The sequence below is a fragment of the Oceanobacillus damuensis genome (assembly GCF_001618145.1).
Classification (GTDB): domain Bacteria; phylum Bacillota; class Bacilli; order Bacillales; family Amphibacillaceae; genus Oceanobacillus; species Oceanobacillus damuensis.
Window position 1 is genome coordinate 1 of the sequence record NZ_LQNF01000021.1, and the last position, 57,671, is coordinate 57,671.

55 protein-coding genes and 1 other annotated feature (1 of these 56 running past the window's edge) are annotated in these 57,671 nt (G+C 38.8%); of the genes, 38 read left to right on the forward strand and 17 right to left on the reverse strand.

Annotation, left to right across the window (positions count from 1 at the left end):
* The first annotated feature begins 357 nt into the window (after window positions 1-357).
* A complete protein-coding gene (locus tag A4245_RS13160; protein WP_067728670.1) occupies window positions 358-1,026 on the forward strand; it encodes a hypothetical protein in 669 nt (222 codons plus the stop codon).
* A gap of 90 nt (window positions 1,027-1,116) precedes the next feature.
* Here A4245_RS13160 and A4245_RS13165 read toward each other — a convergent pair whose 3' ends face one another.
* Together A4245_RS13165 and A4245_RS13170 are read right to left on the reverse strand one after the other, a co-directional pair.
* On the reverse strand, window positions 1,117-2,457 hold the full coding sequence (locus A4245_RS13165) for a CoA-disulfide reductase (RefSeq protein ID WP_067728672.1): 1,341 nt from the start codon (window positions 2,455-2,457) through the stop codon (window positions 1,117-1,119).
* A gap of 108 nt (window positions 2,458-2,565) precedes the next feature.
* Window positions 2,566-3,909, reverse strand: a complete 1,344-nt coding sequence (locus A4245_RS13170; RefSeq protein ID WP_067728673.1) for a sodium-dependent transporter — start codon at window positions 3,907-3,909, stop codon at window positions 2,566-2,568.
* Between the two features lie 1,033 nt (window positions 3,910-4,942).
* Between A4245_RS13170 and A4245_RS13175 the strand changes: the two genes are divergently transcribed.
* From A4245_RS13175 to A4245_RS13185, 3 genes are read left to right on the forward strand one after another with little or no spacing between them, the layout of a single operon-like run.
* Entirely contained in the window at window positions 4,943-6,442 is a 1,500-nt protein-coding gene (locus A4245_RS13175; RefSeq protein WP_067728675.1) for an aldehyde dehydrogenase family protein, read from the forward strand.
* 28 nt (window positions 6,443-6,470) lie between these two features.
* The gene (locus A4245_RS13180; protein ID WP_267886918.1) at window positions 6,471-7,658 is read left to right on the forward strand and encodes a saccharopine dehydrogenase family protein; all 1,188 of its coding nucleotides are present in this window, start codon (window positions 6,471-6,473) and stop codon (window positions 7,656-7,658) included.
* A 43-nt stretch (window positions 7,659-7,701) separates the two neighbouring features.
* Window positions 7,702-8,034: a DUF3870 domain-containing protein gene (locus A4245_RS13185; protein ID WP_067728679.1), complete on the forward strand. Its 333-nt coding sequence runs from the start codon at window positions 7,702-7,704 to the stop codon at window positions 8,032-8,034.
* A gap of 38 nt (window positions 8,035-8,072) precedes the next feature.
* On the opposite strand, the gene A4245_RS13190 is transcribed toward A4245_RS13185, so the two are convergent.
* The 3 genes from A4245_RS13190 to mreBH form a co-directional block, all read right to left on the reverse strand.
* Complete coding sequence (locus A4245_RS13190) at window positions 8,073-9,278, reverse strand: acyl-CoA dehydrogenase family protein (RefSeq protein WP_067728681.1); 1,206 nt, start codon at window positions 9,276-9,278, stop codon at window positions 8,073-8,075.
* A 15-nt stretch (window positions 9,279-9,293) separates the two neighbouring features.
* Entirely contained in the window at window positions 9,294-10,451 is a 1,158-nt protein-coding gene (locus tag A4245_RS13195) for a CaiB/BaiF CoA transferase family protein (RefSeq protein WP_067728683.1), read from the reverse strand.
* A gap of 471 nt (window positions 10,452-10,922) precedes the next feature.
* The gene (mreBH, locus tag A4245_RS13200) at window positions 10,923-11,930 is read right to left on the reverse strand and encodes a rod-share determining protein MreBH (protein WP_067728686.1); all 1,008 of its coding nucleotides are present in this window, start codon (window positions 11,928-11,930) and stop codon (window positions 10,923-10,925) included.
* A gap of 456 nt (window positions 11,931-12,386) precedes the next feature.
* Between mreBH and A4245_RS13205 the strand changes: the two genes are divergently transcribed.
* From A4245_RS13205 to A4245_RS13215, 3 genes are all read left to right on the forward strand, one after another.
* Complete coding sequence (locus tag A4245_RS13205) at window positions 12,387-13,292, forward strand: CAP domain-containing protein (protein ID WP_067728688.1); 906 nt, start codon at window positions 12,387-12,389, stop codon at window positions 13,290-13,292.
* Window positions 13,293-13,703: 411 nt separating this feature from the next.
* Window positions 13,704-14,699: a glutaminase gene (locus A4245_RS13210; RefSeq protein ID WP_067728690.1), complete on the forward strand. Its 996-nt coding sequence runs from the start codon at window positions 13,704-13,706 to the stop codon at window positions 14,697-14,699.
* A 64-nt stretch (window positions 14,700-14,763) separates the two neighbouring features.
* Window positions 14,764-15,429, forward strand: coding sequence for an SOS response-associated peptidase (locus A4245_RS13215; protein ID WP_067728692.1), 666 nt, complete (start codon window positions 14,764-14,766; stop codon window positions 15,427-15,429).
* A 48-nt stretch (window positions 15,430-15,477) separates the two neighbouring features.
* Here A4245_RS13215 and A4245_RS13220 read toward each other — a convergent pair whose 3' ends face one another.
* Window positions 15,478-16,842: an alanine/glycine:cation symporter family protein gene (locus A4245_RS13220; RefSeq protein WP_067728694.1), complete on the reverse strand. Its 1,365-nt coding sequence runs from the start codon at window positions 16,840-16,842 to the stop codon at window positions 15,478-15,480.
* 773 nt (window positions 16,843-17,615) lie between these two features.
* Between A4245_RS13220 and A4245_RS13225 the strand changes: the two genes are divergently transcribed.
* The 3 genes from A4245_RS13225 to A4245_RS13235 are packed head-to-tail and all read left to right on the forward strand — an operon-like array spanning window position 17,616 to window position 19,265.
* Window positions 17,616-18,089, forward strand: coding sequence for a low molecular weight protein-tyrosine-phosphatase (locus A4245_RS13225; protein ID WP_067728696.1), 474 nt, complete (start codon window positions 17,616-17,618; stop codon window positions 18,087-18,089).
* A gap of 14 nt (window positions 18,090-18,103) precedes the next feature.
* Window positions 18,104-18,400, forward strand: coding sequence for a YtxH domain-containing protein (locus tag A4245_RS13230; protein WP_067728698.1), 297 nt, complete (start codon window positions 18,104-18,106; stop codon window positions 18,398-18,400).
* Window positions 18,401-18,431: 31 nt separating this feature from the next.
* Entirely contained in the window at window positions 18,432-19,265 is an 834-nt protein-coding gene (locus tag A4245_RS13235) for a YihY/virulence factor BrkB family protein (RefSeq protein ID WP_067728700.1), read from the forward strand.
* A 184-nt stretch (window positions 19,266-19,449) separates the two neighbouring features.
* Here the strand turns inward: A4245_RS13235 and A4245_RS13240 are convergent, their stop codons facing one another.
* Window positions 19,450-21,387, reverse strand: a complete 1,938-nt coding sequence (locus A4245_RS13240) for a heavy metal translocating P-type ATPase (protein WP_084268796.1) — start codon at window positions 21,385-21,387, stop codon at window positions 19,450-19,452.
* Window positions 21,388-21,693: 306 nt separating this feature from the next.
* Between A4245_RS13240 and A4245_RS13245 the strand changes: the two genes are divergently transcribed.
* From A4245_RS13245 to pdaA, 6 genes are all read left to right on the forward strand, one after another.
* The gene (locus A4245_RS13245) at window positions 21,694-22,587 is read left to right on the forward strand and encodes a transporter substrate-binding domain-containing protein (RefSeq protein ID WP_067728704.1); all 894 of its coding nucleotides are present in this window, start codon (window positions 21,694-21,696) and stop codon (window positions 22,585-22,587) included.
* A 28-nt stretch (window positions 22,588-22,615) separates the two neighbouring features.
* A complete protein-coding gene (locus tag A4245_RS13250) occupies window positions 22,616-23,299 on the forward strand; it encodes an amino acid ABC transporter permease (protein WP_067728706.1) in 684 nt (227 codons plus the stop codon).
* A gap of 719 nt (window positions 23,300-24,018) precedes the next feature.
* Window positions 24,019-24,141, forward strand: coding sequence for a hypothetical protein (locus A4245_RS20805; RefSeq protein ID WP_267886917.1), 123 nt, complete (start codon window positions 24,019-24,021; stop codon window positions 24,139-24,141).
* A 207-nt stretch (window positions 24,142-24,348) separates the two neighbouring features.
* Window positions 24,349-25,155 (forward strand): YfkD famly protein, encoded by an 807-nt coding sequence (locus A4245_RS13255; protein ID WP_084268797.1) that lies wholly within the window; start codon window positions 24,349-24,351, stop codon window positions 25,153-25,155.
* Between the two features lie 148 nt (window positions 25,156-25,303).
* A complete protein-coding gene (locus A4245_RS13260) occupies window positions 25,304-26,614 on the forward strand; it encodes a Na+/H+ antiporter family protein (protein ID WP_067728708.1) in 1,311 nt (436 codons plus the stop codon).
* 51 nt (window positions 26,615-26,665) lie between these two features.
* Window positions 26,666-27,457, forward strand: coding sequence for a delta-lactam-biosynthetic de-N-acetylase (gene pdaA, locus A4245_RS13265; protein ID WP_067728709.1), 792 nt, complete (start codon window positions 26,666-26,668; stop codon window positions 27,455-27,457).
* Between the two features lie 101 nt (window positions 27,458-27,558).
* Here the strand turns inward: pdaA and A4245_RS13270 are convergent, their stop codons facing one another.
* Complete coding sequence (locus A4245_RS13270; RefSeq protein WP_067728711.1) at window positions 27,559-28,851, reverse strand: sensor domain-containing protein; 1,293 nt, start codon at window positions 28,849-28,851, stop codon at window positions 27,559-27,561.
* Between the two features lie 693 nt (window positions 28,852-29,544).
* Here A4245_RS13270 and A4245_RS13275 point away from each other — a divergent pair.
* The 3 genes from A4245_RS13275 to A4245_RS13285 all read left to right on the forward strand — a co-directional run bounded on the left by A4245_RS13275 (window position 29,545) and on the right by A4245_RS13285 (window position 32,990).
* Window positions 29,545-31,683 carry an ATP-dependent Clp protease ATP-binding subunit gene (locus A4245_RS13275; protein WP_067728713.1) on the forward strand — a complete coding sequence of 713 codons (2,139 nt, stop codon included), beginning with the start codon at window positions 29,545-29,547 and terminating at the stop codon, window positions 31,681-31,683.
* Window positions 31,684-32,063: 380 nt separating this feature from the next.
* Window positions 32,064-32,621: a nucleotidyltransferase domain-containing protein gene (locus A4245_RS13280; RefSeq protein ID WP_067728715.1), complete on the forward strand. Its 558-nt coding sequence runs from the start codon at window positions 32,064-32,066 to the stop codon at window positions 32,619-32,621.
* Between the two features lie 180 nt (window positions 32,622-32,801).
* A complete protein-coding gene (locus A4245_RS13285) occupies window positions 32,802-32,990 on the forward strand; it encodes a hypothetical protein (RefSeq protein WP_067728718.1) in 189 nt (62 codons plus the stop codon).
* A gap of 73 nt (window positions 32,991-33,063) precedes the next feature.
* Here A4245_RS13285 and A4245_RS13290 read toward each other — a convergent pair whose 3' ends face one another.
* A complete protein-coding gene (locus tag A4245_RS13290; protein ID WP_067728719.1) occupies window positions 33,064-33,309 on the reverse strand; it encodes an SHOCT domain-containing protein in 246 nt (81 codons plus the stop codon).
* Between the two features lie 346 nt (window positions 33,310-33,655).
* On the opposite strand from A4245_RS13290, the gene A4245_RS13295 reads away from it, so the two are divergent.
* The 4 genes from A4245_RS13295 to A4245_RS13310 all read left to right on the forward strand — a co-directional run bounded on the left by A4245_RS13295 (window position 33,656) and on the right by A4245_RS13310 (window position 36,180).
* The gene (locus A4245_RS13295; RefSeq protein ID WP_157087721.1) at window positions 33,656-33,976 is read left to right on the forward strand and encodes a hypothetical protein; all 321 of its coding nucleotides are present in this window, start codon (window positions 33,656-33,658) and stop codon (window positions 33,974-33,976) included.
* 450 nt (window positions 33,977-34,426) lie between these two features.
* A complete protein-coding gene (locus A4245_RS13300) occupies window positions 34,427-34,822 on the forward strand; it encodes a hypothetical protein (RefSeq protein ID WP_067728724.1) in 396 nt (131 codons plus the stop codon).
* 540 nt (window positions 34,823-35,362) lie between these two features.
* Window positions 35,363-35,662 carry an outer membrane protein assembly factor BamD gene (locus tag A4245_RS13305; RefSeq protein ID WP_067728726.1) on the forward strand — a complete coding sequence of 100 codons (300 nt, stop codon included), beginning with the start codon at window positions 35,363-35,365 and terminating at the stop codon, window positions 35,660-35,662.
* 212 nt (window positions 35,663-35,874) lie between these two features.
* Entirely contained in the window at window positions 35,875-36,180 is a 306-nt protein-coding gene (locus tag A4245_RS13310; protein WP_067728727.1) for a monooxygenase, read from the forward strand.
* 271 nt (window positions 36,181-36,451) lie between these two features.
* Here the strand turns inward: A4245_RS13310 and A4245_RS13315 are convergent, their stop codons facing one another.
* From A4245_RS13315 to A4245_RS13325, 3 genes are all read right to left on the reverse strand, one after another.
* The gene (locus A4245_RS13315; protein WP_234402418.1) at window positions 36,452-37,045 is read right to left on the reverse strand and encodes a LysE family translocator; all 594 of its coding nucleotides are present in this window, start codon (window positions 37,043-37,045) and stop codon (window positions 36,452-36,454) included.
* A gap of 344 nt (window positions 37,046-37,389) precedes the next feature.
* Window positions 37,390-38,664 carry a M20 family metallopeptidase gene (locus A4245_RS13320; RefSeq protein ID WP_067728728.1) on the reverse strand — a complete coding sequence of 425 codons (1,275 nt, stop codon included), beginning with the start codon at window positions 38,662-38,664 and terminating at the stop codon, window positions 37,390-37,392.
* A gap of 299 nt (window positions 38,665-38,963) precedes the next feature.
* Window positions 38,964-40,325 (reverse strand): DUF2254 domain-containing protein, encoded by a 1,362-nt coding sequence (locus tag A4245_RS13325; RefSeq protein WP_199860686.1) that lies wholly within the window; start codon window positions 40,323-40,325, stop codon window positions 38,964-38,966.
* Window positions 40,326-40,744: 419 nt separating this feature from the next.
* Between A4245_RS13325 and A4245_RS13330 the strand changes: the two genes are divergently transcribed.
* The 4 genes from A4245_RS13330 to A4245_RS13345 all read left to right on the forward strand — a co-directional run bounded on the left by A4245_RS13330 (window position 40,745) and on the right by A4245_RS13345 (window position 43,678).
* Window positions 40,745-41,614: a ComEC/Rec2 family competence protein gene (locus A4245_RS13330; RefSeq protein WP_067728730.1), complete on the forward strand. Its 870-nt coding sequence runs from the start codon at window positions 40,745-40,747 to the stop codon at window positions 41,612-41,614.
* Window positions 41,615-41,748: 134 nt separating this feature from the next.
* Complete coding sequence (locus A4245_RS13335) at window positions 41,749-42,126, forward strand: GntR family transcriptional regulator (protein ID WP_067728731.1); 378 nt, start codon at window positions 41,749-41,751, stop codon at window positions 42,124-42,126.
* Complete coding sequence (locus A4245_RS13340; RefSeq protein WP_067728733.1) at window positions 42,116-42,973, forward strand: ABC transporter ATP-binding protein; 858 nt, start codon at window positions 42,116-42,118, stop codon at window positions 42,971-42,973. The genes A4245_RS13335 and A4245_RS13340 overlap by 11 nt, the downstream gene beginning before the upstream one ends.
* Before the next feature lie 3 nt (window positions 42,974-42,976).
* Entirely contained in the window at window positions 42,977-43,678 is a 702-nt protein-coding gene (locus tag A4245_RS13345) for a hypothetical protein (RefSeq protein ID WP_067728735.1), read from the forward strand.
* A gap of 705 nt (window positions 43,679-44,383) precedes the next feature.
* Here the strand turns inward: A4245_RS13345 and A4245_RS20155 are convergent.
* The 3 genes from A4245_RS20155 to A4245_RS13355 all read right to left on the reverse strand — a co-directional run bounded on the left by A4245_RS20155 (window position 44,384) and on the right by A4245_RS13355 (window position 46,377).
* Entirely contained in the window at window positions 44,384-44,512 is a 129-nt protein-coding gene (locus A4245_RS20155) for a YfhE family protein (protein ID WP_157087722.1), read from the reverse strand.
* A gap of 70 nt (window positions 44,513-44,582) precedes the next feature.
* Complete coding sequence (locus tag A4245_RS13350; protein WP_067728737.1) at window positions 44,583-45,140, reverse strand: GNAT family N-acetyltransferase; 558 nt, start codon at window positions 45,138-45,140, stop codon at window positions 44,583-44,585.
* A 346-nt stretch (window positions 45,141-45,486) separates the two neighbouring features.
* On the reverse strand, window positions 45,487-46,377 hold the full coding sequence (locus tag A4245_RS13355) for a TIGR01777 family oxidoreductase (protein ID WP_067728739.1): 891 nt from the start codon (window positions 46,375-46,377) through the stop codon (window positions 45,487-45,489).
* Window positions 46,378-46,604: 227 nt separating this feature from the next.
* Between A4245_RS13355 and recX the strand changes: the two genes are divergently transcribed.
* Complete coding sequence (recX, locus tag A4245_RS13360; RefSeq protein ID WP_067728741.1) at window positions 46,605-47,417, forward strand: recombination regulator RecX; 813 nt, start codon at window positions 46,605-46,607, stop codon at window positions 47,415-47,417.
* Between the two features lie 61 nt (window positions 47,418-47,478).
* Window positions 47,479-47,814: a YfhH family protein gene (locus A4245_RS13365; RefSeq protein WP_067728743.1), complete on the forward strand. Its 336-nt coding sequence runs from the start codon at window positions 47,479-47,481 to the stop codon at window positions 47,812-47,814.
* A gap of 27 nt (window positions 47,815-47,841) precedes the next feature.
* Here the strand turns inward: A4245_RS13365 and A4245_RS13370 are convergent, their stop codons facing one another.
* Window positions 47,842-48,828: a metal-dependent hydrolase gene (locus A4245_RS13370; RefSeq protein WP_067728745.1), complete on the reverse strand. Its 987-nt coding sequence runs from the start codon at window positions 48,826-48,828 to the stop codon at window positions 47,842-47,844.
* Between the two features lie 78 nt (window positions 48,829-48,906).
* Here A4245_RS13370 and mutY point away from each other — a divergent pair, with 78 nt between their 5' ends.
* Window positions 48,907-49,986 (forward strand): A/G-specific adenine glycosylase, encoded by a 1,080-nt coding sequence (gene mutY, locus A4245_RS13375; RefSeq protein WP_067728747.1) that lies wholly within the window; start codon window positions 48,907-48,909, stop codon window positions 49,984-49,986.
* A 34-nt stretch (window positions 49,987-50,020) separates the two neighbouring features.
* Here the strand turns inward: mutY and A4245_RS13380 are convergent, their stop codons facing one another.
* A complete protein-coding gene (locus tag A4245_RS13380; protein ID WP_067728748.1) occupies window positions 50,021-50,218 on the reverse strand; it encodes a hypothetical protein in 198 nt (65 codons plus the stop codon).
* Between the two features lie 156 nt (window positions 50,219-50,374).
* Between A4245_RS13380 and A4245_RS13385 the strand changes: the two genes are divergently transcribed.
* The 8 genes from A4245_RS13385 to A4245_RS13420 form a co-directional block, all read left to right on the forward strand.
* Window positions 50,375-50,626, forward strand: coding sequence for a gamma-type small acid-soluble spore protein (locus tag A4245_RS13385; RefSeq protein WP_067728750.1), 252 nt, complete (start codon window positions 50,375-50,377; stop codon window positions 50,624-50,626).
* A gap of 200 nt (window positions 50,627-50,826) precedes the next feature.
* Window positions 50,827-51,354, forward strand: coding sequence for a nucleoside tri-diphosphate phosphatase (gene ntdP, locus A4245_RS13390; RefSeq protein WP_067728752.1), 528 nt, complete (start codon window positions 50,827-50,829; stop codon window positions 51,352-51,354).
* 198 nt (window positions 51,355-51,552) lie between these two features.
* Window positions 51,553-53,310, forward strand: a complete 1,758-nt coding sequence (locus A4245_RS13395; protein ID WP_067728754.1) for an ABC transporter ATP-binding protein — start codon at window positions 51,553-51,555, stop codon at window positions 53,308-53,310.
* 293 nt (window positions 53,311-53,603) lie between these two features.
* Window positions 53,604-53,816: a binding site (T-box leader), on the forward strand.
* Between the two features lie 112 nt (window positions 53,817-53,928).
* A complete protein-coding gene (locus A4245_RS13400) occupies window positions 53,929-54,420 on the forward strand; it encodes a GNAT family N-acetyltransferase (protein WP_199860687.1) in 492 nt (163 codons plus the stop codon).
* 184 nt (window positions 54,421-54,604) lie between these two features.
* Complete coding sequence (locus tag A4245_RS13405; RefSeq protein ID WP_067728756.1) at window positions 54,605-55,120, forward strand: hypothetical protein; 516 nt, start codon at window positions 54,605-54,607, stop codon at window positions 55,118-55,120.
* 131 nt (window positions 55,121-55,251) lie between these two features.
* The gene (locus A4245_RS13410; RefSeq protein WP_067728758.1) at window positions 55,252-55,998 is read left to right on the forward strand and encodes a class I SAM-dependent methyltransferase; all 747 of its coding nucleotides are present in this window, start codon (window positions 55,252-55,254) and stop codon (window positions 55,996-55,998) included.
* Between the two features lie 130 nt (window positions 55,999-56,128).
* Window positions 56,129-56,866 (forward strand): metallophosphoesterase family protein, encoded by a 738-nt coding sequence (locus A4245_RS13415; protein ID WP_157087723.1) that lies wholly within the window; start codon window positions 56,129-56,131, stop codon window positions 56,864-56,866.
* Between the two features lie 380 nt (window positions 56,867-57,246).
* Window positions 57,247-57,671 carry the 5' portion of a TetR/AcrR family transcriptional regulator gene (locus tag A4245_RS13420; RefSeq protein ID WP_067728762.1) on the forward strand. It continues 151 nt past the right edge of the window, so the window shows 425 of its 576 coding nt (coding positions 1-425); it begins with the start codon at window positions 57,247-57,249; its stop codon lies off the right edge, out of view.

Consider the following 57,671-nt stretch of genomic DNA (forward strand, 5'->3'; position numbering starts at 1 on the left):
TAATCCTTGTTGTATTAGTAGTTTCTACGATATGGACAAAAACATAACTATTCATAAGATTACAAGAGCAATGCATGCACTGGTAATGCTGACTGCAGGAAATCAATCTCCATTTATCTCCCAAGCTCCAGAAGAGACATATGTGGTTGAATAAACCTAGTACCGAAGCAAGTATATTTTTTAGACGGGTTTGGCGAAGCAGGTACAGAATTGTCTTATGCACCTATGGGAAAAATTGCGCGATATTAAAATTTCTATGTTTAAAAGCCTATATAATAAGGGAAAATAACCGTGGACTGTATTTATTATTAAAAATCGTTATAATGAACTCAAGGATTCATATGAGGAGGAAACGAAATGAAGCTGTATCAAGTAAGAAAAGGGCAATTTGTATTTTATGAAAATGAACTCCACAAAGTGTATTCAGTGAAACCAATGTTCAAAAAGTCAATTCACATGTATCGTTTGAAGGATATGAAACAGGTTCTGACAAAGTCCAGTGAAATCCAACATTATAAACCGCAGCACAATGATACGTTCATTTTCTACGGGAAACGCTATACAATTGACCAGTATGCAAAGCCACAACCGGGCGATTATATTCTGATCGTAAAACCCGCACCGGATTTTCTTGACCACTACTCGCTGAATGAAATCGAAAAAGTGGAAAGTGTCGAGGATGGAAATGTAATAACGACACGTGATAATGGAGTTAAACATAACGAATACGTAGTCATGGTTCCTGGCAGACAGGATGCAAGTCAGGAAATAGCATACTATGATAAAAATCTGGTACCAGAAGAGCAGCAGCTGCAGGATGAATCCATTAGTTACCTTGCTGAAAATGATGAGACATTAAAACCGGCTGTAGGAGATATCTATCTGGATGTTCGAAATAATACGAAAGCAATGATTGTGGCTATGACAGAAGATGAAATCGTATTTGGCCATGGCGTCCAAGTTCATGTAGCAGAATTGTTGGATGAGAAAAGCTACGAACTGATCTACCAATTTGAAGTCGATTGAGATTCACACTTAAAATAGAGAAATCCGACCACTTAAGAGTCAGGATTTCTCTATTTTTAATGGACATGAAATGAAGCTTTTCTAAGTTTTTTAATTTAACTCCTCTTGTGCTTTATAGCCTATTATATTGATTGGATCTTTGGAACTGGAATAGACTGGCGAATAACCGAGTTCCAGTTCAGAAAGGTTATTTACTGTCAATCTTCCCTTAATGGCGGTAGCAAGGACTGCCATCCGTTTATCGACACCCTCATACCCAACAACATTGGCACCATACAGTAAACCGGTATCGCCATTGTAAAAGATCTTAATCCACAATTTCTTCGAATCGGGATAGTATGCGGCATGTGAATAAGCAGAAAGCTTCGTATGCTTAAATATTCTTCCCTCTTCTTCCAGTGTTGCACTGTTATGACCAGTAGCAGCAACCGTTAGGTCAAGGACTTTTAAAATGGAAGATCCCAGGTTTCCTTGATATGGTACAGGATTGTTACTCAAGTGACTGGAAATAATATATGCCTGTCTGTGCGCTGGCCATGCAAGTGCGATTTTTTTCGGTGAGCCGGTCAGAAAATCACGAACTTCAACGGCATCCCCCAAGGCATAGATGTCTGGGTCATTTGTTTGCATAAATTCATTGACCGCTATCGCTCCAGAGTTTCCAAGCTCCAATGAGGCTTCTGCAGCAAGCTTTGTGTTCGGTTTAATGCCGACTGCCAATATCGTCATATCGGTATTAATTTTTTTCCCGCTGTTTAATACCAATGTTTTTCCATCATTTTCGAAGGCCGCTAAACCATCATTTAAGAGAACTTCGATATTTTTTTCCTTCAGATGATCCTCGACAATTTCAGCCATATCACCATCAACACTTTTGATCAGGTGTGGGGAGCGGTCTATGATGGTACAATTTAACTTTAATGCATGCAGATTTTCAAGCATTTCCAAACCGATAAAGCCGCCTCCAATGATTGTCGTCTTTTCAGGATGGGAGCTGCTGATAAATTCATTGATCCGGTCCATATCCTCGATTGTCCTCAATGTGAACGTGCGGCTGTTATCAATTCCTTCCACATTCGGAACAATTGGCGATGCTCCGGGAGAGAGAATTAATTTGTCATAGGATGTTTCATTGCTAGTCCCGTTGCGTTTATATTGAATGGTTTTATGTCTCCTGTTAATGGACATGACTTCCGTGTCTATATGGACGTTCACATTATATTTTTCGGCAAATTTCTCCACTGGGTATAATAGCGTATCCCGTTTCTCTACCGTACCACCAATATGATATGGCATACCGCAATTGGCAAAAGAAATATACCCGCACTTTTCGAACAGAAAAATTTCTGCGTCTTTATCAGTTCTGCGTATTTGGGAAGCGACGGTAGCTCCTCCGCCAACACCACCGACAATTACAATTTTCTGAGGCATTGAATTCTCTCCTTTAGGTAAGTTTCACATATTTTCCCGGTTCATATACTCCATTTAAGCTTCCATCGAAATCCAAGCTTGGAAAAAATAAACGATATCAATATATATTTATAATACCCCTAAAGAGCTAAGAAAAACGATTATTATCGTGACAGGGACGACCCAGCGCATCAGCTGAAACCATATTTGATACGTACTGTACGGTAAATTATGGCCATAAGAAAATTCCTGCTTGATCAACGTCTTATCCATTCTGAAACCGATAAACAAAGCAATGAACAGACATCCGGCCGGAAGCATAATGTTGCTTACCAAAAAGTCGCTGGCATCGAAAACAGTGAGACCAAATAGTTTGAAGTCAGAAAGCAGGTTGGAAGATAATGCAGCGGGAATACCTGCTATGAAAACAATTAACCCGGCGATGATAGAAACCTTTTTACGTGATCTTTCCGTATTCTCCGTAAATGCTGATGTAATGATTTCGAGCATGCTGAACGAAGAGGTTAAAACAGCAAATAGAAACAACAGTAAAAATAAGCTTAGGAAAATTTCACCGAACGGCATCTGGGCAAAAGCCTCAGGAAGTACGATGAAAAGTAGTCCAGGACCTTCCGCCGGTTCCAGTCCAAAGGCAAATACAACCGGAAATATTGCAAGACCTGCGAGCAAGGATACGAAAATATTCATCAGTCCTACAGACCCTGCAGCTGCTGGCAGGCTGACGTCTTTTTTCAGATAAGAGCTGTAAGTGACCATAACGGAGATACCGACAGCTAAGGAAAAGAATGCTTGTCCAAGTGCGTAGAGTACATTTTCCCCCGTTAGCTTGGAGAAATCAGGCTGGAGGAAAAAACGGATGCCTTCCATTGCTCCTTCAAATGTAACGGAACGAATAACGATAACAATAAAGAATACAAATAGTAATGGCATTAAAAGTTTACTAGATTTCTCGATTCCATCTTTTATTCCATACGAAATAACAATGATATTGATAAGCACGAATAATGCCAGTCCCATAACAGTTATAAAGGGATTTCCAGTGACTGCAGCAAATAGCTCAGGATAGTTTACATTGTCTTGAATAACCATTCCTGGTACGGATAGGGCACTGTAAATCAATACCCATCCACCTACTACACTGTAGAAGGACATGAGGATGAAAGCTCCCACCACACCCCAGATACCGATAAAAGACCACGGGGATTTTGGAGCGAGTGTCTTGTATGCACTGACAGCTTCCTTCTGTGCGCCTCTGCCGATAATAAATTCTGCGATCAGTAATGGAAGGCCAATAATAATCGTGAATGCAATAAACACGAGGAAAAATGCGCCTCCACCATTCATTCCAGTCATATAAGGGAATTTCCAGATTGCTCCGAGGCCAATTGCTGCGCCTGCTGATGATAATATAAAGCCGAGCTTCGTCGACCATTGATCTTTTTTCTTATCCATGATGTCTATATCCTTTCTGTCCTAAGAAATATCTATTTAGTATAACATACACGGGTTCTGCTTTAAATTTAGGAAAACAGACATTTTACGTTTAACCCAGTTACCTATTGGAACTTATTTATTGTCAAAGTTGATTGGTAAATAACTCAACTTTCGCACCAAGAAAATTAGCTTAAACAGTTAACTGGGTTAAACTTGGAATGTCTCTAATAATCCCCTTGCGAACCTGATGAAAATAAAGCTATTTACAAGATGGTTTGCTTTTTAATTATTGCATAGTTGATAGAGAATGCGTCACAGCCTAATGAGCATCTTCGGTGACCGCTCTGGGAAATACACTGCGCTTTTCGCGGGCGGCTGGTGAGCCAACTTGCGCTAAAGCGCTGCGCTGTCTCACCTATGCCTCTGCTCCCGCAGAAGTCTCCGTGTATTTCCCCGAGCTAAATTGAAGATTGCTGCTAATTACTATTCATGTAGTAGCAGGAATAGCATCATACAGCTTCACCAGACCGGGTGAGCGGGCGGGCGGTGACTCCTGCGGGAAAAGCACGTGTCCGAAGACCAGAAGAGTGGTTTTCTCTTGGGGGCTGAGGCCGTGCCCGCGGAAAGCATCCGCCCAGAGCGATCCCGGACGGCAGCAGATGCACATATCTCCTAAAAAAACCTGAGTTACTTCGCAGTTTACACAAACTGCGAATAAAAAGCTGTGAAACTAAAAGAACGATGGGGTACAGGTGTATCCAGGCTACTCAGTGCAAATAGTTAATCCAAAGTCAACTTCAGCAGTGCAACTCACGCCATCCTAATTCTGCCAAGGCTTATTTATCTATTTCCTTCTGCGAAAGTTGAGTAAATAATAAAATAGATGGTTTCTGATAACAAAATTCAGTATTTTAAAAACAGTTGTACAATTGGATTGTACTCATTTATACTTAAGATGTAAGTCTTTAATTGATAAGCGTGTGCCCTTACTGCAGTAGTCTTAAGTATTTGGGGATAGAATTTCATTTACTTATAAGGAGGGAAAATGATTATGACAGCGTTATCATTGGATGTTCAGAAACTTAGTAACTATATTAATGGAGAATGGGTGGAAGTAAATAACACGACGGCCGTAATCAATCCAGCAACAGGGGAGGAAATCGTCCAAGTACCCTTATCTGAAGCGGAAAGTGTGGATGCTGCAGTACAGGCAGCAAAGAAAGCACAGAAAGATTGGGCTCTTGTTCCTGCTCCGCAACGCGCGGAAGTATTATATCGTATCGGTTATATGATGAAAGAGCGTAAAGAAAGATTGTCTCAATTGCTCACGATGGAAAATGGCAAGGTAATTGAAGAGGCACGCGGGGAAGTTCAGGAAGGAATCGATATGGCGTTTTATATGGCAGGTGAAGGACGGCGTTTATTCGGCCAGACTACGCCAGCCGAGCTGAAGGATAAATTTGCAATGAGTCAACGCTGCCCTGTCGGAGTTGTCGGGATTATCACACCATGGAATTTTCCGATTGCGATTGCCACCTGGAAGTCATTCCCAGCCATCGTTTCGGGAAATGCTGTTATTTGGAAGCCTGCAACTGAAACACCGATCATGGCCTATGAGCTTGCTAAAATTTTTGAAGAGGCTGGACTTCCTAAAGGAATTGTCAATGTTATATTTGGGAAAGGATCAGTTGTAGGAGATGCGATGGTACATCATGATGATATTCGTGTCATTTCTTTTACAGGTTCAAATGATACTGGCCGAAATATTGCAAGCGAATGTGGGAAGCAGTTAAAGAAAGTTTCCCTCGAAATGGGAGGAAAGAATGCAGTTATCGTGATGGATGATGCTGATTTGGACCTTGCTGTTGAAGGAATTTTATGGAGTGCTTTCGGAACTAGTGGACAACGCTGTACTGCCTGCAGCCGCGTGATCGTCCATGAAAAAGTAAAGCAAACACTTGAGGAAAGATTGCTTGCTGCAATGGATGGGCTGTCGATTGGTAATGGGTTGGATGAATCGATTAAGGTAGGGCCGATTATTAATCAGGCAGGGATAGATAAAATCAAGCGCTACATTGAAATAGGGAAAGAAGAGGGAGCGAGGTTACTTGCAGGTGGATATGAACTTACGGAGGGAGATCATCAAAAAGGATACTATTTTGCACCGACATTATTTACCGATGTCAGCGCTGAAATGAGAATTGCGCAGGAAGAAATTTTCGGTCCGGTTGTCTCTCTTATATCTGTAAAGAGCTTTGAAGAGGCGATTGACGTAAATAATGGGGTAACATATGGTCTTTCCAGTTCAATATTCACCAATGATGTGAATCGTGTGTTTAAAGCACAACGTGACCTCGATACAGGGATCGTTTATGTAAATGCAGGAACTACCGGGGCTGAGATTCATCTGCCATTTGGAGGCACAAAAGGTACTGGAAATGGACATAGAGACTCAGGCATCCAGGCTTTGGATGTGTTTACGGAGTGGAAGGCAATTTATGTGGATTACAGCGGAAAACTGCAGCGCGCACAGATCGATGTGGAATCATAAGCTACCATAGAGTGACATATCAAAAAAACTGCAGGGAGTGAATGATATGAAAATTGGAGTACTTGGCTCCGGGTTAATGGGAAAGGAAACAGCACGTGATCTTGCAGCAAGTGAAGGAGTTGCTTCCGTAGGTCTTGCAGATATCGATATCCATCGCGCGCAATCAGTTTGTAATCAGCTCAATTCACCTAAAATAAAAGCATATCAGGTTAATGCAGCGAACAAAGAAGAACTTGCCGACTATATGAGTAACTTTGATGTGATTGTTAATGCACTGTTTTATTCATTTAATGAAATTGTAGCGAAAACAGCTATTGAAGTTGGGGTATGCTCCGTAGACCTGGGGGGACATATCGGGCATATGACGGACAAAGTACTTATGATGGATGCAGAAGCAAAAGCGGCAGGAGTAACACTCATACCCGACCTTGGTGTGGCGCCAGGTATGATCAATATTCTCTCCGGTTATGGTGCAAGTAAATTGGATCACGTGAAATCCATCAAGCTATTTGTGGGAGGTATTCCAGTTAAGCCAGAACCCCCATTTGAATATAATCACGTATTTTCCATGGAAGGCGTCTTTGACCATTATACTGACCCATCCTTAATAATAAGGAATGGTATCAGACAGGAAATTCCATCACTTAGTGAGGTTGAAACAATCCATTTTGAAAAATTCGGCCCGCTTGAAGCTTTCCATACATCAGGGGGAACTTCCACGCTCCCTCTTTCTTTTCCGAATGTGGAAACATTGGAATATAAAACGATTCGCTATCCGGGCCATGCGGAAAAGTTTAAGCTGCTCGTTGATTTAAATCTGACAAGAAATGATTATGAAGTTGAAGTGAACGGTAAAATGATCAGTCCCCGGGAAGTGTTTTTAAAAGTTCTCGATCCTATCGTAAAACTGGGGGAAAAAGATGATGCGGTGCTATTGAGGGTTATTGTGGCAGGGGAAAAGGGGAGTGCTGAAGCCTCCTGCAAATATGAACTGGCAACATATAAAGATCGGAAAACGAATGTTACCGCTATGGCAAGGGCAACCGCAAACACGATTTCTGTTGTCGCTCAAATGATCGGAAACGGAACTATTTCCAAGAAAGGTGTTTACCCACCTGAACAAATTGTTCCTGGAGAACAGTATATTAAGGAAATGGCAGATCGCGGCGTGCAAATTGTCGAATCGGTGCTTGTTGAAAATACTGCATCTGTTTAAAGATGTTAAGCAATAAGTTGACAGTGAAAGGAATGACCAATTAGTGAAAACAGTTTTTATTGCAGGACACGCAAGACTGCCATCAGGCATGGCCGCTAAGAGCATCTATGAAACGCTGACAATTACGGCTGAAATCGATAAAAAATACGGGGTCATCGTTACAGCAAATTGTACACTGGCAACAGATCACGGGAGAGAATTCGTTCAACAATTGCTGAGAGGTCATAGTCTTCAGGATGGATTAAAAAAGCCACTTGAAGAAGTTAAAACGCATTATTTAGGTAAAGCAGGCAATGCAGTTGCCAGTGCGCTTACAGATTTATACAAACAGTACGAAAACTATATAAGGAATCAGGAAACCCACCCTCATGAATGAGGGTGGGCTTTTGCTAGGTTGGTAGGTGGTCAAAACTATTAAACTAATTCAGTCTGACCATCCCAGGCAGGAAGCATTTTGTTCAATTGCCTATCTTCCCGGTAGCCAAGCACATATTCTGCCTGCATAATGGTATGGATTTCCCTTGTTCCCTCATAAATGACCGGAGCTTTTGAATTACGTAAATAACGCTCCACCGGATATTCATCGGAGTACCCATAAGCACCATGAATCTGTAATGCATCATCTGCTGCTTTATTTGCAAAGTCACAAGCCTGCCACTTGGCAAGGGAGGTTTCTCTCGTATTTCGCTTACCTTGATTCTTCAATTCACCTGCACGGTAGACCAATAACCTGCTCATTTGATATCCCGCTTCCATTTTTGCTATCATCTGCTGAACGAGCTGATGTCTTCCGATTTCTTTTCCAAATGTTTTTCTCTCATGACAGTATTTGATGCTTGATTCAAGACAGGCCATGATTTGCCCAACAGCACCTGCTGCCACCGTAAAGCGACCATTATCCAAGGCAGCCATTGCAATCTTGAATCCTTCCCCCTCTTCACCAAGAAGGTTCTCTTCAGGAACCTTCACATTTTCAAAAAATAATTCCCCGGTATTTCCAGAACGTATACCATGCTTCCCTTTGATAGCCTTTGAGGAGAACCCTTCCCAGGAGCGTTCTACGATAAATGCTGATATTCCTTTATGTTTCTCTGTACGATCACCTGTGTAGGCAAACACGATGAAATTATCAGCAGTATCACAAAGGGAAATCCATGTTTTCTGTCCATTTAAAATGTAGTGGTCGTCCTCTTTAACAGCGGTGGATTGTAGTGATGCAACATCAGAACCTGCTCCTGGCTCTGTAAGGCCGAATGCACCAATTTTATCCCCTTTTGCCTGGGGTTTAAGATATTTTTGTTTTTGTTTTTCATTCCCCCACTGAAGCAGTGTCATGCTGTTCAGACCAGTGTGAACGGAAACGGCGGTTCGGAAAGCTGTGTCACCACGTTCAAGTTCTTCGCACACGATGGCGAGCGAATTATAATCCATCCCGCTTCCACCGTATTCTTCTGGAATGCAAACTCCCATTAACCCCAGATCTGCAAGTTTCTTCATGATTGTGGGGTCAAATTTTCCATCGCGGTCCCAATCAGCAATATATGGCATGATTTCCTTGTCCGTAAAGCTTCTCACCGTTTGGCGCAGCATTTTTTGTTCTTCCGTAAATTCAAAGTTCATAAAATCATCTCCTTATTAGTCGTTTTCCATTGTCCTTATTTTTGAGAGTATTTCACTATTGTGCTCACCGGGATCTGGTGGAGGAAGATCATAGCTTACAGGCGTTCTGGATAGCTTCAGGGGGCTGCCAATTACTTTTACCGTGCCTGCGGTAGGATGCTCGTAATCAACAAACATTTCCCTTTCCTGTAGCTGCGGGTCCATATTTACTTCGGCAATATTTTGGATTGGTCCACAGGGAATATTATTTTCATGACACTTTCCCAGCCAGTATGCGGTTGGTTTGGTTAAAAATACTTCCTGCAACAACTTAACTAGTACACCCCTGTGTTCAACTCTGTCTGCATTTGTGAGAAATCTCCCATCGGTTGCTAAATCAGTCTTCTCTATTATAGAACTCAGTTTTTTAAACTGATTATCATTTCCAACTGCAATCACCATTTCTCCATCCTTTGTGGAAAATGTCTGGTATGGAACAATGTTTGCATGGCTGTTCCCAAGTGGAGAAGGGATTTTTCCGGACATTAAATAATTGCTTCCTACATTAACGAGGGAGCTTACTGCGGAATCATAAAGTGAAATATCAAGTTTTTGTCCTATTCCGGACTGTGTTCGTTCATGTAATGCAGCCTGGATGCCAATACATGCATACAAGCCTGTTAAAATATCGGTTATTGCAACACCCATTTTTTGTGGTCCTGATTCCTCTGTGCCGGTGATGCTCATTAGTCCACTCATTGCCTGGATGATGAAATCGTAACCTGGCATATTTTTGTACGGGCCAGTCTCACCGAAGCCGGTAATAGAACAATAGATTATGCCAGGATTTATCTTCGCTGCCGTCTCATAATCCAGTCCAAATCGCTCCATCGTATCCACTTTAAAATTATTGATGATAACGTCTGACTCAGCGATCAGCTGCTTGATCATAGATATCCCTTCATCAGTTTTTAAATCGATTGTGATGCTTTTTTTATTGCGGTTTGCACAAAGATAATAGGCACTTACTCCATTTTTGAAGGGGGGACCCCATCCACGAGTTTCATCACTGCCACCGGGCGCTTCCACTTTTATCACCTCAGCACCAAGGTCACCGAGGATCATCGTGCAATATGGTCCTGCAAGCACGCGGGTAAGGTCGAGAACTTTAATGCCATTTAACGCACCAGTCATATGGAACCTCCTTTCTTAAGTGATAGCGGATCCTGCCGGCAGGGGAACTTGATATTCGCTAGCCGGGCGCTTGCGCTTTTGAACGTCCAGCTCCAGCGCCTACCCCCTCGAGGTCTTAAGTAGAAACTACCTGTGGCAAAGAATGCCACTGGTAGTTTCTACTTAAGCTTGTCGGGGGTGATCAAGGCGCTTCCGCTTTTGTGCCTAAAAAAAGCCAGCTCAAAAGAATGCAGTGTTTCTGCAATTCAATTTGAACTGGCTTTTATTTGTTGATGCATTCCCTGGAAAGGGCATGCGAACAAATTAGGCAGTTAATTTTATTGTTAAGTTGCTGTCACCGTGTGTTTTAACGTGGAATACGTTTCTGCACGGCTGGTTAGTAAAGATTATACATCATTCTGAAATATTTGTAAACGTTTTCTTTTGAAAAGTTGAGAAGCTCATACAAAAATTCTGTACGAGCTGATCAGATTATTTTGCTGCTTTCTGTAATTTTCCAATCATCTTTAAAGCACGTCCAGTTCCGATTGCCACTGATTCAAGTGGGTTTGGAGCCATGTGCACTGGAACGCTGATTTCCTCAGACAGCCATTCCTGCATGCCATTTAACAGAGATCCTCCGCCTGTTAAAACAATTCCGTTATCAACGATATCCCCGCTCAACTCAGGCGGACATTCTTCCAATGTAGCACGGATTGCTTCCAGTATTTGCTCAAGAGATTCTTTGATAGCATGATAGATTTCAGTCGAAGTGATTTCAATCGTTTTAGGCAGACCGGTAACCATGTCACGGCCTCGAATATCCATCATCGTTTCTTTATGATTTGGATGCGCATATCCGACTTCCATTTTAATGTTCTCTGCCGTACGCTCACCGATTAGAATGTTGTAAGTCTTACGGATATGCTGAATAATTTCCTCGTCCATTTTATCTCCGCCAGTACGGACAGAGTTACAGGATACAATTCCTCCGAATGAAATGATCCCCACTTCGGAAGTTCCTCCACCAATATCCACAACCACATTTGCAATCGGTTCATCAACTGGAAGATCTGCCCCGATTGCCGCTGCAACAGGTTCTTCGATTAAATGAACATGCTTTGCTCCGTAGCTTGTCACTGCATTATGAATTGCACGTCGTTCAACAGTTGTACTGCCAGAAGGAGTACAAACGACTACTGTCGGTTTACGCATGGACATACCAAGCTTCTTGCTTACCTTTTTCAATAATTCCTTCAGCATTTGTGCCGTTACATCATAATCAGCAATGACGCCATCTTTTAAGGGACGGATGGGCACAATGTTTTTGGGTGTTTTACCGACCATTTCTTTTGCTTCTAAACCAACAGCAACTACTTGCTTTGTATTAATATCAATAGCCACAACAGAAGGCTCATTTAATACGACACCTTTTGTTTTTGAATAGATAAGAATATTTGCGGTACCTAAGTCAATTCCGATTTCTGCATTTGAAAACATTTTATGTTCCTCCAATAATGAGAGATTATATTATAACACTTCTATAGGAAATAACCGTTTCAGGGTAATTTTCTTCCTGTATCCGACTGGAAAGGTTTAATTGATTTTCCGATTTAAATAAAGAACGTTACTCTTAAAATTAAAACACTCAGAGAGGGAAAATCAAGTGACATTTTGGTTACAAAATATTGCAGGTTGTAACATAAACCCTTGTTATAAAAGGTGTCAACTCCATCTTTGTAGTAATATCTTCCTGCACGATAAACATTTTCCACAAGAACCGAAATAAGGTTATCAAACATTGCTATAGAAGATAAGGTTTTGAGATTGATAGGTAAAATTGTCCATAACAAAATAGCTAATATGGTAATCCCTTCCTCAATTATTACAAAAATCGTGTGATAAGATAATTTTGCACAGAAAAACAACAACAAAAATCAAAGGAGAGTGCATGGAATGTTTAAGAAAATAGGAGTTGTAACAGCACTATCAGCAACTTTATTATTCGGTGGAGCTTTTTCATCAAATGCCGAGGCTTCAGCAGATCAAAATCAGTCATTCAATACTTTATATAAAGCTTATTATTCTGTGAATGGAGATGCTGACGTAGTTTCAGAGAACGATATTCAAGGACTATTGGATAACGTATTAAATAGATTCGATATAAATTGGAACGACATCGATTGGCAGTCACTTAAAATAGAAGAAGAGAAAGAAAATAATGAAGAAGCAGCAGAAAAACAATCTGAACCAGAGAAAGTAACTGAGAAAGAAGAACCTGCAAAAGAAGAACCAGTTCAGGAACAACCAGCAGCAGAAAAGCCTGTTGAAGAAGAACCAGTAAAACAAGAACAACCGAAACAAGAACAACCAAAACAAGAACAACCGAAACAAGAACAACCAGAAGCACCAGCACAACAACCAACTCAACAACCGGCACAACCACAAGAGCAACCTAGCCAAAATCAAGAACAATCACAACAATTAAGCCAATTCGAGCAAGAAGTAGTAGAATTGACTAACCAAGAAAGAGCAAAACAAGGTTTGGCTGCATTGCAAATCGATACAGAATTAAGTAAAGTAGCTCGTGAAAAATCACGTGACATGGCAGTAAACAACTATTTCGATCATAATAGCCCAACACATGGTTCACCATTTGATATGATGAAGAGCTATGGCATCTCCTACAAGACTGCTGGTGAAAACATTGCAAAAGGACAACGTACACCTGCAGAAGTGGTAAACGCTTGGATGAATAGTGAAGGTCACCGTGCAAATATCCTAAATGGTAACTACACACACATCGGAGTAGGTTATGTTGAACAAGGTAATCACTGGACACAGCAATTTATCGGGAAGTAATGTTCAAAGTCAAGGAATCCTGTCAGCGATGTAATGACTGCTCCCTGCTGAACGTGTGGGGCGTAGATGTTAATCACAGGACCATGGCGTAACTTTAATTAAATAGCATTTACTTTTTGAGACCAGCTTAGGCTGGTCTCTTTTTTGGCAAGTAAGAAATTATAAACTTTCTTACTTGCATAAGTGCAACTAAGGCTGTCACCGAAAGGCTTTTTGCTGACAACCAAGTTTTCTAATGCTCTCTTAAGCTATTATACTTGTGAATAACACTGTTATTGCCGTTTTGCACGTCAAATTAAAACCGTTTTTGATTTCCCGGATCTCTTATTAATTTTGCACGAAAATGGGTAAAATAGAAGGATACAGGGTATACCCCAAATACAGAGACATATCACTAATGAGGTGTAGTAAATGGTACAAGGGTCAGCTAATTTAAATACAGAAGTCAATGAAAAATGGCTGCAGGAATATATCGACAGCTGGGTGGATTTTTTTAAGAAGCAGACTGTTGACGGAGAGGTGGCCGACTACATACCTATACTGGCAAGAGCAGACCAGGAAGCGCTGGGGATTTCGATTATAGGAAAAAACGGACTAACCATCAGGTCGGGCATTACAGAGGAAAAGTTTACAATCCAAAGCATTTCAAAAGTGCTGACATTTATTGTAGCATGTATGGAAAGAGGGTTGGCCTATGTGCTGAATCGTGTCGATGTAGAACCAACAGGGGAAGCCTTCAACTCCATCATGCATTTGCAAATATCTCAGCCTAAAAAACCGTTTAATCCATTGGTCAATTCCGGAGCCCTTACCGTATCATCCATGCTTGAGGGAAAGACCTCTGACCAAAAATTGGAGACACTTTTCCTCCTCTTAGAAAAAATAATCGGCTATCGTCCGGAGTTAAATATTGAGACATATGAATCTGAACGGGATACCTCCATGAGAAACCGTGCGATCGGTTACTATTTATTGGAGGGAGGCTATCTGGAATCTGATCTTGGAATAACCTTGGAAACATATTTTAAGCAATGTTCCATCGAAATAACTATTGATGACCTTGCGAGAATCGGCTTAGTATTGTCAAATGACGGCTTTGACCCATATACAAATGAAGAGATCATACCACGGGCAATAAGCCGTCTTGCAAAAGCAATGATGTTAACTTGTGGAATGTATGATGCATCAGGTAAATTTGCAGCTTACGTCGGTATTCCTGCAAAAAGTGGTGTTTCTGGTGGGATAATGGCAGTCGTGCCGCCAAGGGTGAGGGAGGATGACTTTCCATTTCTTGATGGGTGCGGAATTGGTGTCTATGGACCTTCCCTTGACAAACAGGGTAACAGCATTGCTGGAATTAAATTATTGAAGCATATTGCCAATCAATGGGATTTTAGCTTATTTTAGCAACTAAAGCATACGCCGAAGAAGCTTGGTGCATGCCAAATTTTCTGAACGGGAGGGAGACAGGATGTGCGGAAGATATACTTTGCTCGCTGATGAACTCGAAATATTGGATGAATATGGTCTGGATGAAAGTATTGATTCATTTCATCCAAGTTATAATGTAGCACCCGGACAAAATGTGCTTGCTATTATAAATGATGGTGAAAAAAGAAGGGCAGGTCATTTACGGTGGGGGCTGGTGCCTTCCTGGGCAGAAAACGAGAAAATTGGTTTTAAAATGATTAATGCCAGAAGTGAAACTGCGAATGAAAAGCCTAGTTTTAAAAAACTAATGGCCCGGAAAAGATGTTTAATTGTGGCTGATAGTTTTTATGAATGGAAAAAAACAGAGAACGAAAAGCAGCCGAAGAGAATCCAAGTAAAAGACCGGAAACTTTTTACGTTTGCAGGTCTCTGGGATAAGTGGGTTCAGGAGGATAAAACTCTATTTACATGTACGATATTAACCAAAGAGGCAAATCACTTTATGCAGGACATTCATCATCGCATGCCAATCATTTTGCCTAAAGACAATGAGGATGATTGGATCCAGCCGAATCAGCTGCAGCCGGATGAAGCTAAACAATTATTAATGAGTTTTGAGGATGAAGAATTTATTGCATACAATGTGGACTCTTATGTCAATTCGGCTAAAAACAATGACCCGCTATGCATCGAGCCGATTGCATAAACAGCATAGGTGGCTATCCAAGAGATGTCAGGATAGCCACCTTTTCATTTATGCTGACTTCGCTTTTGCAGCTTTCTCAGCTTCCTTTTCCTCTTTCGCCACTTTCATAAATTTCTTCGTTTCATATACGATCACACCGGATAGTCCCAACAGACCAATCAGGTTCGGAATTGCCATCAATGCGTTCATGATGTCAGCCATCAGCCATACTACATCAATTAATTCGATTGCTCCGTAGAATACAACCAGCACGAAAAAAATCCGATAGATGGAAATGGCTTTGTCGTTCTTAAACAGATAGCCAAAACATTTCTCGCCATAATATGACCAGCCGACAAGAGTCGAAAATGCGAAGAACACGATGGCAATCGATACTAAGTATCCGCCAGCATCACCTAAAAATGCAGAGAATGATGCACTTGTTAAAGGCGCTCCATCCAACCCGCCGGAATACATATTAGCCATAACGAGAGTGATACCTGTGATTGAACAAACGATAATCGTATCAAAAAGCACCTGTGTCATGGATACGAGACCTTGTCGTCCCGGATAGTCTGTCTTTGCTGCAGCTGCCGCAATTGGTGCAGATCCAAGACCAGCTTCATTGGAGAATACACCACGGGCAACCCCGTATCTAATGACAGTTCCCAATATCCCCCCGCCTATAGCACTTCCCGTAAACGCATCAGAAAAAATAAGTCCGATAGCAGCAGGAATCAGATCCAGGTTCAATACCATAATCACTAAACCACCGATAATATAAAATAATGCCATAATCGGCACGAAAAATGCAGTAACTCTACCGATACTCTTAATTCCTCCAAGAATTACCAAGCCAGTCAGGATAGTTAGGACAATACCTGTAACCCAGGTAGGAACACTAAAGGATGATTCTAATACATCAGAAACAGAATTGGACTGAACCATATTGCCAATTCCGAATGCTGCGATAGCACCGAAGACGGCAAAAATGACACCTAACCATTTTGCATTGAGGCCTCTTTCAAGGTAATACATTGGTCCACCTGACATTTCCCCTTTGCTGTTAACGACGCGATATTTAACAGCCAGTACAGCCTCGCCATATTTCGTCGCCATTCCGAATAGGGCTGTAATCCACATCCAAAATACTGCCCCAGGGCCACCAGCAACTACTGCTGTTGCTACCCCGACAATATTACCGGTCCCTATGGTGGCGGCCATTGCGGTTGTCAGTGCCTGATAGTGGCTAATGTCACCTTTCGACTCTTTATCTTGTCTTTTCGGGCTGAATGCATATTTCAAAGCATAAGGTAATGCTTTGATTTGCAGAAAACCCAGTCTGAAAGTTAAATATAAACCAGTTCCAACAATTAAAATCAATGTTGGAGGACCCCAAACAAAGCCACTAATTTCATTAAGTATATCCAGCATATCGTTTCCTCCTCTATCTAGTATACTATTAAATATTCCGAAAATTGCACGTTTTGTCAAGTGTGATTTGAAAATTCCCAAAAGATAATCGTTTCTGATTTCCCTCTAACTTTAAATTTTTATCTAAAAAGCTGGAACTCCGGCTACTCGTCTCACCGAAAAAAAGTAGAGATTGCAGAAAATGTGTAAACTGCGACGTAACTGCTATTTGTGTTAGAACTTGTAACGAACAAAGGAAGCAAGTTACTTCGGCGACCGCTCGGGGAAATACACTGCGCTTTCCACGGGCGGCTGGTGAGCCTCTTCATGCTACGCATTTCAGTGTCTCACCTATGCCTCTCTTCCCGTAGGAGTCTCCGTGTATTTCCCCGAGCTGGTTAGAGGATTGCTTATTATTATTTCATATATAACAGCTAAAATAACATCATACAACTACACCAGTCCGGGATTGCTCTGGCCGGTGACTCCTGCGGGAATAGCACGTGTCCGAAGACCCCGCAGAGCGGTTTTCTCGAGGAGGCCGAGGCCGTGCCCGCGGAAAGCATCCGCCCAGAGCGATCCCGGACGGCGACAAGAGCACAATTATGGTGATATATCTCCAGTTACTTCACATTTTATATCAACTATGCAGGAGCAAAAGCAGCAATAATAACGAAAATTGATTAACCTCAAACAAGCAATTTAATTAAATCGAAAAAAACCGAATACATACTTTGCTTATTGATTAGAAAGTTGCTTATAATATATTTAAAAGCAAGAAAGGTGTTATGATAATGATACGTGTATTATTTGTCTGCTTAGGTAATATTTGCCGCTCACCGATGGCGGAAGCTATATTTCGGGATCTGGTGAAAAAGGAGAATCTTCCTGATAAAATTGAAGTGGATTCCGGTGGGACCGGTGATTGGCATGTGGGAAGTGTACCACACGAAGGTACCAGGTCAATGCTGGATCAGGAAAATATTTCTTATGAAGGCTTGCTGGCCCGACAGGTTGAGGAAAACGATTGGGATGAGTTTGATTATATTATCGCAATGGATGAACAAAATATCCAAAACCTGGGCAACATACGGAAAGAAGACGATTCTATCGTGGTGGCAAAACTAATGGATTTTGTCGAAAATCCGGAGGTTGCAGATATTCCTGACCCGTATTTTACAGGGAATTTTGACTATACCTATCAGCTGGTATCAGCTGGGTGTACTCATTTACTTAATCACATAAAATCTAAACATGATCTAAATTAAAGGAGAGAATGGAAATGGGAAAACGTAAACTTTTATTAGGTATTACAGTTGGAGCGGCGGTTGGTGGAGTAACTGCATTATTTGATAGAGATACTAGGGAGTATGCAAAAGAAAAACTGGTATCAGCCCGGACAAGCTCTTCGTATTTTATGAATCATCCTTCCGAGGCCATCCATAACCTAAGAGATACTTTCGATCAGTTAAATCAAACATTTGCAAATGGTGCAGAAAATGCTATTAATGCATTGGAGCAAGTAGAAACCACGTTGGACAAAGTTACGAATAAAAAAGAAGTTAATGAAATAGAGTAAAAGAATTACATTATTATGGGGAGCGGGTGTCATGAAAAATATCGGAAGCCTAGTCAGGCAGTTTTATCAGCGGATTGAGGAAGTTGATGTGTTCGGTCTGGCAGCTCAATTAGCGTATTTTTTTCTTCTGTCACTGTTCCCTTTTTTAATATTTCTGCTTAACCTTATCGCTTATTTACCGATTAATGAGCAGTTGATTCTTCAAACTATCGATACTTTTGCTCCCAGGGAAGTAATGGACCTCATAAATGCCAACGTCAGTCAGATACTGAATGAACAAAATGGCAGCCTGCTTTCATTTAGTATAATCGGTACGCTGTGGGCTGCTTCGAATGGTGTCAACGCCATAACGAGGGCCTTCAATAGAGCCTATCGAATAGAGAAGAAACGTTCCTTTTTTAAAGACAGGCTTATTGCTATACTGCTGACCATAGCTATGATTGCAGTTATATTGGTCGCATTGCTGCTTCCCGTGTTCGGCAGGGAAATAGGCGAGTACATATTCTCTATTTTTGGTCTGTCAGCAGGATTTTTGGCTGTATGGGAAACATTGAGATGGGTAATTTCATCGGTCATATTTTTTATCGTACTGCTTTTTCTTTATAAACTTGCTCCGCATAAAAGAATTTATTTTAAAAATGTTATTTGGGGTACATTGTTTGCAACGGTTTCCTGGCAGATAGTCTCATGGGGGTTTTCTTTCTATGTAGGCAATTTCGGTGATTACTCATCTACGTATGGGAGTCTTGGTACGATAATCGTGCTGATGATATGGTTTTACCTGTTTGGAATAATCATCATTACCGGCGGTGTAATAAATGCATTTATAAGAAAATACCGTGAACAAAAGCCCGAGGCACCTTGAGGACCCTGATAAAAAGGAAGTTCGACTAATAAAACCACATCCAACGCTGAACTGACCCACGCCCTGTGAGGCCAAGCAGAAACTAAGTGGTGTTCTTTGACACAGGCAGTTTCTGTTTAAGACCTCGAGGGGACAGGCGCTCCGAGCAGGACGTTCAAAAAAGGGCTTCCAGTAGTATTGGCGGCTATTTCAGTAAACGAAGTCCATTCAGAATGACCAAAATTGTACTTCCTTCGTGGCCGATAACTCCAAGTGGAAGGTCAATCAACTGGATGTAGTTGCTTATGATCAATATTGCGATAACGCTTAATGAGAAAAAGATGTTCTGCTTAATAACCCGATTCATCCGACTGGATAAATTAATGGAATTAGTTATTTTTGATAGATCATTTTTCATCAGTACGATATCTGCTGTTTCCAGGGCGATATCGGTTCCTTCACCCATCGCTATTCCCACATTTGCACTGGCTAAAGCTGGAGCATCATTGATTCCGTCCCCGACCATCGCTACGTTACCATACTTATCCCGAAATGCTTTTACATGCTCGACTTTATCTTGCGGCAGACAATTTGCAATATAGTGATCAAGGCCAGCTTCTTCAGCAACAGCATTGGCTGTCAACTCGTTATCTCCCGTAAGCATAATGGTCTTGATCCCGTTATCTTTCAGTTTGCTGATTGCTCTTTTTGTTGTTTCACGTACAGTATCCTTGAGTGCGAAAACAGCAACAATCTTATCGTTTGCCTGTACAAACGTAATTGTCTTACCTTCAGATGCCATCGTGGTCATTGCGCCATTTCGAAACTCGCTTGCAGCATCTTTTCCCACAAAGTCTGCCTTGCCGATTTTCCAGCTCTTGTCTAGCGCCACAGCAGAAACTCCCTTGCCGCTGATGTTTTTCATATCCAATACTTCTATATCCTCCACGCTTCCTGCCTCTTCTTCACAATAGGACGTAATTGCATGTGCGAGGGGATGAGTGGATTCCTTTTCGATCGCCCCTACGGCTTTCATAATTTCCATAGCATTATAATCTGAAGAAAAAAGTGCCTCTGTAACAACTGGTTTTCCATTTGTCAATGTACCAGTTTTATCGAGAGTGATTGCTTTTATACTGCTCAGATTTTCAATATGCACGCCACCTTTAAACAGAACTCCTTTTTTGGCGGCATTTGATATGGCAGACAATGTGGCCGGAGAAATGGAGGCAACAAGGGCACATGGGGACGCCACGACAAGTAAAACCATTGCCCGGTAAATACTTTCCGACAGGGTCCATCCAAATGCCAGATAAGGAAGGAACATCATAATAGCTACCACCCCTAAGACGATATAAACATAGGCATTTTCAAATTTCTCGATAAATAATTGGGAAGGAGACTTTTCTTCCTGTGCTGACTGAACTAATTCGATTATTTTTTGAAAAAGGGTTTCGTTTGGCTTTGTTGTAATTTTTATGGTGATTGTTCCGTCAAGTGCAACCGTGCCAGAAAATACTTCATTGTCATCCCCTTTATTAAGTGGCATCGACTCACCGGTAATCGTGCTCTCATCTATGGATGAGGCACCTTTTACGATGATTCCGTCTGCCGGAATACGTTCGCCGGCCCGGACAAGAATCAAGTCATCGATCTTTAGCTCGGAAACGGGCACTTTCTTTTCCTTATTGTTATTAATTAGCAATGCTTCCTCCGGCTGCAGCTCCATTAATGAAGAAATTGCTTTATTGCTTTTATTCAAGGAATACGTTTCAAGAGCCCCGGATAATGCAAATATAAAGATGAGTATCGCACCTTCTGTCCAGTAACCAATGGAAACAGAACCAATCGCAGCGAGAATCATCAATATTTCCACATTCAGCTTCCTGGTCCGGATTGTTTCTGATATCCCTTCCTTCGCTTTTGCGTATCCACCTATCGCAAAGGCAATCAAATGAAAGGTGACCCACAACGAGTCTGATAAATGATTTCCCATTGTCCACGTTATTAAAATAATGATTCCGCTTAATAAGGCTGCAATTAATTCTATATGCTCTTTTGTTTTGTTAATGAAGTTCTCTGAGGAAAAAGATTTTTGTATCTTATTTCCTGAACTTCTTAGTATATCATGATTGATATCCATTCTCATTCACACTCCTTAATTGATAATAATAATCATTAGCAATTATTTAATGTTTCTACAAGTTCATAAGGACAGGTTATTTGAAATTAATTTTAAATTATAATTAATATAAATTAATATGTAGTATTATTATAGCACTTCATATTTTGGAGTCAATGATAATAATCAAGAATATGCCGCTTTTCCTCAATTACGAAGAATTGTTGGATCTAATGGAAATTATTAATAAATCAGATGCCTTTATTTTTAATTTTGAAACTGTTACAATTATATGAGGATTTTATATATAACAAAGGGGTGCATTAGATGAACAAATTTAATTTCTTTACACTGTTATTAGCATTTACCATAGTACTAAGTGCATGTGGCGGTTCTGATGATACAGATTCCACAAGCAGTGAAGGAGAAGGTGCAACAGAAAGTACATCAGAAGAAACTGCAGATGGCAGATGGGAAGAAATTCAAGAATCAGGAGAACTTGTTGTAGGAACGTCGGGTACTTTGATTGCATCATCTTTTTATGATGAGAATGATGAATTAACAGGGTATGATGTTGAGGTAATGCGCGAAGTTGCTGAACGTCTTGGTCTTGAAGTCAGCTTTGAAATTATGGGTATCGACAGTATGCTTCCAGCCGTACAAAACGGCAGAATTGACGTGGCAGCAAATGATGTTGAAGTTACAGACAAAAGAAAAGAAGAATTCAATTTCAGTGAGCCATATAAATATTCATATACAACCATGGCAGTCCGTGAGTCTGATAACTCAGGAATTGAAACATTGGAAGATTTAGAAGGTAAAAAAGCAGGTGGTGGTGCAACAACTATCTTCAGTCAGATAGCCGAACATTACGGTGCAGAGGTGATCACATATGGAAACGCACCTAATGAAGCGTATTTGAGTGATGTCAGTAACGGAAGAACAGATGTGGTAATCAATGATTATTACTTAACTAAATTTGGTGTAGCAGCATTTCCTGACTTTGATCTGCATCTGCACCCTACATTGATGTTCCACCCGACTGAGCAGGCAGTTGTAATTCCTAAGGGAGCTGACCAGCTCACAGAGGAAATCAATAACGTGCTGAATGAAATGCGTGAAGATGGAACACTATCTGAGTTAGCTATACAGTTTTATGAAGAAGACGCTTCCGTTATGCCTGAAGGTGATATCGAAGTAATTGAAGGATTGGAACTGTAATAAGCTTATCATTGAAGGAGAATGACAGTTGAACTTCAACGGATTTGATTTCGGAGGATTATTTGATATTGAACTAGCCATAAGAAGCCTTCCTTTCGTGTTGGGAGGCTTGCCAATGACAATTCTCATAGCCATTGCAGGTATGGGGATTGGGTTAATACTAGGGTTATTCCTTGCTCTGGCAAGAGGGTCTAAAAACATCTTGCTGCGCTGGCCATCGAGGATCTATATATCCTTTATGCGGGGAACACCAATGCTCGTATTTCTTTTTATCTTATACTTTGGGTTACCTGTTGTAGGCATAGAATTTACAGCATTGACGGCAGCCATTATTGGATTTGGCCTGAACAGCGCTGCCTATATTGCTGAAATAGACAGGTCATCTCTGAACAGTGTTGACAATGGACAATGGGAGTCGTCAAAGGCTTTGAATATGCCTTACTGGATTACACTACGGAAGATTATCTTGCCACAGGCAACCCGTATCGCTATTCCGCCTTTAACAAACGTATTTATGGATATAGTCAAGGCGACATCACTGGCGGCCGTTATCACAGTTCCGGAACTTTTCCAAAAAACACAGATTGTTGCAGGAAGAGAATTTGATGCAATGACAATGTATGTTCTTGTAGCATTAATTTACTGGCCAATTTGCATACTTATAGGATATATGCAGGAAAGATTGGAAAAACGGTACAGCAGCTTTATATAAGAAAGGGATTTACTTTATTTCTGCATAAGGGCTACTAGCCGGAAAGACTTAATATGATTACAAACTTCGGAGCTCTGAACTGCACCTCAATTGGTAGATACACTATCAATTGGAGGTGCTTTTTTATAGAGATTTTTTGCTCATATCCAACTGTTTCCGATCCGGCTTAGAGAAAGTGAAGTTATCAATGGCTCTGCTATGACGGGGAGCAGCGTAAACTAATTTCATTCTAGTTGTGAAGGTCAAAACCTGGGAAGGAAGTGTCGGAAAAGGTCTTCATTAAGGTTATGAAAGTCAAAACCTGGGAAGGGAGCGTCGGAAAAGATCTTCATGGAGGGTATGAAGATCAAAACCCGGAAAGGAAGCGTCGGAAAAGACCTTCATGGAGGTTATGAAGATCAAAACCCGGGAAGGAAGCGTCGGAAAAGATCTTCATGGAGGGTATGAAGATCAAAACCCGGAAAGGAAGCGTCGGAAAAGATCTTCATGGAGGGTATGAAGATCAAAACCCGGAAAGGAAGCGCCGGAAAAGATCTTCATGGAGGTTATGAAGATCAAAACAAGTGAAGGAAGCGCCAGAAAAGACCTTCATGGAGGTTATGAAGATCAAAACAAGTGAAGGAAGCACTGGAAAAGATCTTCATGGAGGTTATGACGATCAAAACAAGTGAAGGAAGCACCGGAAAAGATCTTCATGGAGGTTATGAAGATCAAAACAAGTGAAGGAAGCACCGGAAAAGATCTTCATCAAGGTTATGAAGATCAAAACAAGTGAAGGAAGCGCCGGAAAAGATCTTCATCAAAGTTATGAAGGTCAAAACAGAGAAGAACTCGTCGAATAAGGCTTTCATCAATGCTATAAAATCAAACGTTGAAAAAGATTTTCGCCGATTTTATGAAGGTAAAACCCATGAAGAAAGCTCCAATAGAACTCATTACCCAATCAGATTTTCTTTTCCGCCCTCGATTAATTCACGCCATTTTGAAAACTATTTTCCAGGCAGTGCATAATTTAGCCTTAATCGAAAAAAATAGGGGAAAAGAAAGGAATGGAAAACATGAAAATAAAAAAAATAGCGGTATTTGTAATTGCAGCTCTCTTATTGTCTCTTATTTTTCCTTCAGCGGGCTTGGCTGAAAAAGAATCGGAAAATAAAGAAATGGAAATACCGAGTCATGTTTTAAATATATCTAAGGAAAATACGTATCCAAATTCTACAGAAGATCAGGAAGTTATTGAACCAAGTGAATTGACTCAGGAGTTACTGGACGAACTGTCAGTAGCGATTGAAAATCCGGATCTTATTAAAATGCTGAATGAGACATCAATCAACCCTTCCCCAATTTCGATAGGATATCGAGGAATGATTTACCTTGGGAGATGGGCATTGAATTACAATTCAGAGGAATCGAATATCAATTGGGAATATCAGCAGATTAACCTGAATGAGTTAAATAATCTTGGTGGAAACGAAACGGAAAATATGAATTATATCCAACAGGAACAGAAGGAAATAAAAGGTGCACTGACAAATAAGATAGCCAACCCGGATGATGTGAAAAAAATGATGCTTTTAAAAGCGAAGGATAAGACAAAACTACCGCTTTCCTATAATACCATCATAGGAAAAAACACAAAAAAAGATAATTCCTATGGTGTCCCCGCAAAGAAATATGGAACATTGCAAGCATATGCCCCGGCGGTCAACGAAAAAGGGCAAGTGACATTTGGGGAAGTGTACTTGAAATTAAAGGGTTCAAAGAAATCGATTGAAATTAAAAATGTAACAAAACAAGGTATAGGTGGATGGATTCCGATTCAGGACCACATTTCCTTTTCCTATAAAACAAAATAGTTTCAGCACTCCACCCTGTAATTAAAATGCAGGGTTTTTTTCATAAAAAGGGGTTGCTTTTTTTGCATCAGTGCTTTATCATGGTAAAGTATTAAAGGGAGAGAAAAATTGGCTCATCATAGATTGTGACACAGGGGGAAGATTTAAAATGGAATGGGTTGTTATTATATCGGTTTTAGTAATGATGATTTTGAGTTTGCTGCGTGTAAATGTGATCATCGCCATCATCGCTGCAGGCTTAACGGCCGGAGTATTGTCTGGCCTATCTGTAGTAGAATCAATTGAATTACTTGTTAGTGGTATGGGTGATTCATCGAGTACTGCATTAAGTTATATTTTACTTGGAGCATTCGCCGTGGCAATCAGTTACACGGGGATTACTTCCGTTTTAGTTACCTATCTTATTCGCGTACTGACAGGTAAGAAAACAATGATGCTGCTGGCGATAGCGGGTGTAGCATCCCTATCTCAAAACGTGGTTCCTGTCCATATTGCATTTATACCGATTTTAATACCACCACTTTTAAAATTGTTTGATCAAATGCGTATGGATCGCCGGGCTGTTGCAGTTGCACTTACTTTTGGTCTTAAAGCACCTTATATGATGATACCGGCAGGATTCGGTCTGATTTTCCATGGCATCATCATCGAAGGCATGGAAGCAAATGGTTCTTCCATTACAAATGGGGAAACTGTATTAGCGATGCTGATTCCTGGTTTGGGGATGGTTGTTGGACTATTGATCGCAATTTTCATTACGTATAGAAAAGACAGAGATTCGATACCAGGTGCAGGGGGCTCCGGAGCAACCATCCAAATGCCGGAAAACCAAACGGTTACTTTTAATAAAAATCACAAACTGACGATTGTTGCGATTATTGCCGCACTAATCGTTCAGATTATCACCGATAACCTTATACTGGGCGCATTAACTGGTTTATTGTTTATGTTTCTGTTACTTGTCGTGCCATTTAAAAATGGAGATAAAGTCATGACAGAAGGAATCAGCATGATGGGTACAATCGCGTTCGTAATGCTGGTGGCATCCGGTTTCGGAACGATATTAAAAGAAACGGGTTCAGTGGACGCATTGGTTGAATTATCAACCGGATTTTTAGGGGATAATAAAGCACTTATTGCATTTATTTTATTATTGGTAGGTTTAATGGTTACTTTAGGAATAGGTTCCTCATTTGGAACAATTCCTATACTTGCGGCATTATATGTTCCAATTTGCATGGCAGCAGGTTTTTCGCCTGTTGCAACAGCAGCACTTATCGGGACGGCCGGAGCACTTGGAGATGCTGGTTCTCCTGCCTCGGACAGTACACTTGGACCGACAGCTGGGTTGAATGCAGATGGGAAGCATCACCACATTTGGGATACTGTCGTGCCAACCTTTGTCCACTTTAATATTCCGTTAATCATATTCGGATGGGTTGCTGCAATGGTACTATAGAATAATTTTATAATAAATAGGAAAAGGTAAGAAAAAAACAGGTGGGTTGCTATGCGAAATTTTAATGCAGCATCAATCATCATTTTTCTTACCTTTTTTATTTGTTTTATGGAGCCTTCCACATCGCAAGCATTTGGCTGGGGATACAAGAAGAACTCCGAACATAAAATACCTGAAATCGGCTCTTACCAGCAGTTGCTAAAAAAATATGGAGCCTATTATGTGGATGACTCTGGTGCAAAAAATATCTATATTACCTTTGACAATGGATATGAGCAGGGGCATACCGAAGAAATACTGAATGTGTTAAAGAAAGAATCTGTCCCGGCAACATTTTTTGTGACAGGTCACTATGTGAAAAGTGAACCGGAACTAATCAAGAAAATGGTGGATGAAGGTCACATCATCGGAAATCACTCCTACCACCATCCGGATTTTACGATATTATCGAAGGATGCAATACAGAAGGAGCTTGAAACACTTGAAGCGGCAGTGGCAGAAGTGAGTGATCAAAAGGAAATAAAGTTTTTGCGACCTCCAAGGGGAGTGTTTAATGAAAACACATTGCGGTGGGCAAACGAACTGGGTCTTATCCACGTATTTTGGTCCCTTGCTTTTACAGATTGGGATGTTAATAAGCAGAAGGGTTCGCAATATGCCTATGATCAAATTATGGCTCAGATGCACCCAGGTGCAATCATTCTGATGCATGCAGTCTCTTCCGATAACGCAGAAGCCCTGGAGCGTATTATCCAGGACCTGAAAAAACAAGGGTATGCATTTAAAAGTCTGGATGACCTGCTAATAAATGAAATGCTGCCAGATAGTTTTCATGGTTTATAAAAGCCAATAAAGTGTGCGGATTTTATAAAAGTCAGCACACTTTTTTGGCCAGAGAGTATAAAAAATTAGTGCAGCTAAAGCATTTGCCAAGCTTTAATAAGTTACTCGCGTATTTGGATGTTGTTTTTTCCTGCAGATTTGGCTTCATATAAAGCCAAATCTGCATTTTTTAGTATGGAAACTGGAGTTGCCTTTTCATCCGATACAAGTGCAATCCCGATACTGGCTGTAATTTTGAAAATGCTTTCTTTATAATACCAGGGTTCCTGTATGGCATTATGAATTCTTTTAACTATTTCGAGGGCATTTTCTTTCGTATTGATATTGGGGAGGATAACAGCAAATTCATCTCCACCGAGTCTTGCTGCTGTATCTTTTTTTTGGAGGCTGTCATCCAATCGTTTGGCTGCAATTTGAATGACCTTATCACCAAAATCATGGCCCATCTGGTCATTAAATTGCTTCAGGTTGTCGACATCAATCATTAAAACAGCTAGCCCATTTTTTGAAGATGCCATCGCAGTTGCAAGTTTTTGATTGAAATATCTCCGATTAGGCAAACCGGTCAGAACATCATGTAGAGCGAAATGCTCCAATTTACTTTCGTACTCCTTTTGATGTGTAATATCTCTCGTAATCAGAGCGAGGTGGATTAACTTCATATTTTCATCAAATACTGGAGTACCTGACAATTCAACCCAAATCCATCCTTTGGTGTTGTGCTTGTGCTTAAACTGCAATTTGCAGGATTGATCCTCATTAATTGCTGTGCTCAGTGCGTCGAGCAGTTTCATTTGATGTTCTGGATGTATAATGTTGATATAAAGCTGGTCAAGCAATTCATTCTCATCAAGGCCGAGATTTTCCTTATAGGAAGGAGATGCATACATGATTTTTCCTTCGTTATCCAACAGGGTGATAAAATCATGAGAGTTTTCCGCAATGATCCTGAATCGCTTTTCACTTTCCTTCAGCTTTTCATAAATCCCTTTATTCTCTAATTTAGTGATTCTTTCTTCTGTAATATCCGTCACCAGTGCCACAATATGAGTACAAATTCCTTGATCATTGCATAGCGGTGTAAGCTGAGTTTTCGAATATTGCTTGTCACCGGAAGCAGAAAGATAATAATCATGGTAGATTAACTTCTCTTTCGTTGCTGCTACCTGCCAATATTTTTCATATAGGTGATCGGACTTTTCTCTATCGTCTACGTAAACCGTCTTGATGCTGCTGCCAATTACGGCATCGGTCAAACCACTATTCTTCATTGCAGCGTGATTGAGAAATTCATAGTATAGCTCCAAATCAGCATCTACGCGAATAACGAATATCATGTTTTGTATACCATTCATTAAAACTTCTTCATATATGAAGCCAGCCGAGCTAGTCATGACAGCATCTTCCTTCTTTTACGTAAAGATTCGATTAGGGTACTATAGTCCTGAATTTCAACCTTTTTTAACGTACTTTTTCCTCAGAAAATTATATCACAGAGGATATCAAAGCGATATAGAAATTTAATAACATATAGGTTTGCTGAAGTATCGTCTGCCCCTGTTAAATGGGAGAGGAGTCCAGTCAAACGGTAGGGTGCGCTGCCAAATGGGAGAGGAGTTCAGTCAGCCGGGAGAGGATTCCATCCGGGCGGGAGAGAGGACGAGTCAGCCGGGAGAGGGTCCATCCGGGCGGGAGAGAGCACGCGTCAACCGGGAGAGGACCCCAGCAAACCGGTAGAGAGGCCGCACCGAACGGTAGAGGAGTCCAGTCAACCAGTAGAGAGCCCACACCTAACGGCAGAGCATCCCTCCAAACGAGAAAAGCAAAAACTCCACGCCCCACCTGGCCAGCTACAAAAGCTTAAGACTATAAATTTTGCATCGTAAAACCAATACACATCACTTACAAATAAGTAATCTTTTTCAATTGCACCATTTAACAACAGTGCCGCCATCTAACAACAGACAAAAAAACAAACAAAATACTTGAAAGTCAAAATAGGTCAGAGTATAATAAAGTCAAGGTCAAAGATAGTCAAAGTCAAATGAAAATGAAATAGATACAATATTTATAAGGAGGAATGGGAAATGCAATGTCAACAATGTGGTGTAAATCAAGCTAGTATTAACGCGCAAGTGCACATTAATAACCAGAAAATGGAGATGCATCTTTGCGGTGAATGTTTTCGTGAATTACAAGGGAAAATGATGAACTCGAATGACTTTTTCTCTAATACTCCGTCTGGAAACTTTAATGATGCGTTTGCCAATAACTTTTTCCAAGGTAATGGGGGAAGCAAAATGGAAACAAATACAAAGCAAAAAGCAAATAAAGGAAATGGCCTGATTGATCAGTTAGCCAAAAATGTTACGGATTCAGCGAGAGCTGGAGGAGTTGATCCGGTAATCGGCCGTGACAAAGAAATAAAACGTGTAGTTGAAACATTAAATAGAAGAAATAAAAATAATCCTGTCCTGATTGGTGAACCTGGTGTCGGTAAAACTGCTATTGCGGAAGGACTGGCAGTTCGAATTGTGGAAGGTAACGTACCGGCAAAACTACTGGACAAAGAAATTTATTTGCTTGACGTAGCGTCCCTTGTCGCCAATACAGGAATACGAGGGCAATTTGAAGAACGAATGAAAAAGCTGATTGAAGAACTGCAGTCCAGAAAAAATGTGATTCTATTTATCGACGAAATTCATTTGATTGTTGGTGCAGGTACAGCGGAAAGTTCACAAATGGACGCAGGAAATATTTTGAAGCCTGCCCTTGCACGTGGCGATCTGCAATTGATCGGTGCAACTACATTAAAAGAATACCGTCAGATCGAAAAGGATCCTGCACTTGAAAGACGTTTGCAGCCAATTATCGTGAATGAACCATCCATGAATGACTCAATCAAGATTCTGAATGGCATTAAGGACCGTTACGAAGATTTCCATGAGGTTCGCTACTCAGATGAAGCAATCGAAGCTTTCGTGACATTATCAAACCGTTATATCCAAGATCGCTTCCTGCCGGACAAAGCGATTGATCTAATGGATGAGGTAGGATCCCGTCTAAATCTCGCGAATGCCCAAAAGGATTCAGCATCACTTCAGCAACGTTTGGATGAGGTTGTAAAAGAGAAACAGGAAGCAGCAGATCGAGAAGATTATGAACGTGCTGCCAACTTGCGCTACCAGGAAATTCAGCTTCAAAAGCAAATGGAAAAAGCTGTTGATGGTGAGAAGACACTTGATGTCGATATCTCTGATATTCAATTGATTGTTGAAGAGAAGACAGGCATCCCTGTTACGAAAATGCAGGCAGATGAGCAAGAGAAAATGAAAAACATTGCTGAAAACCTGCGTAAGAAAGTCATTGGACAAGATGAAGCAGTCAACAAGGTTGCCAAGGCTATCCGCCGCAGCCGTGCAGGCCTAAAATCGAAAGACCGCCCAATCGGTTCCTTCCTGTTTGTCGGACCGACTGGTGTAGGGAAAACAGAGTTAACGAAAGTACTTGCCGAAGAATTATTTGGTACGAGAGATTCTATGATTCGCCTTGATATGAGTGAATATATGGAGAAACATGCCGTATCAAAAATTATCGGTTCACCACCAGGATATGTAGGACACGAAGAAGCAGGACAGTTAACGGAACGTGTGCGTCGTAACCCATATTCCATTCTATTGCTGGATGAAATTGAGAAGGCACATCCGGATGTTCAAAATATGTTCCTGCAAATCATGGAAGATGGACATTTGACTGACTCACATGGCCGAAAAGTAAGCTTTAAAGAAACAGTTATCATCATGACAAGTAACGCTGGTACTGGTGTGAAATCGGTGAACGTTGGTTTTAACAGCAACAGTCACGAATCTGTATCGACACTTGAGAAACTGAGCGATTACTTTAAACCAGAGTTCCTGAACCGTTTCGATGCAATCGTAAACTTTAATGAGCTGGCAGAAGATCACCTATTAGAAATTGTTGATTTGATGCTTTCCGAACTTGAAGATACCGTTAAAGAAAACAATATTTCGATTACAATTACGGATGAAGCAAAACAGGAACTTGTTCGATTGGGTTATGATTCCCGTTTTGGTGCACGACCTTTACGTCGGGTAATTCAAGATAAAATTGAGGACCAGCTGACAGATCTGATCCTTGAAGAAGAGACGATTGAAAACATCCATGTTGATGTTATAGAAAATGAAATTGCTGTCCAAAAAGCATAAATGGTGAAAACCGCTGACTCGTTCAGCGGTTTTTTATTGCAATTACAACGTTGGCATTCAATTAGAGCCGGGCTGTTTTTTCAAAGGGTTTCATTCAGAGTTACATTTACAAAAAATACAACTCAAATGATATTAAAATTGACTGATAAAATGACGCTCGATAGTCGTCTGAATTAAAAGGCTTTTATTATTAAAAATGGTAAGAATATCGTTTAGTTTTTTAAATATTAATAATATATGGTAAGATAACCTTGTGAAATTAGGTAATTAAACTATCAGGCAGGATACTTGAATAAACATCTTACCTTTTCCCTTGTTATAGTCTAGGTATAATGTTGTAACAGATCTTTAAAATAACCATGTATTTCAGGAGAGTTAATATGCTAAAGACATTATCTTTTATCGGAGAGAGATTAAAAAACAAGAATATAACTTGGGGAGTTGGTGGTTCACTTCTACTTAGTTTTTATAGAATAATTGATAAACCTAATGATATAGATATTCTGGTAGATGAAACAAATGCCACCAAATTAAATGAAATAATGTCATCGATTGGGAATCCGAAAGAAGCGTTAAGTTCTCACCCTTTTCGTACAATGAATTTTTCTAAATATAGAATTAATGGTATTGATATTGATGTCATGGGTGGATTTGCAATACAACATGACGAAGGGATTTATAAAATATTACTGCAACAGGAATCCATTGTAACCCATAAAAACATAAATGGAGTGGAGATCCCTTTATGTTCACTCGAAGATTGGTATATCCTATATTGTTTAATTCCAAACAAACAGGAAAAAGCGTCATTTATTGAAAGTTTTTTAAGAACTAATGGAGTAGTATATCCACAATTATTAGAAGAAGCACTGAAACAGTCTTTACCGCTTGAAGTAAAAGAAAGGGTAGAAAAATTATTAAGCAAAACTAGCCAATAATTTGTGAAGAACGCTACTTAAAGTAAACGGGTGCAAAAGCTAAACAATGCAATCATAAATTGATTGTCTTTTTCTTCAGAAACCGTTTTAAATATTATGTTAGCATTTAAAGGGGATTTTTTCACTATCAGGGCAGGATTGCTTAAGAGTGGTATTTATGGGAACAGGGGGTGAGCAAAATTGAATTATCAATACCCATATTGTTATCCAATTTACTCAGGAAGATCTGAAGCCAATATGCCCATGATGGGAATGGATGAAATGAAGCAAATGACGATGGAACATATGAAGATGACCCAACAAATTAAACAAAAGGTCGATATGATTGATGAACGTTTAAGGAAAATTGAAGAAAAAATAATGAGATAGCAAACAACTATCGCATCATTTTTTAATTAACGTGCTTAACGTTTCTAGGGTTATTCTCCGCAATAAAATTTTACTATTCTGTCAATTCATGTAGTCGTTGTCTGTACTCCTCGGTATCAATTTCTCCTCTCGAATATCGCTGTCTAAGTAATTCAACTGCTTTGTCAGTTTGGCTCGATTTATTTCTTGATGACAGTTTTCGTGTCACTAATACAATTAACCAAATAATTAAACCCCAGAACACTAACATAAAAATCCCGCCAAATATCATCATTGGGAAACCACCTCCAAAACATTCCGCCCCATTATTCCACATCATACTTGGAACCTCCTTAATAATCTGATTTAAATGGAATCAGATTCAATAAACATCCTTGAAGGATAAACCACAATTTCTATCTCTCCATGTTACTGGTCTATGGAACCAATGACAACCTTGTTGCACATCATGTATTTGAATCTTGTCGAAAAGCTTTGCCAAGTTCCAAGATGTAGGAATATCCTAAATCAAATTAAAAATTTATTGGTACAGTAGAGAAGTGACTGGCTATGCCACATTAACTGGTGCGATTTTTTAATAAAGGCAGTCGATTCTTGTGCTAAATGGCAGGTTAATTGAATAAAACAATTTTTGTAAAGGGGGTGATATAGGAGTGTTATCTGAAATGAATTTAAAGATTCGACTTTTGTTGGTTATTTCTTTATTACTAATCTTAGTTATAAGTGGTTGTAGTTTAGGAAAAGAAGGATTAGGAGAAGAAATTACAATAGATGAAGCTAAAACAATAGCATTAGAAGATGCACCAAGGTTTAAGCCCAATAATAACAACTTTGAAATCTGGAAGACAGAGAAAACTGACCAAGGATGGATTATTATGATTAGTTCCGGTGAACCAAAGCATAGAGAACCATCCCCAAACATTTATTATAAAATTAGCAGAAGCGGAAATATAATAGAACGTGAAAATATGGCATTGGGTGAATAACAAATATGTGCATTATCTTATTAAATTAAATGGTGCAAGAGTTAAATAAGGCAATCGGAATTTGATTGCCTTTTCTTTTTCTAATAACGTTAGGAATATTATGTTATCGTTAAATAAAAGATTGCTGAGATATCCGGCAGTTTAGTACAACAATAATTAACTAAGGTGAGAAATTTGTGGATATTGTGTCTTGGTATGTAGTCAGGTTTTTAATACCTATATTGTGCATTATATTTTGTGTAAATTTAGTATCTATATTGAAAAAGGTAAAGAACGAGGAAAAAACTACAGTTAATACTGTTTGGCTTACCATTTCTTTTACACTTATTATGTGGACCATAGCAATAGTAGCTTCATCAAGTTTTTATTAAGCTAACTGGTGAAAGAGTTGAAAAAGTTAAAACTAAAATCTTTTGCCAACCGTCTAATTTTGTAAAGGGGGATTGAGGGATGTTTAAAATAAAGATATTGTTAATTTTATTTTTATCAATGATAATGGTAGCGTGTAATAACCAAACAACACCTAGAAAATCAGGAAATGATATTGGCAATGCTACTGCTGCTCAAATTTTATTAGAGAATAAGGATGCAGATATATTTCCCCTAAATGGCATTGTATATACTAATGCAGAAGATATTAAATGGGTTAATAAAGAGGAATTAACATTAGGTGAAGAAGTAGGCGGGATAAAGAAACAAACCACTGATAGTGAAGAATTCGAAAATTATACTGCTACTAAATTGCCAGTTGGGACTGCAATATACAAACCTGTTGAAAGAGAGGACATATATATAGTAAAAATGGATGATAAGGAAATACGATATTTAGGATTGATAGAAGGATAATTTTATTAAACTGTGCTAACGGGTGCTTTAACCCAACAAGAGATCGTCAATACAGTTGCTCCTATTTAATTATCGGGACAGTTATGTTGAACAAGATTATTTTTGTTTTGATGGTAAAATATTGCATGGGGAGATGGTTTTATGAAGAAAATCGCAATAATTGTTCTGATTAGTATTGTTATTGTTATTGTTTTTGTTGGAGGTATGCTTCGGTAAACCTATATACTAAAGCTAAACTTAACAGTGTTGAAGAAAATGTAAAGGAACATAATTCTGAAATAACCACGGTAGAATCAATAAATAATGTTGGTTATTGGGGAGAATGATTCTCGGAATATTCATTAGTTGTTGTAATTGAAGGTGAAAAATATCGAGTGTGGACAAGTGAAGATGGAGAAGTTACAGATAAAATGCCAATAGATTGATATTGAGCTAAAGGGGCAGGTTAGTGAAAGAAGGACTGGTTTTTATTTTCCATAATTGAAACAATTGTTGGTACAAATTCGTCTATATTATAAAACAATTTTAGGGGGGTTATGAATGAAAAAGGTTACTATCGCTTTTTTAACTGTAACATTAAGTTTTGTTTTATTTGGTTGTAATAACACACAAGAATCACAAGATAAAGAACAAATTGAAGGGAAATCGGTTGCAAAAAACGGACAGTATGAACAGAAAGTCATTATTATGGATTCTGTTGATGAACCATTACCACCAGAGGCAAAAAATGTTCAATCTATGCCAAGTGAAAGTGAACCACAGCAAATTCCAAACGTAAATTTAAGTGATCCAATTATAATTACAAAAATGCCTTATTCTGAAAACTCAAAACCTCAATAGATTTTTTGCTTCAACAAACTGGTGCTTTAATATAACAATCAGATCGTCATTGGCGGTCTTTTTATACTAAATTGCAGGTTAGTTGAAGAGAGTTGTTTAACTTTGTTCAACAATCTGGCCATATTGTTGTATTAAGCGGGGAATGTGTATGAATGTTCGTCTAACTGATAAAATAATATTGATATAAAAATAAGCTGCAGGGAGCGTCAATGATGAAATATTTATTACAAGTTGATTTTAAAATGGAAGGGCCATATGGTGAAGAAATGTCCAAGGCGTTCGTTGATTTAGCTGAAAGTATTAACGATGAGCCAGGTGTGATTTGGAAGATTTGGACAGAGGATGCTAATGCTAAAGAAGCTGGTGGAGTATACTTATTCGAAACGAAGGAGGATGCAGAAAAATATTTAGAAATGCATTCAGCTCGTATAACAAGTTTTGGTATTACGGATATACGTGGTAAAATCTTTGCGGTAAACGAAACTCTATCACTTATTAATAACGCACCAATTAAATAATAAAAGAGGCTCAGAATGGTGGACATAAGTATATAAAAAAATGGCCACAAAAAAGAATTTAAAGGGTACAAGAGTTAAATAAGGCGATTATCTAAACAATCGTCTTTTTTTATTGAAATAATTTCTGAGTATTACGTCATCGTTATGACCAAGTAAAGTTATTTAACTATCTAGGCAGTTTAGTTGAAGAAGATAGCAGAATTACAGTGGGTATTTAAATGGCATCAGTTTCTTACAAAAAAGAGCACTGTATTCCAATGCTCTTCGTTCTTTATGATGCTGGTTTAGTTTGTAGTAATTTAATTCCCATAGCAATAAAAACAATCCCTGTTAATTTATTTAGGACAGTCGAAACTTTGGAATTGCCTCTTAGTTTTCTAGTTGCCATTGAAGAGAAATATGCAGTGATTAAACACCATATCCCTCCTGTCAAGGTAAAGGTAAGTCCTAAAATAATAAATGATACCGGAGTTGAAACACCTGAATTAGTATGAATAAATTGCGGAAGAAAGGCTAAGAAAAACAAAGCAACCTTTGGGTTGGTTACATTCGTTATCATACCTTGTAGGAATATCTTTTTATTGCTTTGCTTTGGCAATGATTGCTCTTCTTTTGTATCATTTTTTGTAGTTAACATCTTTATGCCTAAGTAAGCTAGATAGATAGCACCAGCAATTTTAATTACATTGAATAAAAAAGTTGATTGCATTAAAATTACCGATAGTCCAAATGCGGCAAGAAATGTATGTACCACTACTCCAGCATTAATTCCAAGGACTGAATAAATTCCAGCCGTCCTGCCTTGAGAAATACTTCTGCTCACTATGTACATAATATCTGTACCAGGAGTTAAATTCAGCAAGATTGCTGCAACTAAAAGTTAATAATTCCCCACATTTTTACGTCTCTCCTTTTAAATATCTTAATGTATTAAGGATCCTAAATCAATACAAAATTTGATAGCTATAAGTTAGATTGTGAATGATTGTACTTAAACAATCGGGTGCAATTGTGACCAAGGATAATGGCTTCTTGTGCTAAATGGCAGAAGAGCTGAATAAGAAAAGCATATCTGTGTTTAGTGAAGCATCCTCATAAAATAAGAGGCCGTCCACAGAAAATGTTATAAAACAATTTCGGAACAACCTCTTTTTTTATTAAAAAAATACACCTTTACCCATACATAAGTTAAGTAGGAGCGATTTAAAATTATCTAAGATAGTTGACTGCCATCTCAGCATACATCTCGGAAGATTCTACTAAGCTCTCCACCGAAACTCGCTCATCGTAACCATGGATAGTATGTTGCAGTCCAGGACCGTAAAGGACGGTATCAATGCCATGGAGCCGGAAGTGACGGGCATCACTTGAACCAAGCAAGAGTGTGCTAAAAATCGGTTCTTCCATTCCGAGGACACGCTGAATTCCCAGTTCTATGTCTCGCACAATTGGGCGGTGCTCTAATGTCCAGTTCGGGCTATTAAAAGGTATTATCGGTTCTATAACGGCACCTGGCGCTACAGAACTGACAAGATTCCTAGCGAAATCAAGTACAAACGCGGGCGTCATACCAAATGGAACCCGGATATCTACATCAATAATGCACTTATCTGCGACAACGTTTACATGTGCTCCGCCTCGGATTACACCTGGATTATAAGAGGGACGATAAAGAAGTTGTGAGAGCATGGGATTTTCTAGACGTTGGGATAGGAACCATTCTGTATTGTACAAAAGTTGACCAAGTTCTGCTGGAGGTTTCGCCTTGAGGTTCCAGAGACTGGCTAGTGCCTCGACCACGGCTGCTCCTCTTCGTATGGCAGAGATTCCAGAAATGGGTTGTTGGCTGCCGTGCCCGGGCTGACCTGGTATGGTCACTCGCATCCATGCCATGGATTTTTCGCCAACAATCGGATTGTAGGGGTACGTTGGTTCACCAATAAGACAAGCCTCACCCGTAATCAATCCTTGATCCAAGAGTGTGGCTACCTCAATGCCACCAGACTCTTCATCCGGAGAGGCAATAATTGCTAGGCTGCCTTTCAAATTAAGATTAGGGGCTAACTCCTGAAGAAGTCCGGCCACAAAGATCATTGATGCCAAGCCTCCCTTCATATCAGAAGCCCCTCGACCCAAAAGCATACCGTCTCTGATTTCTCCTGAGAAGGGGTCGAAGGTCCATTGGGAACGATCACCTGCAGGTACGACATCTGTATGTCCGCAAAATAGGAGCCTTGGACCAGATACACCGGTTAAGGGAGCATCACAGACCATGGTAACCGGCGTACTTTCACTACGGCGATGCTCGGTAATCAAGAATCCTTTTGCTGCTAAGTATTGGCTTATATGGCGTCCAATTTCTGCCGAGCGCTTCTTAAAATCGAACGATGGATTTTCAGATGGGATTCGAATTAATGAAGCAGCAAGTTCAACTAATTCCTGTTGCCTTGATCTTATTAACCTCCGAATCATTCTAGTACCCATAAAATCATCCCCCTATGTTCAGTATTTATTACTATTCTATGTGCTGTCCTCAGTCTTATCTCTTATAATTAGCTGGGTTTCAATTCTTTTAGGGATTAAAATCGGTTTTACTATGGCTACTACATCGAGTTAATGACCAAATATATAACTTTATAAGTTAATTTTAGTAAATAAAATTACTAAAACAGCTAATAAAAGCTCGTAAAAGACGATTATCCATTCGATAATCGCCCCCGATACCTTGTTCAGAACTAAAATTTAAAACTGCGTTTAGCGTGCTCGTTCATTTTCAGGAGAGCTTATAGTGAAGAAGGCACCTTGGAGGCACTCTTCGAACTGACTCGCTGCAGCATATATTCAAGCAGGAAAAGATAATCCTTCTGATTGCCTGTGTTTTTAGCAAGCTCGGATAATTGCTCTAAAATATACAGGCAGTCATTTTCATACAGGCTATAGTTATCAAATCCATAAATGGTCTGTCGGGCAAATTCCCATAAATCCTGGTGTACCTCCTTATCCATCGTTTTACTCAGCAGAGAGACCATCGTTATAAGCTCTGTTATGACGATGGAGTTCTGGTTGGCATACTCACGAATGGAGGCAAATCCCTTATGAAGGTAATATTGAAAATCCTTTTGATTTAAGATAATACGAAGCTCCTGTTCCTGGTCGAAAAGGTTGGGAGAGAAATTTGTAGACTGGCCGATGCTTTTCAACAAATCAGCAATCTGATGAATCGTATTCGTGACCGTAAGAGGGTCATTATGACCGAAAGCCTTGATGGCTACTTCGGCAAGCTTAATTAGCCCATATTCCAGGTCTTGAATTTCTGTTTGCTTGACTCCGATTTCAATCGACTTGAAGTAGCGGTTGGGATTTATGGTTTTTCCGTATTCCCAATAGGTAAACAGCGGTGTTCCTTCCACTACAAATTGTCCAATTCGGACCTCAAACCTTAAAAGGATGTTGTCTTTGTTCGCCTGTTTAATCAGTCTTGAAAAGTCAGCGACTTGAAGATAACCGGATTGGCTGGTTTTTATAACTTTCCCATCAGACTCGGGGGGGAGCAATTCCCTTTTTACCTCCTTCTTAAAGCGATAAGACTTTAATTCTTTTTCCAGAGAAGCCTGGACCTGTTTTGACTTGGCATTCATATTGAAGCTGATATTATGAACCTGCATCCAAGTTGTCGTATGGTTGATAAAATAAATAAATGTCACAGCAGCCGTAATAGCTGTCAGAATTGATAAGACCGGAGTCGCCACAATATACTCCTCTTCTTCATGCGTAACGTATAAGAAGTTTAGGAGCACATAAATAAAACTCCCATTAAAAATACCGAGCACGTGCTGGGTCGCCCGGTCACTGACAAAGTTTACAAGCATTTTGGAAGAAAACTGCCCGCTGAACGTCGTCAGGGCGACGAGCAGGGAGTTAATTGTAAAAGCGCTTAAGGTCAATACCCCTCCTACAAGTGCACTGAGAAGCACCTGCAGGGTCTGTCCGCTAAAACCGATTGCTGCCGGCAGATATAGGCTGACATCAACCACATAATCAAGGTAGAAGGTAAAAGCAGATAAACCGACCGCTCCAACGATATACCAAAAAGGCATAAACCAAAGTGTTGCTTTTAATTCACTTTTTCGTTGACGTCTCGACATTTTAAAATATTTCTTTATATAGTAAAAGAACCCCATATGATCACCATTCTATTCTTAAGAGTTTTGAATACTTCTATTTTCTACCCTGGAGAGAAGTAAACTAACCTAAATTATGATGATTTCATCAAAAATAGGGAGAAACCCCCTGGCTCTTTAATCTGGAAGGATTTTTAAAATCTACACGATTTTTAGCGCAAAAGGGAAATTTGAAATTTACTGATTTAACCACTAAGCATTGATATAGCAACAAAAAAGACGTATACCAATTCATACGTCTTTTACTATGTCAGTTAATTCCATATGCATCTCAAAACGGAAAATTTTATGTTTTTTTATTATCAAAACATGAAGAACTCCTAATTAAAATGAAACTTCGGTGAGAAACTATCGATAAATAGTCGAAGTGAAGGATGTTTTTAATGAAAAAATTAATTGGATTTATTATGGTTACTAATTTTTTAATTTTTACGTATCCTGTTCAAGGCAATAACGATCCCTTACCTGAAATGCAAGTTCATTTTATAGATGTCGGGCAGGGAGATAGTATCCTCATTCAAACTCCTCAAAATAGATCTATCCTTATCGATGGTGGACCACCTGGTTCCGGTAAGAAAATTCTATCCTATCTCGAAGAACTCGGAATTGAAAAGCTGGATCTCTTAGTCGCAACACATCCGGATATTGACCATATCGGAGGGCTGCCAGAAGTACTTGAGTCCATTGAAGTTGTTGAAATTCTGGATACCGGAAGACTGCATCCGACCAAAACCTTTGCCAACTATATCAATCAGATCCGGAAGAAAAATGTCCCTGTACAATTTGCAGAGAAAAATGTTCCCATTGAAATAGACCCAATGATCCATATCGAGGTTTGGAACGCGTATGAAAGATATAAAAACAACAATAAATCCTCCATTGTATTAAAGCTGACATATGGAGAAGTTGATTTTTTATTGATGAGCGATGTTGAAAAGGAACAGGAGAAATCTTTTCTTGAGGAGTATGAAGTACAGGCGGAAATAATAAAGGTGGCACATCATGGCTCAAAAACAAGCTCATCATTGCGTTTTTTACAGGAGGTAGACCCTGAAGTGGCCATTATTACGTACAGTAAAGAAAATGATTATGGCCATCCGGTGAATCGTGTTATTGAGAACCTTTACGAGGTGGATGCGATGATTTACTCGACTGCAGCACTTGGTAATGTTGTCATCAATACAGATGGTACTGATTATGTAGTTATCCCACAAAAGAACCCGATCAAAAAATTAATTGAAGCAATTGGGTGATTAAAATTGCTGACTAAAAAGAGATTTTCACTTCCAAGTGTTAATCTTTTTTTTCTGAAAAAGGTTGACAAAAAAACGGAATGGTTATATGGTTAATTACATAAGTAATTAACCAATCAAGGAAGGAAGCAATCATGAAAAATTCATTAGATGAAAACAAACCAATATTCCTTCAAATAAAAGAGCAGATAGAAGACTCAATCATCGATGGGAGCATAAAGCCTGGAGAACGGGTTCCATCAACAAATGAATTTGCCGCTTATTACAAAATTAACCCGGCTACAGCTGCAAAGGGAATCAATGAACTTGTAGCAGAAGAGATTGTCTTTAAAAGAAGAGGTGTTGGAATGTTTGTAACCGAAGACGCCAAGGACATTTTGATTGAAAAGCGAAAGGAGATTTTTTATGAGAATTATATGTTTCCTTTAAAGAATGAAGCGAAAAAACTGCGTATTAAGGAAAGCGAATTGATTGAGATGGTTAAAAGGGAGGATGATACAAATGAAAATTGAAGTTAAAAATCTGTCCAAAAAATATCACGATAATTTCGCTCTAGATAATGTTTCATTTACATTGGATGAACCTAAAATTTATGGATTGCTGGGAAGAAATGGGGCGGGAAAAACAACCTTTATGGATATTTTATCCGGCCAAATACTGGCGAGCAAAGGCGAAATCTTAATAAATGGAAAAAATCCATTTGATAATCAGCAGTTAACGGAATCTATTTGTCTCATTAAAGAAGGATATAATTTCAAAAAAGACTTGAAAGTAAAAAATGTGCTGAAAATCTATTCGTTCTTCTATCCAAATTGGGATCAGGAGCTTGCGGATTCATTAATTAAAGAATATAACTTGAATCTAAATTCAAAAATCAAAACGCTATCCAAGGGGATGGAATCGGCACTCGGTATTACTGTAGGCTTGGCAAGTAAAGCTCCAATTACCATTTTTGATGAACCATATATCGGCCTTGATGCACCCTCAAGGAAAAAATTCTATGAAATGATGCTCGAGGAGTATCAGGTAGAGAAACGTACCATTATTTTTTCCACACATCTTATCGACGAAGTTAGTTTACTATTTGAAGAGGTCTTGATATTACAGGAAGGTTCCCTTGTCCTGCAGGAGGATTCGGAGGTATTACGGGAAAATACGATAGCCGTCTCCGGAAAAGAAGACAAGGTTGAGCTGTTTCTTAAAGGAAAAGAAGTCTTACAGAAAAAACAGTTTGCAGGTACGGTGACTGCCTATGTGTATGGAACAAAAGAAGAAGCTAAAATGCACGGACTAAATGTGGAAGGTGTTCCAATCCAGGAACTGATGATTTATTTAACGGAGGGAAAGAAGGGGGCTTGACCGATGGGAAGACAATTAAAAGGGCTACTTTATTTCTTTGTAACTGATATTTTGTATTCATTGAGGATCTTCTGGCTTATTTTGCTTAGTATTTTGGTAGTTTCATTGACAATATCCTATTTTCTGCTAAATGTGGAGAACGGTGCATACTACTTTGGCTTCTCATTCCCCATTTATATCTATTGTGCCATTTTAGGATTTCTAACTGTTAGAGAAAGCATCCCTTTTTCACTGAAAATGGGTGCTGTCAGAAAAAATCTTTTTATTAGTATTGGATTATTTTTTCTTGGATTGGCAATTGTCAAGGCTGTTATAGCTAATTCAATACATTCTTTGACGTTGGCATTTACAAATCGTGCAGGCATTCATCCATTTGAGTTTATGCATCCTGCTCAATTATTGGAGGATACATGGCTGAATAGAGTAATCATCGATACAGCCATTATGTTTTTTATGTTTGCGGTTATGTTTATTGTCGGCCTGTTATTTTATAAGTACGGATTAGTGGGTGGAGGTTCTGTTGTCGGTTTATCTGCTGTTTTATTACTTGTCGGAATAGCCCAAGGATGGGTGATGGACTATATTATCGAACTGTATTCATCAATCGATATGATGTTTTTCACTCAAATGCTTGCTGGAGGTATCATCATCTATTGTATTTCATTCCTGTTTTTAAGGAAAATTACAACTGTAAAAGTAAAATAATCAAAGACAGGACGGGTGCTCGCAATAAGTATTCGTCCTGTCTTTTTAGTTTGCGAGCTAAAGATAAATCAACAGGATAATCGAGAGAATAATAGTTACAGCTGATGGCTCAATTGATCGATTCCAAAAGCTCTTGCATCAAAATTACTACTATTTGTTGTTATGCTCCAAACAAAAATGGGATTGCAAATGCCAGCCCAATTATTACTGATATACCAGATTATAAGCAATAAGAGAAAACAGAGATTACATTTTAATTCTCTGTTTTTTATACACATATTTATCCCCAGTTAATCAGCAGTTAAACCACCGTTATTCAGATAATATCCACAAAACCCACAATTAAAATCAACTTTATACACATTTATTTGTTGATAAGTGGGATTGTTTGATCGACGCTTAGAATGCTTATTAACAGCAGGTGAATTTTCTGTGGATAAAACATCGAGCAAAAGCGTAAGCGCCTTGATCACCCCCGACAAAAAGGAAGTTCGGCTACTTGCACCACATCCTCTGGCAACGCCGAACTGACCCACGTCCTGTGGGCCCAAGTAGAAATACCAGTGGCGTTCTTTGCCATAGGTAGTTTTTACTTAAGACCTCGAGGGGGTAGGCGCTGGAGCTGGCCGTGGCTGTTTATGTATAAGACTTAATTGCTGCCAAAATTGATACTTTCTTATTTCATCAAAAAGAAAACCAAAGCAATTAGCTTCGGTTTCCCTTTTGTGTGATCTGATTGTAGACACGGTCTGCATTTTTAAACTCTTTCTGATAAAGAACTTCCTGTGTTTTAGAAAGAAACTTTTCAGATTGACCAGGTTTCATTTTAGCCATCAGGATCCCTCACTTTAATGACTAGAATGCCCAATCGTAATGTGGTTTATGCATAGAAATTATCTATAAATCAGGAAACTTCTTCACCTGTATCATCAGTTTCACTGAATCTGAATTGTTGATAAGACATATAATGCTCTTTTGTAATTACAAAAAGATCATAAATATCTTCATCTGGATTAATTTTTGCAAATACTTCGGGAAATATTTCATTACCTAAAGCTACATAATGCAATTTCAAAACAGCTTTGAGTGAGCGCTTATTTGTTCTTCTCACCTTCATAAAAATCCCCTCGATATTGCAGTTAAAAAATAATATATCGAAGAATTGCTCTTTGGCACGCTGATTATAACCTTTGCCAAAGTATGGCTTGCCAATCCACGTAGCCAAAAATCCGTAATTTTGATCGATGTCAAATAGATTGATTGTGCCAATTGGATGATGGTATTCATCTAAAATAGTGCGGGAGATCAACTCACCGTTTTCTTCGGCCTCGATTGTCTTTTTAGTAATGAAGTAGAATTCATCGCTTGTTTCTGCTTTATGTCTAACATAGGGAAATACCTCTGGATGGGCCATCAATTCAAATAGCAACGGTACCTCATGTAAATCACGCAATTTAAGCATAAAAAATACCCTCCTCATTCCAGGCGGGTAAAAACACGGATTTTCCATAAGGAAATCCAGCGAGTGACCCACCCTCGAATTTTTATTTTAGCGTTCAACAAAAATTCGGGGTGGGAATCGAACCCACTAGAACCAGATAAAACTGGTGGCGCACCATTTGCCTTCCCTATTTAATTCTGTGCTGTAAAGTAATACGTTCCATTCATCTCTTTCGTGTTTTGGTATTTTTATTTTACAATCTTTTTATTGAAAATGGAACTGTTTTTTTGTAAATTTATTTATATATTTTTGAACGTTTAAGTGCAGTGAAGGCATTGACCCACAGGCTTTAAAGAATGCCTGTTTTCTAAGATTCAGCAAGCTCTGTCAAAGCATCTTTTAATTCTGGATACATGAACTCGAAGCCATTATCCAATGCCTTTTTTGGCAAGACGTATTGTCCTTTGGTAATTAGTTGTCCCATCTCTCCAATTATTGCGTGGATTAAGACAGAGGGGGTTCGGAACCAGTACGGCCGTTTCAAGTTTTCAGACAATGATTTCATGAAATCTTTGTTCCGTGTTGGTTTGGGTGACGTAAAATTAACCGGTCCTTCAATTTCTGGCTTAGATAGACAGTATTCCATCAGATGGACAACATCGTTTATATGGATCCAGGACATCCATTGTTCACCATTGCCGATTTTTCCGCCTGTGTACATTTTAACTGGAAGGCTCATTAAAGGAAGTGAACCTTCTTTACCTAATACGAGACCGAAACGGGCATAAACAGTCCGGATATCCATAGCTTCTGCCTGTCGGGCAGCTTCTTCCCATTTTACAGTTACATCTGCAAGGAAGTCTTTTCCGGGATCGATTGTAGCTTCTGTGAAAATTAAATCCTCAGATGTTCCGTAATATCCTACAGCTGATCCGCTGATAAAAACGTTTGGTTTTGTTTTCAAGTTCCCCATTAGTTCAATGAGGTGATTTGTAGCTTCCAATCTGCTGTCCATAATCTTTTCTTTTTTCTTGGAAGACCAGTAGCCGAAAAGAGATTCACCAGCTAAATTGATGACGCCTTCTATGATGGGAAGTTTATCGGCTGGATAATTATAGTCTATGTATGTTGTATTCGATGTGTTCGATTTATTATCCGGAGATCTTGTAAGTATATAGGTATGATGTCCTTTTTCATGTAAGGATTCGGAAAGATTCTTGCCAATAAAACCGGAACCACCACTTATAAGAAAATTCAATTTTAACCCTCCCAGCAAAAAATCTGCATGCATTTAATAGTATATACATCAATTTGTTTCTTACCGTAGTATACAGGAAAATTTTTAAGGTATTAGGAAAGTACAGACTTACCAACCTGCAAAAATACAACCAAGCCATCTTCTCTTAACCCGCTCTTCGCAGCTGTGCTCCTTACTGGTCGCTGTCATGCCCATTCTGTTATTATAAGTGAAAGGGGTGAGAAGCATTGAGAAAGATAACCCGGATCACGACCCAAGTAAAACATAAGAATCGGTTCAATATCTTCTTGAGTACTGCAAATGACGAGGAATATGGTTTTAGTGTGGATGAAGCAATATTAATTGAATATCGGCTTCGTAAAGGACTTGAGCTGGACGATTCAATGATTGCCACACTTGTTAACAAGGATACATTACATAAATCATATACCCAAGCAATTAACTTTTTAAGCTATCGAATGCGCACAAAAAAAGAAATCATGGATTATTTGGTGAAAAAAGAAGTCGATGCTGAGCATATCGACCAAATCATAAAGAAGCTGACAGACGAAAAACTGATTGATGACGAGCAATTTGCGATTATGTTTGTCCGTACCCGAATGAACAATTCATCAAAGGGGCCGAAATTGATTAAGAAGGAATTGATTGATAAAGGCGTGTCTGCTCAAATAGCTGAATCTGCACTTGAGCATTACCCGTTTGAGAAGCAATATGAAAAAATAATAAAGCTAATTGGAAAGAAAATAAATTCCAGGAAGAACGAGTCATTCCGAAAGCAGGTACAGCAGCTGCAGACAAATCTATTGCAAAAAGGATTCAGTCAGGAAGCAATTAAGGAGGCTTTTGCGGGAATCGAGGAAGAAAAGGATCAGGATGGTGAATGGGAAGCACTTGTCTATCAGGGAGAAAAACTATTGAGAAAGCATGAAGCAAAGCATGATGGATATGCTCTGAGACAAAAGGTGACAGAAGGACTATATCGAAAAGGGTTTTCATTTGATATGATCCATACCTTTTTGGATGAGAAAGCTGAGAAGTAAAAACTGTTTCCATTGTTATGAAACAATTGTTAAAATGGTAGATGGGGAAGGGGTGGACAACATGAATTATCGGTATAGTGATTATTCGATTGAACAGTTACATAGAGAAATTGGCCAATTAAAAGAAAAGGCTCAGAAGGCTGAACAGTTAGGAAATATTTCAGAAGTTCAGGTTAACGAGCGAAAAATGCAGGTTGCTTTAGCATATACATTGAATCCTGATGACTTTGCGGCTGATGAAATATATCAGTTAAAAATGGAGCCGGGATTTACGTTCAAAATTAATTATATAAATGGTGTTTTTGCATGGGGACACCGAATTAATCTCCTTGATGAACTGTATGAAGAAGAGGAAGCACTCCCAATTTCTTTGCTTGGCAAAAAAGTGAAGAAATAGAAAAACAGCAGGCAGCCTGCTGTTTTTCTATGTTGTCGGGTCACCAACATATAATTTGCTTTTCAATTTGTGCTCGGAAAAAATCCAGCCAGTATAGGAACTGATAATCTCTTTGTTTTCATCGATTTGGACAACCGCCACAAATGGATAATACGTTTTTGACCGATAGCGCAGGTCGATAAAGCGAACTTCGGTTAGCGAGTCAAAGTAATTAATTTCCCAGCGGTAAACAGGTGAAAAGTTTAAAAACGCTTGTATATTTTTATCTGTTTTGGCTACCTCGATTATTGGAGTGTCGGGTAATGGAACCTTCCAGAATTCATCCACAATTTCAATATGCCGGTTTTCCACAGTGCCAACATAGAATTTATCTTTTGTCGTGATTGCAACCCGCCAGTAGTTTTGCTTAATTGTTGGAGAAGTTGCGATTTCGACGGTATCAGGATAATAATCTTTAATTTTCTTGACGATTTCCCTTTTATCCATATACCTTTTAATATAATATAATACGATGACCGCGTATATCGCCAGCCACGTGTGACCTGGATTTGCTCCGAGAGCCCAGGCTGAAATTCCAGCCAGATGGAGGAAAAAGATATAAGGGTCAAAGGTGTTGATTATCCCCTTTGCAATCCATTTATCGGAAAATGGCCTGAAAGCCTGTGTGCCATATGCATTAAACAGGTCAACAAAGACATGGATAATAACTGCCAGGGAGGTCCATAACCAGAGATGCAAATAGCTTACCTCTGGGACGAACATATAAATAACCCCGGATACAAGCAATCCCCATAGAACGATTGCAGGCAGGGAATGGGATGCTCCACGATGGTGACGTATATAAGTTGCATTGTTTTTAAGTTTAAATACTGTATCGAAATCGGGGGCATGTGAACCAACCACTGTCCCGACCAACACAGCGTTGAATAGTGCTGGATCGCTATGCACTGCAGGGTCTATAGTGGCAAGCCCACCTAACGAGATACCCATTACGATATGAGTGCCAGTGTCCATATAATATGGTCCTCCTTAAGGAAACTTTAATTTTATAAGAGCTTTATAAATGTATTGTAGCATGAAGGAAGTGCAATTATGACAGATAATATATTAAAGAATCTCAACATTTCACAATTCCAGGATGATCTTCTGAACTGGTATGAAAAAACGAAACGTGACCTTCCATGGCGAAAAGAAAGGGATCCATATAAAATATGGGTTTCGGAAATTATGCTGCAGCAGACAAAGGTAGATACAGTTATTCCCTATTTTAATCGTTTTATCGAGAAATATCCAACTGTATACGATCTTGCGGCTGCAGATCAACAGGATGTCCTTAAGACATGGGAAGGTTTAGGTTACTATTCCCGTGCCAGAAACCTGCAAAACGCTGTAAAGGAAGTTGTTTCGGAATATGGCGGAAAAGTACCTTCAACACCGAAAGAGCTTGGGGGATTAAAAGGAATTGGCCCATATACAAAAGGGGCTATTTTATCCATTGCCTATAACCAGCCTGAGCCGGCAGTAGATGGAAATGTGATGCGTGTGTTTTCGAGGCTGCTGAAGATAGAAGAGGACATAGCTCAGCAACGAACAAAGAAACTATTTGAGGAGTATGTACGCCAACTGATTTCTGAAGAAGACCCGTCCTCCTTCAATCAGGCGATTATGGATTTGGGGGCGACAATCTGTACACCAAAGTCACCAGCCTGTATATTCTGCCCACTACAGGAACATTGTCAGGCATACTTCGAAGGAATACAGGAGGATTTGCCTGTTAAAGCGAAGGCGAAAAAACAAAAAACGATACCCTATGCTGTCTTACTAATAAAAAATGATCTGGGCGAATATGTCATAGAAAAAAGACCGGAAAATGGTTTGCTGGCGAATTTATGGCAATTCCCGATGGGTCCTGTCCATGAGATTGGGATGGAACATCTTGAAAATTGGTTTTACAGTGAATATGGTTTACGAGTGCAGCTTGGTCCTCAAAAAGGGAAGTTGAAGCATGTATTTTCTCATCTTATCTGGAGATTGGAAATATACGAAGCGAAAACAGAGCAAACGAAAGCAGAAGATCACAGACTCACTTTTGTTGATCAAAAGGACATTGCCAGATATCCTTTCCCTGTTTCCCATCAAAAAATGCATAAATACCTGGAAGGCGAAGCGTAATAAATGATTTCAGGGAAAAAATAACCAAGACTCCCTACTGATAGAGGGAGTCTTGGTTATTTTCCGCACGTGTATACATTTCTCTGTTAATTTCATGTAAAATCGTCAATCCTTCTGAATTTATATAAGGTAAAATTTGTGAAAGAGCATGTTGAAAATATTGTAATTCGCTATCTTGCCATTTCGTCTTGCTAAGCATGGACAGTTCTGTGAAATCCCTTGGTGTGTTCATAGTAAAGTCCTCCAAAAATGAACTGATCTTACACGTATAAGTTTTCCTGTTTTCTCCGTTTTATGCGTTGGCATAATTTGCTTACCAAAGAAGTAAAAAATACATTGGATAAGTTCTTGCGTAATGGAGAAATTAATTATTGCGGAGGTGATATTGATGGCTAAAAAACCAAATCAAACAACTGCAGGTACTAACGTTCAGCATGTTAAACAACAAAACCAACAAGCAGCCCAAGGACAAGGTCAGTTTGGTACAGAATTTGCTTCTGAGACAAACGCTCAAGAAGTTAAAAAGCAAAACAAACAAGCTGCTCAAGGACAAGGTCAGTTTGGTACAGAATTTGCTTCTGAGACAAATGCTCAAGAAGTTAGAAAGCAAAACCAAAAGTCTCAATCAAACAAAAAGTAACAAAATTGATATCCTGAGTGATAAAAAAGAGTTTCCTTCTAGCCAATTGAAGGAAACTCTTTTTGCTTACATCGATTTTCTGGTTCTTAGAAACCTTTTCTGTATATCATCGGGGCATTATGCTTTATATTTAGGTCTGATACCTTTATAATTGATGGATAATTAATACGGAATAAAATGTAAGGGGAAAGGAAGATAAGATGGTTGCTCCGAGGGCAGGTTCTAAAATGCAAATACAGAGCTACAAACATAATGGACAGCTGCATCGGATATGGGAGAACAGTGTGGTTCTAAAGGGGACGGAGACAGTTGTTATCGGAGCTAACGATAGAACTCAAGTAACGGAGAGTGATGGACGAACCTGGATCACAAGGGAACCGGCAATCTGCTATTTTCATGCAAAGTACTGGTTTAACATTATCGGAATGCTTCGGGATGAGGGAATCCACTATTATTGCAATATAAGTTCCCCTTTTGTATACGATGAAGAAGCATTGAAATATATCGATTATGATTTGGATGTTAAAGTATATCCGGATATGACATATGATCTGCTTGATGAAGATGAATATGATGAACACAAAAAAATGATGAACTATCCAATTGTTCTCGATAGAATTCTTCATAATAATATGGAATATCTGCTGCGATGGGTGAGACAACGAAAGGGACCATTTGCCCCGGATTTTGTTGACAGCTGGTATGAACGCTATCTGACTTATCGCTGAGACTGATTATTCGATTTATCATTATAGTATGTCCTTGTTGCCAGGTCATTTGTGTAACAGGGATTTTTTTCAAATAAGTAAGAAAGAATAAATTTTGGCAGCACTGATTCTTACACATAAACATCGAGGCCCAGCTCCTAGAAACACATGAATAAATGGTCATTTTCAGACATAAAAAAACAGAGGAAGATTAATTATATGAGCAGTGTCAAGCAATACATGAAATTTGTAAAACCATATAAGTGGAAAATATTCTGGACGATTATCGTAGGAATTATAAAATTTGGTATACCGCTATTGATGCCTTTAATTCTAAAGTATGTAATCGATGATGTAATCGGAGCAGATAATTTAAGTGATACAGATAAAATCACGAACCTGTTTTGGATTATGGGCATTTCTTTTGCGGTATTTCTCATATTGCGTCCGCCAATTGAATATATTCGACAATATTTAGCCCAGTGGGTTGGTAACAAAATCCTTTATGATATCAGGGATAGGCTGTTTGATCATATACAGAAACTGAGTTTGAAATACTATTCTAAGACAAAAACCGGCGAAATTATTTCCCGGGTAATAAATGATGTCGAACAAACGAAAAACTTCGTGATTACTGGGTTGATGAACATTTGGCTTGATCTTATAACAATTCTTATTGCTATAGGAATTATGTTGACAATGGATGTAAGCTTGACTATTGTTTCCATTATCCTTTTCCCGTTATTTGGATTTGCAATCAAATACTTTTTCGGCAAGCTGCGCCAATTGACAAGGGAACGTTCGCAGGCACTGGCTGAAGTGCAAGGCCACCTTCACGAACGTGTGCAGGGTGTACCTGTTACCAGAAGTTTTGCATTGGAAGAATATGAACAAGGACAATTCCAATCTCGTAACACGAACTTCCTTGATAAAGCATTAAACCATACCGACTGGAATGCAAAGACATTTGCGGTGACAAACACAATTACAGACCTGGCTCCGCTCCTTGTTATTGCTTTTGCCGGCTACCAAGTAATAATGGGCAACGTCACATTGGGAACGATGGTAGCTTTTGTCGGGTACATGGAAAGAGTATACAGTCCATTGCGAAGACTCATTAATTCATCAACAACGCTTGTACAGGCAATTGCGTCGATTGACCGTGTATTCGAATTTATGAATGAAAAGTATGATATTGTCGATAAGGATAACGCTATTGAACCTGGAAGAGTCAAAGGCTCAGTCAAGCTAGACAATGTTTCGTTCCGATATGACGAAGAAGAGCTTCCCGTGCTTGAAGGTATTAACCTGGATGTTGAAAAAGGAGAAACGATAGCGTTTGTAGGTATGAGTGGTGGAGGTAAATCAACCTTGATCAGCTTAATACCTAGGTTCTATGATGTTACGGACGGTGCCATTAAAGTTGACGGCATTGATATTCGTGATATGAAGGCAAGATCATTACGCGACAACATTGGAATGGTTCTTCAGGATAACATACTTTTCAGCGAATCGATTGCAATGAACATCCGTATGGGGAAACCTGACGCGACAGATGAGGAAGTTATTGCTGCCGCTAAAGCAGCCAGCGCACACGAATTTATTGAATCATTACCATATGGTTATGATACCCTTGTCGGAGAACGGGGTGTCAAATTGTCAGGCGGACAAAAACAGCGTGTAGCGATTGCACGTGTCTTTCTGAAGAATCCGCCAATCCTGATTTTTGATGAAGCGACATCTGCCCTCGATCTGGAAAGTGAACATTTGATCCAGGAGACGATGGAACGATTGGCATCCGAACGGACAACATTCATTGTTGCCCATCGACTTGCAACCATTACACATGCCGATCGAATCGTCGTTATTGAAAATGGTCAGATTGTTGAGATGGGGTCCCATAATGAGTTGATGGATAAGCAAGGACATTATTATGATTTGTACCAAATTCAGCATTTGGATGATGTAAAAGCATGATCATGACAATAAAGGGTTCCGTTTTGAGGTGCAAAACATTAATTAAATAATCAAATTAACTTACAAATTATATGAGAAAAGCTCTGCATTTTAGCAGAGCTTTTAGCATTCTAAAAATCAATTAAACTTAAGAAGATATTACTGAATCTTCAGATGTATTATTTTAAACTTAAATATGAGATTGTGAAGAAATGTACTTACACTAACTGGCAGTATAGTTGAAGAAGAAAAAAATATAATAATAATTGTTTACAAGATTTTGCTAATTAGATATAATCGGAATTATATAAAGGTTAGGTTCGATGACGAGGAGAGTAGTTATATAAGGAGATCAAAGCGATTTAGGGATGGTGAAAGCCTAAAATATCCTTTTGTAACGAAACGCACCTCTAAGAAACGCACTTGAAATCAGTAGGGTTCGTCGGGGAAAACCCCGTTATCAATAATGAGTAGACCAGCAGAACAGGTTTATTAGAGTGGTACCACGGGGAAACCTCGTCTCTTAATTGAGATGAGGTTTTTTTGTTTTTTAGGGAGGGATTTAATGAATAATGGTTCATAACCGGTTAAAAGTTGATTGTGTTGTAACAATACAAAATTAAATGGAGGTTGATACAAGTGAGTTTCTTAATTCGAAAAATGACAAAAGAGGATACGAAAAAAGTTCAAGATGTAGCACAAAAGAGCTGGAATACGACTTATGAGGGGATTATACCTTCTGAGATACAAGAAAACTTTTTAAACGCAGCATATAGTGATGAAATGATGGAAAAACGTTTAAATAGTTCATTATTACTTGTTGCAGAAGTGGAAAATAGCCTTGTTGGTTTCGCTAATTACTCCCCAGTTAAAAATGAATGTGAAGTAGAATTAGGTGCAATATATATTTATCCTGAACATCAAGGAAAGGGAATAGGTACCGCTTTGTTACAAGAAGGGATTAAAATCTTAGAAGGTGTAAGAGAGATTTATATAAACGTAGAAAAGGAAAATAAAATAGGAAAAACTTTTTATGAAGCTAAAGGTTTTAAAATAGTTCAAGAATTTGACGATGATTTTGATGGTCATATCCTTAAAACAGTACGAATGGTTTTAGAAGTGAGGTCATAAACTAATTGGTGCAAGAGTTGAATAAGACAATTGAAATTTGATTGTCTTTTCTTCTGCTAATAATGTTAGGAATATTATGTTAATGTTAAATAAAAGGCTGTTGAGCTATCTGGTAGGTTTGTTTAAGAAGGTGTGAAACTTTTTTTTAGTAAAAGAATCGTTATAAACTATAAAGGGGGAGACAATGAAAAAAATAATATTTGGTATTGCATTTATTGTATTGATGGTGGTATCCACTTTCATTTATATAGAGAATAGTAAAAAGAGCAATTCATATTCTACGCCAGAAGAAGCATTAAAAAATTATGAACATGAATACCTCGATGTTTTAGAAAACGTGGATACAAAAATATACGAAGAAGTTGCATATGTCTTCTATTACTCACAATTTGATGCTCCGAAAGACTATTTAGCAGCAGGAATAATAAATAAGAATAAATATGGTTGGCGAGTGGATGAAGTAATAGGTGTGGGAAGTGTTGATAAAAATAATGAGGGAATGGCTTCAGGTATGGATGAACATATTGTTGGTTTTGCCAGAAAAGAAGTAGCTAACGTTAAAATGGGAACTCATGAGGCTGCAATGATAGAAATAGAAAATGAATATATGAATGCTTTTTTATTTCACGGTGTTGACTCTGAGTTGTTGGGAGAACTCGAATTTGAGTATTTTGATAAAGAAGGTAATGAATTACCTTAATTAAAGTAACTGGTGCAATTGTTAAATAAGGACAGTCGCTTGTTGTGTTAAAGGGGCAGGATTGTTTAAGAAGAAATTACCTCATATTGTTGAAGATAATCTACCTTAAATGATACGGGAGGTCGTAGGAAATGAATGAACAAAGTATCAAAAATAAAAATGCTTGGGAGTATCGGGCATATGAGTTTTGGAATAAAAGAGATGGATCTCCGATGGATAAGGCAAAAGAAATATTAGAAAATCCCAAAGCAAGTTTAAAAAAACACCAACAGTATTTTGACAAAATTGAAGGAAAGAAAGTTGCAAATTTATGTGGTTCAAATGGAAGAAGAGCTGTTCCCTTGTCTTTATTAGGTGCGGAAGTAACGGTTTTTGATATATCAGAGGAAAATAAAAAATACGCTTTAGAATTAGCTCATTGTGCTAATACGTCAATTGATTATATAGTAGGAGATATTTACGATATTGATTTGGAAAAATATAAAAATTCCTTTGATATTCTTTATTTAGAAGGAGGAATATTACACTACTTTAATGATATTGATAAATTTATGGCTATTCTTTTTTCAATTCTTAAAAGTGGTGGGAAAATGATTTTAAGTGACTATCATCCAATAAAAAGGTGTATAGGCTCTGACTTCAAATATACTCCTAATTATTTTGATAATGAATTGCATAATGGAGAATTAGCTTATAAACAGTATTTCGAGAAGTCAGAACAACAAAAATTCCCTGATGTATATATAAGGCATTATACATTAAGTGAAATAATCAATTCCGTTCTAAAAACAGGCTTTACATTAAATAGCTTTGACGAACATCGTGGATGGAATAATGAAAATATACCTTGGGAATTCACAATTTTGGCTATGAAATAAATTGTTTTTTGTTCAACTAACTGGTGCAATCCTAAAAGAAGGATTAGCACTTTTTTTGTTGAATTTATAATATAAGGGGCAGTAGAGTTTAAGAAGAACAGGTAACTTTTGGGAGATGGATGTGATTAGAATGGGGACTAATATTGCAGTTATTGCCGATATTCACGGGAATAGTGCTGCGTTAAAAGCAGTTTTGGATAATATTGATAGAGATAAGCAAATAGAACACATTTATTGTCTTGGTGATTTAGTAGGTATCGGACATGAAACAAATGAAGTTCTTGAAATGTTGTTTTCCCGCACAGATATATCTTTTGTTAAGGGAAATCATGATGAGGAAGTATTAAGCATAATTGATGGAAAAGAACCGAACAGTGTTGGTGAGGAAAGGGAACACCATAGATGGATTGCATCCAAATTAGATGAGAAATTTATTCCTAAATTATCAAGTATTGCAATGAAACAAGAAAAAATAATAAACGGTAAAAACTTTTTATTCGTGCATTATCATATAGAGAAAAAAGGTAAATTTTTATCAATTGATAATCAACCAACTATCGATAAACTTGATGAATTTTATAAAACCTCTAATGCAGATGTTATCTGTTTTGGACACCATCATATTGTTCATCATTTTAAGTCTAAGGAGAGACTCTATCTTAATCCGAGTTCATTAGGATGTAACCACAAACCTTATGCATCGTATGTAAAACTGTATATTGGCAAAAAGGGTCAAATCGACGTTTCTTTTATTGAAGTTCCTTATGATAACAAGGATTTCTTGCTGTCATATGAAAAGCTAAATGTTCCTGCTAGGGATTTTATATTGAAATTCTTTCATGGTGAACAGCATTTACAATACATCTAACTTCTTATTACGCTATCTGGTGCAATACTTGAAGAAGGAAAAACACCCTTTCCTATTGAATTTATTAAAGGGGCAGAATAGTGTAAGATGGCAACTTTTATTTCAATTAGTGATTTTCCTCTTTGTTAAAATATAAAATGAGAAAAATCACTATCCGATAGTTCTAAAGCATAGAGAAATGTCATACTAATTTCTGGAGTTATTTATTGATTGATCGTTCTCTAAATGATATCGTAGAGTATATAAGGTAATAGATAAGCAATATTTTTTTTTGGAGAAATGAGAATGACCGTTCTCGAAACGAGCATCTAAGTACTTAAAGCCTTTTTAAACGAGGTACTAAAGAGCTGCTATAGTTTGTTCGAAAGGAGGGGGATTGGATGGCAAGAATCAAAGAATATGATGAAAATGAAGTATTACAAAAAGCTATGGTACTCTTTTGGGAACAAGGCTATGAAAAAACCTCTATACAAGATTTAGTCACGCATATGGGCATCCATCGCAGAAGCATATACGATACATTTGGCGATAAGCACACATTATTTATGAGAGCTTTGGATCGCTATGATGAGGTAATAGGGACCAAGATAGATTCGCAAGTAAAGTCACTGGATTCGGTTAAACAGGCGATCAGGCGACTATTTGAGATTGCAATTTATAAAAATGAAAAAAAACCTATTGGTTGTTTAACAGTAAATACAGCAGTTGAATTGTTCCTGCATGACGAAGAAATAGCAGAGAAAGTTGTGGATAGTTTCTCAAAGACCGAGAGACTATTGAACGAGCTATTGCTACGAGGTCAAAC

Coding starts and splice junctions, on each gene's coding strand:
- A4245_RS13370 (WP_067728745.1), bottom strand. CDS start 48,828: ATGGACACTGGCACTCATATCGTAATGGGTATCTCGTTAGGTGGGCTT.
- A4245_RS13320 (WP_067728728.1), bottom strand. CDS start 38,664: ATGGGTACTAGAATGATTCGGAGGTTAATAAGATCAAGGCAACAGGAA.
- A4245_RS13160 (WP_067728670.1), top strand. CDS start 358: ATGAAGCTGTATCAAGTAAGAAAAGGGCAATTTGTATTTTATGAAAAT.
- A4245_RS13295 (WP_157087721.1), top strand. CDS start 33,656: ATGAATTTAAAGATTCGACTTTTGTTGGTTATTTCTTTATTACTAATC.
- A4245_RS13350 (WP_067728737.1), bottom strand. CDS start 45,140: ATGCTTAAATTGCGTGATTTACATGAGGTACCGTTGCTATTTGAATTG.
- A4245_RS13410 (WP_067728758.1), top strand. CDS start 55,252: ATGAATGAACAAAGTATCAAAAATAAAAATGCTTGGGAGTATCGGGCA.
- A4245_RS13395 (WP_067728754.1), top strand. CDS start 51,553: ATGAGCAGTGTCAAGCAATACATGAAATTTGTAAAACCATATAAGTGG.
- A4245_RS13310 (WP_067728727.1), top strand. CDS start 35,875: ATGAAATATTTATTACAAGTTGATTTTAAAATGGAAGGGCCATATGGT.
- A4245_RS13165 (WP_067728672.1), bottom strand. CDS start 2,457: ATGCCTCAGAAAATTGTAATTGTCGGTGGTGTTGGCGGAGGAGCTACC.
- A4245_RS20155 (WP_157087722.1), bottom strand. CDS start 44,512: ATGGCTAAAATGAAACCTGGTCAATCTGAAAAGTTTCTTTCTAAAACA.
- mutY (WP_067728747.1), top strand. CDS start 48,907: ATGACAGATAATATATTAAAGAATCTCAACATTTCACAATTCCAGGAT.
- A4245_RS13240 (WP_084268796.1), bottom strand. CDS start 21,387: ATGGATATCAATCATGATATACTAAGAAGTTCAGGAAATAAGATACAA.
- A4245_RS13380 (WP_067728748.1), bottom strand. CDS start 50,218: ATGAACACACCAAGGGATTTCACAGAACTGTCCATGCTTAGCAAGACG.
- A4245_RS13195 (WP_067728683.1), bottom strand. CDS start 10,451: ATGACTGGTGCGTTAAATGGCATTAAAGTTCTCGACCTTACCCGCGTG.
- A4245_RS13175 (WP_067728675.1), top strand. CDS start 4,943: ATGACAGCGTTATCATTGGATGTTCAGAAACTTAGTAACTATATTAAT.
- A4245_RS13245 (WP_067728704.1), top strand. CDS start 21,694: ATGAACAAATTTAATTTCTTTACACTGTTATTAGCATTTACCATAGTA.
- A4245_RS13170 (WP_067728673.1), bottom strand. CDS start 3,909: ATGGATAAGAAAAAAGATCAATGGTCGACGAAGCTCGGCTTTATATTA.
- A4245_RS13330 (WP_067728730.1), top strand. CDS start 40,745: ATGAAAAAATTAATTGGATTTATTATGGTTACTAATTTTTTAATTTTT.
- A4245_RS13225 (WP_067728696.1), top strand. CDS start 17,616: ATGATACGTGTATTATTTGTCTGCTTAGGTAATATTTGCCGCTCACCG.
- mreBH (WP_067728686.1), bottom strand. CDS start 11,930: ATGTTTTCAAATGCAGAAATCGGAATTGACTTAGGTACCGCAAATATT.
- A4245_RS13415 (WP_157087723.1), top strand. CDS start 56,129: ATGGGGACTAATATTGCAGTTATTGCCGATATTCACGGGAATAGTGCT.
- A4245_RS13210 (WP_067728690.1), top strand. CDS start 13,704: ATGGTACAAGGGTCAGCTAATTTAAATACAGAAGTCAATGAAAAATGG.
- A4245_RS13220 (WP_067728694.1), bottom strand. CDS start 16,842: ATGCTGGATATACTTAATGAAATTAGTGGCTTTGTTTGGGGTCCTCCA.
- A4245_RS13235 (WP_067728700.1), top strand. CDS start 18,432: ATGAAAAATATCGGAAGCCTAGTCAGGCAGTTTTATCAGCGGATTGAG.
- A4245_RS13305 (WP_067728726.1), top strand. CDS start 35,363: ATGAAAAAGGTTACTATCGCTTTTTTAACTGTAACATTAAGTTTTGTT.
- A4245_RS13230 (WP_067728698.1), top strand. CDS start 18,104: ATGGGAAAACGTAAACTTTTATTAGGTATTACAGTTGGAGCGGCGGTT.
- A4245_RS13405 (WP_067728756.1), top strand. CDS start 54,605: ATGAAAAAAATAATATTTGGTATTGCATTTATTGTATTGATGGTGGTA.
- pdaA (WP_067728709.1), top strand. CDS start 26,666: ATGCGAAATTTTAATGCAGCATCAATCATCATTTTTCTTACCTTTTTT.
- A4245_RS13365 (WP_067728743.1), top strand. CDS start 47,479: ATGAATTATCGGTATAGTGATTATTCGATTGAACAGTTACATAGAGAA.
- ntdP (WP_067728752.1), top strand. CDS start 50,827: ATGGTTGCTCCGAGGGCAGGTTCTAAAATGCAAATACAGAGCTACAAA.
- A4245_RS13215 (WP_067728692.1), top strand. CDS start 14,764: ATGTGCGGAAGATATACTTTGCTCGCTGATGAACTCGAAATATTGGAT.
- A4245_RS13255 (WP_084268797.1), top strand. CDS start 24,349: ATGGAAAACATGAAAATAAAAAAAATAGCGGTATTTGTAATTGCAGCT.
- A4245_RS13275 (WP_067728713.1), top strand. CDS start 29,545: ATGCAATGTCAACAATGTGGTGTAAATCAAGCTAGTATTAACGCGCAA.
- A4245_RS13270 (WP_067728711.1), bottom strand. CDS start 28,851: ATGACTAGCTCGGCTGGCTTCATATATGAAGAAGTTTTAATGAATGGT.
- A4245_RS13340 (WP_067728733.1), top strand. CDS start 42,116: ATGAAAATTGAAGTTAAAAATCTGTCCAAAAAATATCACGATAATTTC.
- A4245_RS13260 (WP_067728708.1), top strand. CDS start 25,304: ATGGAATGGGTTGTTATTATATCGGTTTTAGTAATGATGATTTTGAGT.
- A4245_RS13385 (WP_067728750.1), top strand. CDS start 50,375: ATGGCTAAAAAACCAAATCAAACAACTGCAGGTACTAACGTTCAGCAT.
- A4245_RS13345 (WP_067728735.1), top strand. CDS start 42,977: ATGGGAAGACAATTAAAAGGGCTACTTTATTTCTTTGTAACTGATATT.
- A4245_RS13280 (WP_067728715.1), top strand. CDS start 32,064: ATGCTAAAGACATTATCTTTTATCGGAGAGAGATTAAAAAACAAGAAT.
- A4245_RS13325 (WP_199860686.1), bottom strand. CDS start 40,325: ATGTCGAGACGTCAACGAAAAAGTGAATTAAAAGCAACACTTTGGTTT.
- A4245_RS13335 (WP_067728731.1), top strand. CDS start 41,749: ATGAAAAATTCATTAGATGAAAACAAACCAATATTCCTTCAAATAAAA.
- A4245_RS13190 (WP_067728681.1), bottom strand. CDS start 9,278: ATGAACTTTGAATTTACGGAAGAACAAAAAATGCTGCGCCAAACGGTG.
- A4245_RS13205 (WP_067728688.1), top strand. CDS start 12,387: ATGTTTAAGAAAATAGGAGTTGTAACAGCACTATCAGCAACTTTATTA.
- A4245_RS13300 (WP_067728724.1), top strand. CDS start 34,427: ATGTTTAAAATAAAGATATTGTTAATTTTATTTTTATCAATGATAATG.
- A4245_RS13290 (WP_067728719.1), bottom strand. CDS start 33,309: ATGATGTGGAATAATGGGGCGGAATGTTTTGGAGGTGGTTTCCCAATG.